70 protein-coding genes, 2 rRNA genes and 2 other annotated features (1 of these 74 running past the window's edge) are annotated in these 56,507 nt (G+C 43.6%); all 72 genes read right to left on the bottom strand.

From position 1 onward, the window contains the following. Positions 1-1,001, bottom strand: partial view of an iron-sulfur carrier protein/transcriptional regulator SalA gene (salA, locus tag BLW54_RS18740; protein ID WP_035511633.1) — the 5' portion only. Its footprint begins 52 nt before the window's first position; only the first 1,001 of its 1,053 coding nucleotides appear in the window; the start codon lies at positions 999-1,001; its stop codon lies off the left edge, out of view. Between the two features lie 79 nt (positions 1,002-1,080). Further along, positions 1,081-1,806 (bottom strand): N-acetylmuramoyl-L-alanine amidase CwlD, encoded by a 726-nt coding sequence (gene cwlD / locus BLW54_RS18735; protein WP_035511635.1) that lies wholly within the window; start codon positions 1,804-1,806, stop codon positions 1,081-1,083. A 327-nt stretch (positions 1,807-2,133) separates the two neighbouring features. Further along, entirely contained in the window at positions 2,134-2,526 is a 393-nt protein-coding gene (rpsI, locus tag BLW54_RS18730) for a 30S ribosomal protein S9 (protein WP_035511637.1), read from the bottom strand. A gap of 17 nt (positions 2,527-2,543) precedes the next feature. Then, positions 2,544-2,981 carry a 50S ribosomal protein L13 gene (rplM, locus tag BLW54_RS18725; protein WP_035511639.1) on the bottom strand — a complete coding sequence of 146 codons (438 nt, stop codon included), beginning with the start codon at positions 2,979-2,981 and terminating at the stop codon, positions 2,544-2,546. Positions 2,982-3,192: 211 nt separating this feature from the next. Beyond that, a complete protein-coding gene (gene truA / locus BLW54_RS18720; RefSeq protein ID WP_035511641.1) occupies positions 3,193-3,933 on the bottom strand; it encodes a tRNA pseudouridine(38-40) synthase TruA in 741 nt (246 codons plus the stop codon). A 16-nt stretch (positions 3,934-3,949) separates the two neighbouring features. Further along, positions 3,950-4,747 carry an energy-coupling factor transporter transmembrane component T family protein gene (locus BLW54_RS18715; RefSeq protein WP_035511642.1) on the bottom strand — a complete coding sequence of 266 codons (798 nt, stop codon included), beginning with the start codon at positions 4,745-4,747 and terminating at the stop codon, positions 3,950-3,952. Further along, entirely contained in the window at positions 4,740-5,612 is an 873-nt protein-coding gene (locus BLW54_RS18710; protein WP_035511644.1) for an energy-coupling factor ABC transporter ATP-binding protein, read from the bottom strand. Before BLW54_RS18710 ends, BLW54_RS18715 begins: the two co-directional genes overlap by 8 nt. Continuing rightward, a complete protein-coding gene (locus tag BLW54_RS18705) occupies positions 5,588-6,427 on the bottom strand; it encodes an energy-coupling factor ABC transporter ATP-binding protein (protein WP_074736223.1) in 840 nt (279 codons plus the stop codon). The genes BLW54_RS18710 and BLW54_RS18705 overlap by 25 nt, the downstream gene beginning before the upstream one ends. 293 nt (positions 6,428-6,720) lie before the next feature. Next, positions 6,721-7,080: a 50S ribosomal protein L17 gene (gene rplQ / locus BLW54_RS18700; RefSeq protein WP_035511648.1), complete on the bottom strand. Its 360-nt coding sequence runs from the start codon at positions 7,078-7,080 to the stop codon at positions 6,721-6,723. A gap of 45 nt (positions 7,081-7,125) precedes the next feature. Next, positions 7,126-8,070, bottom strand: a complete 945-nt coding sequence (locus BLW54_RS18695) for a DNA-directed RNA polymerase subunit alpha (protein WP_035511649.1) — start codon at positions 8,068-8,070, stop codon at positions 7,126-7,128. A gap of 179 nt (positions 8,071-8,249) precedes the next feature. Further along, positions 8,250-8,645, bottom strand: coding sequence for a 30S ribosomal protein S11 (gene rpsK / locus BLW54_RS18690; protein ID WP_074736221.1), 396 nt, complete (start codon positions 8,643-8,645; stop codon positions 8,250-8,252). A gap of 30 nt (positions 8,646-8,675) precedes the next feature. Further along, positions 8,676-9,041, bottom strand: coding sequence for a 30S ribosomal protein S13 (gene rpsM / locus BLW54_RS18685; RefSeq protein ID WP_035511652.1), 366 nt, complete (start codon positions 9,039-9,041; stop codon positions 8,676-8,678). A 24-nt stretch (positions 9,042-9,065) separates the two neighbouring features. After that, complete coding sequence (rpmJ, locus tag BLW54_RS18680; protein WP_002509257.1) at positions 9,066-9,179, bottom strand: 50S ribosomal protein L36; 114 nt, start codon at positions 9,177-9,179, stop codon at positions 9,066-9,068. Between the two features lie 28 nt (positions 9,180-9,207). Next, positions 9,208-9,426, bottom strand: a complete 219-nt coding sequence (gene infA, locus BLW54_RS18675; protein ID WP_008636026.1) for a translation initiation factor IF-1 — start codon at positions 9,424-9,426, stop codon at positions 9,208-9,210. Beyond that, entirely contained in the window at positions 9,404-9,739 is a 336-nt protein-coding gene (locus BLW54_RS18670) for a KOW domain-containing RNA-binding protein (protein ID WP_035511657.1), read from the bottom strand. The genes infA and BLW54_RS18670 overlap by 23 nt, the downstream gene beginning before the upstream one ends. A gap of 16 nt (positions 9,740-9,755) precedes the next feature. Beyond that, a complete protein-coding gene (map, locus tag BLW54_RS18665) occupies positions 9,756-10,502 on the bottom strand; it encodes a type I methionyl aminopeptidase (RefSeq protein WP_074736219.1) in 747 nt (248 codons plus the stop codon). Further along, positions 10,502-11,152 carry an adenylate kinase gene (locus BLW54_RS18660; protein ID WP_035511659.1) on the bottom strand — a complete coding sequence of 217 codons (651 nt, stop codon included), beginning with the start codon at positions 11,150-11,152 and terminating at the stop codon, positions 10,502-10,504. Before BLW54_RS18660 ends, map begins: the two co-directional genes overlap by 1 nt. 43 nt (positions 11,153-11,195) lie before the next feature. After that, on the bottom strand, positions 11,196-12,488 hold the full coding sequence (gene secY / locus BLW54_RS18655) for a preprotein translocase subunit SecY (RefSeq protein ID WP_035511661.1): 1,293 nt from the start codon (positions 12,486-12,488) through the stop codon (positions 11,196-11,198). After that, complete coding sequence (rplO, locus tag BLW54_RS18650; RefSeq protein WP_035511663.1) at positions 12,488-12,928, bottom strand: 50S ribosomal protein L15; 441 nt, start codon at positions 12,926-12,928, stop codon at positions 12,488-12,490. The genes secY and rplO overlap by 1 nt, the downstream gene beginning before the upstream one ends. Before the next feature lie 30 nt (positions 12,929-12,958). Continuing rightward, the gene (gene rpmD / locus BLW54_RS18645) at positions 12,959-13,141 is read right to left on the bottom strand and encodes a 50S ribosomal protein L30 (RefSeq protein WP_035511665.1); all 183 of its coding nucleotides are present in this window, start codon (positions 13,139-13,141) and stop codon (positions 12,959-12,961) included. Between the two features lie 18 nt (positions 13,142-13,159). Further along, positions 13,160-13,654, bottom strand: a complete 495-nt coding sequence (rpsE, locus tag BLW54_RS18640; RefSeq protein ID WP_331280833.1) for a 30S ribosomal protein S5 — start codon at positions 13,652-13,654, stop codon at positions 13,160-13,162. 23 nt (positions 13,655-13,677) lie between these two features. Continuing rightward, positions 13,678-14,040: a 50S ribosomal protein L18 gene (rplR, locus tag BLW54_RS18635; RefSeq protein ID WP_074736217.1), complete on the bottom strand. Its 363-nt coding sequence runs from the start codon at positions 14,038-14,040 to the stop codon at positions 13,678-13,680. Between the two features lie 35 nt (positions 14,041-14,075). After that, the gene (gene rplF / locus BLW54_RS18630; protein ID WP_035511670.1) at positions 14,076-14,612 is read right to left on the bottom strand and encodes a 50S ribosomal protein L6; all 537 of its coding nucleotides are present in this window, start codon (positions 14,610-14,612) and stop codon (positions 14,076-14,078) included. 30 nt (positions 14,613-14,642) lie between these two features. Next, positions 14,643-15,041 (bottom strand): 30S ribosomal protein S8, encoded by a 399-nt coding sequence (gene rpsH, locus BLW54_RS18625; RefSeq protein WP_035511672.1) that lies wholly within the window; start codon positions 15,039-15,041, stop codon positions 14,643-14,645. Positions 15,042-15,071: 30 nt separating this feature from the next. Then, the gene (locus BLW54_RS18620) at positions 15,072-15,257 is read right to left on the bottom strand and encodes a type Z 30S ribosomal protein S14 (RefSeq protein WP_035511674.1); all 186 of its coding nucleotides are present in this window, start codon (positions 15,255-15,257) and stop codon (positions 15,072-15,074) included. A gap of 26 nt (positions 15,258-15,283) precedes the next feature. Continuing rightward, positions 15,284-15,823, bottom strand: coding sequence for a 50S ribosomal protein L5 (gene rplE, locus BLW54_RS18615; protein ID WP_035511675.1), 540 nt, complete (start codon positions 15,821-15,823; stop codon positions 15,284-15,286). A 26-nt stretch (positions 15,824-15,849) separates the two neighbouring features. Further along, positions 15,850-16,161, bottom strand: coding sequence for a 50S ribosomal protein L24 (gene rplX / locus BLW54_RS18610; RefSeq protein WP_035511676.1), 312 nt, complete (start codon positions 16,159-16,161; stop codon positions 15,850-15,852). 40 nt (positions 16,162-16,201) lie between these two features. Continuing rightward, positions 16,202-16,570, bottom strand: coding sequence for a 50S ribosomal protein L14 (gene rplN, locus BLW54_RS18605; RefSeq protein WP_035511677.1), 369 nt, complete (start codon positions 16,568-16,570; stop codon positions 16,202-16,204). Positions 16,571-16,612: 42 nt separating this feature from the next. Continuing rightward, positions 16,613-16,876, bottom strand: coding sequence for a 30S ribosomal protein S17 (gene rpsQ / locus BLW54_RS18600; protein WP_035511679.1), 264 nt, complete (start codon positions 16,874-16,876; stop codon positions 16,613-16,615). Between the two features lie 24 nt (positions 16,877-16,900). Beyond that, complete coding sequence (rpmC, locus tag BLW54_RS18595) at positions 16,901-17,101, bottom strand: 50S ribosomal protein L29 (protein WP_008636054.1); 201 nt, start codon at positions 17,099-17,101, stop codon at positions 16,901-16,903. Beyond that, the gene (gene rplP / locus BLW54_RS18590; protein ID WP_027953416.1) at positions 17,091-17,525 is read right to left on the bottom strand and encodes a 50S ribosomal protein L16; all 435 of its coding nucleotides are present in this window, start codon (positions 17,523-17,525) and stop codon (positions 17,091-17,093) included. Before rplP ends, rpmC begins: the two co-directional genes overlap by 11 nt. Positions 17,526-17,543: 18 nt before the next feature. Next, a complete protein-coding gene (gene rpsC, locus BLW54_RS18585) occupies positions 17,544-18,185 on the bottom strand; it encodes a 30S ribosomal protein S3 (protein WP_035511682.1) in 642 nt (213 codons plus the stop codon). A gap of 3 nt (positions 18,186-18,188) precedes the next feature. After that, entirely contained in the window at positions 18,189-18,530 is a 342-nt protein-coding gene (gene rplV, locus BLW54_RS18580) for a 50S ribosomal protein L22 (RefSeq protein ID WP_035511684.1), read from the bottom strand. A 20-nt stretch (positions 18,531-18,550) separates the two neighbouring features. Then, positions 18,551-18,829 carry a 30S ribosomal protein S19 gene (gene rpsS / locus BLW54_RS18575; protein WP_035511685.1) on the bottom strand — a complete coding sequence of 93 codons (279 nt, stop codon included), beginning with the start codon at positions 18,827-18,829 and terminating at the stop codon, positions 18,551-18,553. 57 nt (positions 18,830-18,886) lie between these two features. After that, positions 18,887-19,720: a 50S ribosomal protein L2 gene (rplB, locus tag BLW54_RS18570; protein ID WP_035511688.1), complete on the bottom strand. Its 834-nt coding sequence runs from the start codon at positions 19,718-19,720 to the stop codon at positions 18,887-18,889. Positions 19,721-19,756: 36 nt separating this feature from the next. Continuing rightward, the gene (gene rplW, locus BLW54_RS18565; protein WP_035511690.1) at positions 19,757-20,044 is read right to left on the bottom strand and encodes a 50S ribosomal protein L23; all 288 of its coding nucleotides are present in this window, start codon (positions 20,042-20,044) and stop codon (positions 19,757-19,759) included. Next, the gene (gene rplD / locus BLW54_RS18560) at positions 20,044-20,667 is read right to left on the bottom strand and encodes a 50S ribosomal protein L4 (RefSeq protein ID WP_074736213.1); all 624 of its coding nucleotides are present in this window, start codon (positions 20,665-20,667) and stop codon (positions 20,044-20,046) included. The genes rplW and rplD overlap by 1 nt, the downstream gene beginning before the upstream one ends. A gap of 21 nt (positions 20,668-20,688) precedes the next feature. Beyond that, positions 20,689-21,324 carry a 50S ribosomal protein L3 gene (rplC, locus tag BLW54_RS18555; protein WP_035511693.1) on the bottom strand — a complete coding sequence of 212 codons (636 nt, stop codon included), beginning with the start codon at positions 21,322-21,324 and terminating at the stop codon, positions 20,689-20,691. A 32-nt stretch (positions 21,325-21,356) separates the two neighbouring features. Then, positions 21,357-21,665, bottom strand: a complete 309-nt coding sequence (gene rpsJ, locus BLW54_RS18550) for a 30S ribosomal protein S10 (RefSeq protein WP_035511694.1) — start codon at positions 21,663-21,665, stop codon at positions 21,357-21,359. A 574-nt stretch (positions 21,666-22,239) separates the two neighbouring features. Then, entirely contained in the window at positions 22,240-23,430 is a 1,191-nt protein-coding gene (gene tuf, locus BLW54_RS18540; RefSeq protein ID WP_035511696.1) for an elongation factor Tu, read from the bottom strand. A gap of 126 nt (positions 23,431-23,556) precedes the next feature. Then, a complete protein-coding gene (fusA, locus tag BLW54_RS18535; RefSeq protein ID WP_074736209.1) occupies positions 23,557-25,635 on the bottom strand; it encodes an elongation factor G in 2,079 nt (692 codons plus the stop codon). Between the two features lie 42 nt (positions 25,636-25,677). Beyond that, complete coding sequence (rpsG, locus tag BLW54_RS18530) at positions 25,678-26,148, bottom strand: 30S ribosomal protein S7 (protein WP_035511700.1); 471 nt, start codon at positions 26,146-26,148, stop codon at positions 25,678-25,680. Positions 26,149-26,200: 52 nt separating this feature from the next. After that, complete coding sequence (gene rpsL / locus BLW54_RS18525; protein WP_035511702.1) at positions 26,201-26,620, bottom strand: 30S ribosomal protein S12; 420 nt, start codon at positions 26,618-26,620, stop codon at positions 26,201-26,203. Positions 26,621-26,714: 94 nt separating this feature from the next. Then, entirely contained in the window at positions 26,715-26,966 is a 252-nt protein-coding gene (locus tag BLW54_RS18520) for a ribosomal L7Ae/L30e/S12e/Gadd45 family protein (protein WP_035511704.1), read from the bottom strand. Positions 26,967-27,108: 142 nt separating this feature from the next. Then, positions 27,109-30,720, bottom strand: coding sequence for a DNA-directed RNA polymerase subunit beta' (rpoC, locus tag BLW54_RS18515; RefSeq protein WP_035511706.1), 3,612 nt, complete (start codon positions 30,718-30,720; stop codon positions 27,109-27,111). 72 nt (positions 30,721-30,792) lie between these two features. Beyond that, a complete protein-coding gene (rpoB, locus tag BLW54_RS18510) occupies positions 30,793-34,320 on the bottom strand; it encodes a DNA-directed RNA polymerase subunit beta (RefSeq protein ID WP_035511708.1) in 3,528 nt (1,175 codons plus the stop codon). A 311-nt stretch (positions 34,321-34,631) separates the two neighbouring features. After that, a complete protein-coding gene (locus BLW54_RS18505; protein ID WP_074736207.1) occupies positions 34,632-35,237 on the bottom strand; it encodes a class I SAM-dependent methyltransferase in 606 nt (201 codons plus the stop codon). Positions 35,238-35,412: 175 nt separating this feature from the next. After that, positions 35,413-35,778 (bottom strand): 50S ribosomal protein L7/L12, encoded by a 366-nt coding sequence (rplL, locus tag BLW54_RS18500; protein WP_035511711.1) that lies wholly within the window; start codon positions 35,776-35,778, stop codon positions 35,413-35,415. Between the two features lie 49 nt (positions 35,779-35,827). Then, entirely contained in the window at positions 35,828-36,328 is a 501-nt protein-coding gene (rplJ, locus tag BLW54_RS18495; protein ID WP_035511713.1) for a 50S ribosomal protein L10, read from the bottom strand. A gap of 43 nt (positions 36,329-36,371) precedes the next feature. Further along, positions 36,372-36,515: a sequence feature (ribosomal protein L10 leader region), on the bottom strand. A 50-nt stretch (positions 36,516-36,565) separates the two neighbouring features. Further along, positions 36,566-37,261, bottom strand: a complete 696-nt coding sequence (gene rplA / locus BLW54_RS18490) for a 50S ribosomal protein L1 (RefSeq protein ID WP_035511715.1) — start codon at positions 37,259-37,261, stop codon at positions 36,566-36,568. A 117-nt stretch (positions 37,262-37,378) separates the two neighbouring features. Then, on the bottom strand, positions 37,379-37,804 hold the full coding sequence (rplK, locus tag BLW54_RS18485) for a 50S ribosomal protein L11 (RefSeq protein WP_035511717.1): 426 nt from the start codon (positions 37,802-37,804) through the stop codon (positions 37,379-37,381). A 149-nt stretch (positions 37,805-37,953) separates the two neighbouring features. After that, positions 37,954-38,490 carry a transcription termination/antitermination protein NusG gene (gene nusG, locus BLW54_RS18480; protein ID WP_035511718.1) on the bottom strand — a complete coding sequence of 179 codons (537 nt, stop codon included), beginning with the start codon at positions 38,488-38,490 and terminating at the stop codon, positions 37,954-37,956. A gap of 129 nt (positions 38,491-38,619) precedes the next feature. Then, the gene (secE, locus tag BLW54_RS18475) at positions 38,620-38,796 is read right to left on the bottom strand and encodes a preprotein translocase subunit SecE (protein WP_035511719.1); all 177 of its coding nucleotides are present in this window, start codon (positions 38,794-38,796) and stop codon (positions 38,620-38,622) included. A 40-nt stretch (positions 38,797-38,836) separates the two neighbouring features. After that, positions 38,837-38,986 carry a 50S ribosomal protein L33 gene (gene rpmG / locus BLW54_RS18470; RefSeq protein WP_074736204.1) on the bottom strand — a complete coding sequence of 50 codons (150 nt, stop codon included), beginning with the start codon at positions 38,984-38,986 and terminating at the stop codon, positions 38,837-38,839. 77 nt (positions 38,987-39,063) lie between these two features. Continuing rightward, positions 39,064-39,720 carry an RNA polymerase sporulation sigma factor SigH gene (gene sigH, locus BLW54_RS18465; RefSeq protein WP_074736202.1) on the bottom strand — a complete coding sequence of 219 codons (657 nt, stop codon included), beginning with the start codon at positions 39,718-39,720 and terminating at the stop codon, positions 39,064-39,066. Between the two features lie 81 nt (positions 39,721-39,801). Next, on the bottom strand, positions 39,802-40,311 hold the full coding sequence (locus BLW54_RS18460; protein WP_074736200.1) for an NYN domain-containing protein: 510 nt from the start codon (positions 40,309-40,311) through the stop codon (positions 39,802-39,804). Positions 40,312-40,314: 3 nt separating this feature from the next. Then, positions 40,315-41,058 carry a 23S rRNA (guanosine(2251)-2'-O)-methyltransferase RlmB gene (gene rlmB, locus BLW54_RS18455; RefSeq protein ID WP_074736198.1) on the bottom strand — a complete coding sequence of 248 codons (744 nt, stop codon included), beginning with the start codon at positions 41,056-41,058 and terminating at the stop codon, positions 40,315-40,317. Then, positions 41,055-41,462: a Mini-ribonuclease 3 gene (locus tag BLW54_RS18450; RefSeq protein WP_035511722.1), complete on the bottom strand. Its 408-nt coding sequence runs from the start codon at positions 41,460-41,462 to the stop codon at positions 41,055-41,057. Before BLW54_RS18450 ends, rlmB begins: the two co-directional genes overlap by 4 nt. Positions 41,463-41,466: 4 nt before the next feature. Then, positions 41,467-42,867 (bottom strand): cysteine--tRNA ligase, encoded by a 1,401-nt coding sequence (cysS, locus tag BLW54_RS18445; RefSeq protein ID WP_074736196.1) that lies wholly within the window; start codon positions 42,865-42,867, stop codon positions 41,467-41,469. Further along, positions 42,857-43,519 (bottom strand): serine O-acetyltransferase, encoded by a 663-nt coding sequence (gene cysE, locus BLW54_RS18440; protein ID WP_181949689.1) that lies wholly within the window; start codon positions 43,517-43,519, stop codon positions 42,857-42,859. Before cysE ends, cysS begins: the two co-directional genes overlap by 11 nt. A gap of 70 nt (positions 43,520-43,589) precedes the next feature. Further along, positions 43,590-43,806 (bottom strand) — a binding site (T-box leader). Between the two features lie 44 nt (positions 43,807-43,850). Beyond that, positions 43,851-45,320: a glutamate--tRNA ligase gene (gene gltX, locus BLW54_RS18435; protein WP_035511724.1), complete on the bottom strand. Its 1,470-nt coding sequence runs from the start codon at positions 45,318-45,320 to the stop codon at positions 43,851-43,853. A gap of 57 nt (positions 45,321-45,377) precedes the next feature. Further along, positions 45,378-46,568 carry a bifunctional 2-C-methyl-D-erythritol 4-phosphate cytidylyltransferase/2-C-methyl-D-erythritol 2,4-cyclodiphosphate synthase gene (locus BLW54_RS18430; RefSeq protein WP_074736194.1) on the bottom strand — a complete coding sequence of 397 codons (1,191 nt, stop codon included), beginning with the start codon at positions 46,566-46,568 and terminating at the stop codon, positions 45,378-45,380. A 104-nt stretch (positions 46,569-46,672) separates the two neighbouring features. Further along, a complete protein-coding gene (locus BLW54_RS18425) occupies positions 46,673-47,767 on the bottom strand; it encodes a PIN/TRAM domain-containing protein (protein WP_035511727.1) in 1,095 nt (364 codons plus the stop codon). 153 nt (positions 47,768-47,920) lie between these two features. Beyond that, positions 47,921-48,994 (bottom strand): DNA integrity scanning diadenylate cyclase DisA, encoded by a 1,074-nt coding sequence (gene disA, locus BLW54_RS18420; RefSeq protein WP_035511729.1) that lies wholly within the window; start codon positions 48,992-48,994, stop codon positions 47,921-47,923. Beyond that, positions 48,995-50,374, bottom strand: coding sequence for a DNA repair protein RadA (gene radA / locus BLW54_RS18415; protein WP_074736192.1), 1,380 nt, complete (start codon positions 50,372-50,374; stop codon positions 48,995-48,997). 271 nt (positions 50,375-50,645) lie between these two features. Further along, on the bottom strand, positions 50,646-53,105 hold the full coding sequence (gene clpC, locus BLW54_RS18410; protein ID WP_035511733.1) for an ATP-dependent protease ATP-binding subunit ClpC: 2,460 nt from the start codon (positions 53,103-53,105) through the stop codon (positions 50,646-50,648). Positions 53,106-53,123: 18 nt separating this feature from the next. Then, complete coding sequence (gene mcsB, locus BLW54_RS18405) at positions 53,124-54,194, bottom strand: protein-arginine kinase McsB (RefSeq protein WP_035511734.1); 1,071 nt, start codon at positions 54,192-54,194, stop codon at positions 53,124-53,126. Next, positions 54,194-54,742: a protein-arginine kinase activator protein McsA gene (gene mcsA, locus BLW54_RS18400; protein WP_074736189.1), complete on the bottom strand. Its 549-nt coding sequence runs from the start codon at positions 54,740-54,742 to the stop codon at positions 54,194-54,196. Before mcsA ends, mcsB begins: the two co-directional genes overlap by 1 nt. Before the next feature lie 20 nt (positions 54,743-54,762). Continuing rightward, positions 54,763-55,227, bottom strand: a complete 465-nt coding sequence (locus BLW54_RS18395) for a CtsR family transcriptional regulator (RefSeq protein WP_035511737.1) — start codon at positions 55,225-55,227, stop codon at positions 54,763-54,765. A 166-nt stretch (positions 55,228-55,393) separates the two neighbouring features. Continuing rightward, positions 55,394-56,086, bottom strand: coding sequence for an MgtC/SapB family protein (locus BLW54_RS18390; protein ID WP_035511744.1), 693 nt, complete (start codon positions 56,084-56,086; stop codon positions 55,394-55,396). Between the two features lie 85 nt (positions 56,087-56,171). Further along, a 5S ribosomal RNA gene (rrf, locus tag BLW54_RS18385) occupies positions 56,172-56,285 on the bottom strand. Between the two features lie 93 nt (positions 56,286-56,378). Then, positions 56,379-56,507: ribosomal RNA gene (locus BLW54_RS18380) — 23S ribosomal RNA — on the bottom strand; the annotation flags it as partial.

The following is a 56,507-nucleotide window of genomic DNA, read 5'->3' as shown; positions in this document are numbered from 1 at the left end:
GGGTGATCGGACTGATAAACTGATGGTGCAAATACATCTTCTTCTTCATAAGGCTGCTGAAGAGGGATATGACCTAATACACCTGTTTTAAGCGTATCAGCAAGCTTCACTCCGCCTCCGCGGCCAAACACAAATTCTTTGTTCCCCGTCTCTTTACTCTCGAAATAAGCCATGTTTTCGACGACACCCAGAATTTCGTGGTCCGTTTTTAGAGCCATCTGTCCTGCACGCGCGGCAACAAATGCCGCCGTCGGGTGTGGAGTTGTAACAATAATCTCTTTAGAGGATGGAAGCATGGAATGCACATCTAGAGCCACATCACCTGTTCCTGGAGGTAAATCGAGAAGAAGATAATCTAAATCTCCCCACTCTACTTCTTTAAAAAAGCTTGTTAACATCTTACCCAGCATCGGACCTCGCCAAATAATTGGAGAGTTATCTTCAACAAAGAAACCCATAGAAACCAATTTAACTCCAAATCGCTCTACGGGAATAATTTTTTCACCGCGTACAACTGGACGTTCCTCTACCCCCATCATATCAGGAACGCTGAACCCATATATATCCGCGTCAATAATTCCAACTTTCTTACCGAGACGAGTTAACGCAACAGCCAGATTGACCGTAACCGTCGATTTCCCTACGCCGCCTTTCCCACTGGCAATGGAAATAAACTTCGTACCTGTGTTACCGCCAAGAAGTGAAGCCTCCTGCTCCTGTTCCGCTGCAGGCTGCAACTTTTGGATAACCTCATCAGGCAGTTGATCAAAGCGCAGCCCTACCGTTGCTGCCCCGCCACTTTTCAGCTCATTTACAATTTTCTGCTGCAATTCCATCTGTTCAGCTGTATTCGTTTTTCCAATCAAAATTTTTACACTGACATGATTTTTTTCTTCCTTGATCTTAATCTCTTCGACTCCACCGGTCTCTTCCAACGTTTTATGTAAAAACGGATCCTCGATTGAATGAAGGATATCTAGTACTTTTGCTTCTGTTAACAAGCCGGTCACCATCCTTAGAAAATGTTTCTGTAATGCCAGTATAACATATATGAAACGCTTTCTAAGTGATTTGCTTTAATCAGTCTTCGGAAGACATTTCTCTTTCCGTGACATAACGAAGTATACCCTGGTATATAGAGGCTGACATTTTCCTTTGATAATCATCATTCTTTAGTAATTCACGTTCCTGAGGATTAGATAAAAATCCTGCTTCTACTAAAACACCGGGAGCTTTTGCATGCTTTAGTATAAATATATTCGATAAGCCGAAGGCGCCACGGTCTGTATTCCCTACATTCTCCCTAATTTCAGATTGGACAAATTTCGCTAGGTTTTTACTCTCTGAATTCTTAGGGTAATAAAAGGTCTGCGCTCCGCTCCACTTTTCAGAAGGAATGGCGTTCAAATGCAAACTGATGTATAAGTCCGCTTCTTTTTCTTCGATATATTGAACTCTATTCCTAACATCTTCTGCTTGTCTACGTCTTGCCCTTTCTGCTTCATCTGACGCAAGGTCATTGTCATCATCACGAGTTAAGTATACAAGCGCCCCCGCTTGCTGCAAATAATCACGAAGGTATTCAGCCATTTGTAATGTAATCACTTTCTCTTCAGTCCCGTCTTTGCCGGAAGCGCCAGCGTCAGGTCCTCCATGACCAGGATCTAATACAATGACCTTACCAGATAAAGGGGATGACCAAACGGTCCACGCATCTTTCGCTTCTTGAATCGGATAGGAAACAGCACAGACTAGAACAATGATCCCAACGAGCCACAAAAATGTCTTTACTCTTCGTTTTGGCATGCCTCACACTCCCTTATACTCCTCCCTTTCTGAATATATGGGACAAGACGGGCAAATATGTGAGGCTTAAACCAGATCTTTCATTGAAAGAAGTTAAACCAGCAACCAGGTATGATTTAGAGATGGAACCATTATAAAAAAGACCTACCTTCCTCTCTTCTTCTTAACCCAATTGTTTTATTCTTTTTAAATCGTCAGGCCTGGGATCGATGCTAGAACATGAAGGACATCCTCTTAATAAATGAACTCTACATTTTTCATATTTCCCAGCCCACAAAAAAAGACTCCCAACCTTCTTGGTTGAGAGTCCTCTTGTAAGTGCAAAGATTAACGCTTGGAGAATTGTGGCGCGCGACGGGCACCTTTAAGACCGTATTTCTTACGCTCTTTCATACGTGCGTCACGAGTCAATAGACCTGCGCGTTTCAATGGCGTACGGTATTCAGGATCCGCTTGTAACAATGCACGAGCGATTCCGTGACGGATTGCGCCAGCTTGTCCTGTGAATCCACCACCATCTACATTTACATATACATCATAATTACCTTCTGTTTCTGTCACAGCTAGAGGCTGCTTAAGAATTACACGAAGGGTTTCATATGGGAAAAAGTCTTCAGCATCACGTTTGTTTACTACTACACGACCAGTTCCTGGAACAAGACGTACACGAGCTGTTGAGCTCTTACGACGACCAGTACCGGAGTATTGTACTTGTGCCACTTGATTACCTCCTTTAATTATCCGCGAAGTTCATAAACTTCTGGTTTTTGTGCTTCATGTTTGTGTTCAGATCCAGCGTAAACATGAAGTTTCTTGCCCATTTTACGTCCAAGACTTCCTTTTGGAAGCATACCTTTTACAGCAAGCTCTAGCATTTGCTCAGGGTATTTCGTACGCATTTCGTTAGCTGTACGGGATTTCAAACCACCTACATGGTTAGAGTGACGATAATAGATCTTATCGTTGATTTTGTTACCTGTTAGTTCGATCTCACCAGCGTTGATGATGATAACATGATCACCAGTGTCAACATGTGGTGTGTATGTTGGTTTATTTTTACCGCGAAGGATCGCAGCAACTTCGCTCGCTAAACGGCCAAGTGTTTGCCCTGCAGCATCCACAACATACCATTTACGTTCAACGTTGTTTTCATTTGCCATGAAAGTTGTGCGCATGTCGGTTTCCCTCCTGAATTGTTTGATTTCACATAGACTTCGTTGCTTCTTTATCATTTATCTCAAATACGATTAGTTTTCCGGGGCTAATCGTGGTACAGAAATAAAATGCCATAGAATATAATATAACACCCCACAACTAAATGTCAAGGGAATGCACACCTGGATTCGTTGTTTTTTTAAGGTTTTGGACATTCCCTTGAAAAAAACTCTAATAAAACACTTTCCACAAGAACAGGCCTTGCGGTGGAGCTGTCTTACCAGCTGCAATCCTGTCTTTGGCTGCAATGATTCTCTGTATGTCCTCAGGTCTCCGTTCTTTCCGCCCGACTTCTAATAAAGTGCCAACAAGAATCCGCACCATGTTATAGAGAAACCCCGAACCTCGGAAGATGAAGATCACTTCATCTCCCCGCTTGCTAACATCGGCCTGATAAATGGTTCGCACTTTACTTCCCTTTATATCGGTTTTCGGGGAACAGAACGAGGTGAAATCATGCTCCCCTTCAAGGTAACGGCACGCTGCCTTTATAGCATCTATGTCTATGGCTGCTTTTACGTGGTAGGTATAATTTCTCCTGAAGGGATCCGGCTCCTGATGATTCCGGACATAATAACGGTACTCTTTTCCACTCGTATCATACCTTGCATGAAAATCATCCGCTGCTTGGTCGACAGAGGAGACTTGAATATCCTCAGGCAAAAGGGAGTTCAACGCTCGCTTCCAGTTGCCTATGGGAATCTGAAGCGGAGTATCAAAATGGATCACCTGACCAATCGCATGAACACGCGCATCCGTCCGCCCAGAGGCTGTGACTTTAATTAACTGTCCTTTATGCATCTTCCTAAGTGCCTTTTCAAGTTCGGCCTGAATGGTATTTCCATTAGGCTGGACCTGGTAGCCGGAATAATTTGTTCCATCATAACGAATGACCATACGGATCCTTTTCATCACTCTATCCTCCATGTTAGTTCCGAGTCATAAATAAGGCCATAACTAATAAAACGAAAACTATATACAAATACACATCAATTTTGGTGATTTGTAATTCCCTCAGTTTCGTCCTGCCTTCCCCACCCTGATAACCACGCGCCTCCATCGCCATAGCGAGCTCCTCAGCACGTTTAAAAGCGCTGACGAATAATGGCACTAAAAGCGGAACAACAGCCTTCACACGGTCCTTAAATGCTCCTGTGCGGAAGTCTACTCCTCGGGAGGCTTGAGCTTTTGATATTTTTTCTGTCTCCTGCATCAATGTTGGAATAAACCGAAGAGAAATAGACATCATTAATGCCAGTTCGTGGACCGGGAATTTCACTTTCTTTAAAGGTCCCAACAACTCCTCGATAGCATCCGTGATCTCAATAGGGGTTGTGGTTAACGTGAGAAGGGACGTTACCAGAATAAGCAGGAAAAACCTCAAAGAAATAGCCCCCCCTTGGACAAGGCCTTCCTTGTAGACATCCCAGCCAAAAATGGAAAAAGCCACATCCCCTTCACGGGTTACAAACAAATGAAGAAGAAATGTAAATAGGATCAAAAACCATACCGGCTTTAACCCTTTTAGAATATATCGGAAAGGGACTTGTGATAGAAAAGCACTGCCGACAGCAAACAGGGCAAGTACTCCGTAACTCATAGCAGAGTTAGCAAAAAATACGATCACTACATAAAAGAAAATGATAGCAATTTTGGAGCGAGGGTCCAGGCGGTGGATCACGGAATCAGCCGGGATATACTGCCCTATAATCATTGAACTACTCATGATCGCTGCCCCCTCTCAGTTGATGGGCTAATTCTTTTGCTAACTCAGCTAAAGACTGCCCTTTGTATTCAAGATTAATGCCGTATTCTTTCTTGGCTTTTGTTAAAAAGGCAATAACTTCGGGAACGTCAAGCTGGACAGCTTCCAGAACGTCCTCTTGTTGGAAAAGTTCTAAAGGCGTGCCTTCTCTATATAACTTCCCATGATTCATAATAAGAATATAATCTGCGTACGACAGGGCATCTTCCATGCTGTGGGTAACCAAAACCGTTGTCAGCTCTTTTTCCTTATGGAGATCATAAAACATATCCATGATTTGTTTTTGACCACTTGGGTCGAGACCTGCTGTCGGTTCGTCCAAAACCAGAACTTTCGGCTCCATAGCAAGAACACCAGAAATCGCTACCCTGCGCATTTGGCCACCACTTAGATCAAAAGGAGAACGATCCAGGAGTGCTTCAGGAAGTTTTGTAGCTTTGACGGCCTCATTAATACGGCGATCGATTTCCTTTTGGTCCACCCCAAAGTTTTGAGGACCAAAAGCGATGTCCTTCGCGACTGTCTCCTCAAATAACTGATGCTCTGGATATTGAAAAACTACGCCTACCTTTTCTCTTAGTTCGCGTAAATGCTTATTTTTTTCACCTGCTTTGAGAGTATAGTCGCCGATATGAATAACACCTTCTGTAGGCTGTAACAACCCGTTCAAATGTTGAATAAGCGTCGACTTCCCTGAACCGGTATGGCCAATGACAGCAACAAACGAGCCTGATTCAATGGAAAAGGTCAGGTCCTCAAGAGCCCTATGCTCAAACGGACTGTTTGGTTGATAGATATAACTTACATGGTCGAACGAGATATGCATAAATCCTCCAACAACTCCTGGTGATTGAGTGGCTCACGAGAAAGCCTCACACCTTCTTTTTTCAGGTGATCAGCCATTTTACTGACAAATGGAGTGTCCAAGCCAATTTCGGTCAAATGATCTTTTTTTGAGAATACATCACGCGGGCTACCTTCCATCCATATTTCTCCCCCGTTCATAACAATGACTCTAGAAGCCATCGTTACCTCTTGAAGATCATGGGTAATGGTGATCAGGGAAAGGTCTCTCTCCTGCTGTACATCGCTAACAGTCTGCATAATCTCTTTTCTGCCCTTAGGGTCTAGCATCGCTGTAGCTTCATCAAGAATGATAAACTCTGGAGATACAGCCAACACACCTGCTATTGCGATACGCTGCTTTTGTCCTCCTGAAAGCCTGTGAGGTTCATGACGTTCAAATTTCTCCATACGGACAGCTTTAAGGCTTTGCTGAATACGGTTAACCATTAGATCACGAGGCATTCCATGATTCTCCATCCCAAATGCTACATCATCCCTTACCGTAGTTCCGACGAACTGATTGTCAGGGTTTTGAAAAACCATTCCTACCTGTTTTCTGACATCCCAAACCGTATCAGCATTCACTTTCGTCCCGCCAACATATACTTCCCCTTCTTGTGGAAATAAAAGCCCGTTCATTAACTTTGCGATTGTCGATTTACCAGAACCATTATGACCGATAATCGCTACCCATTCATCCGGACCTATAGTGAAGTTTACATTTTTCAAGACCCACGGCATATCTTCTTGGTAACGAAAAGATACATTGCGAAACTCAACTTGTCTCTCTTCCATCTGTGTTCCTCCTCTGCTCAACTGACTATTTCCCAGGAAATACGACACTATTTCCTATTGAACCATTCCTATGATCGATTCGATACGCAAAGCTTTTCGCATCAGGAGGTGAATCAATAGTACAAGGTACCTGACTCCCCTCGTAGGGCTCCTACTGTATGTCATCATTGTTCAATAAAGAAGTTATCTGAAATCATTCCATGAAGTACTTTTAATTCCTAGACAATAAAAAAAGGGCTGGATGCAACCTCGCGATGAGATTCAGTCCTGCCCTTTTACCCTGATGGTATTCATTAAACTAGTTCAATGATCGCCATTTTAGCTCCATCACCTTTACGCTCGCCGAGCTTAAGTACGCGAGTATAACCACCTTGACGGTCCTCATAGCGTGGGCCGATGTCAGAGAATAGCTTTTGCAAAGCAGTCTTCTCGCCTTCTTCATCAGCTTGCGCACTGTAAAGGAATGATTCAGCTTGGCGACGGGCATGTAGATCGCCGCGTTTCCCTAGTGTAATCATTTTTTCTACAACAGAACGTAGCTCTTTCGCTTTAGCTTCTGTTGTTTCCAAACGTTCGTGAATGATCAAGTCTGTCGCTAAGTTACGAAGTAGCGCCATACGCTGATCTGTTGTACGTCCTAGTTTTCTAGCCATTGATAATCCCTCCCTTATCTGAATCTCTTAGATGCGTTCTATCAATTAATCGTCTTTTCTTAGACCTAAGCCCAAATCGTCCAACTTGTGCTTCACTTCTTCAAGTGACTTGCGACCAAGGTTACGCACCTTCATCATGTCTTCTTCAGACTTATTCGCAAGCTCCTGCACTGTGTTGATACCAGCGCGTTTCAAGCAGTTGTAAGAACGGACAGAAAGGTCAAGTTCTTCGATCGTCATTTCTAGAACTTTTTCTTTTTGGTCCTCTTCTTTTTCAACCATGATTTCAGCTTTTTGAGCTTCATCTGTCAAGCCTACAAAGATATTGAGGTGTTCCATATAGATTTTAGCCCCAAGAGAGATCGCTTCTTCCGGACGAATGCTGCCATCCGTCCATACATCCAACGTCAACTTATCAAAGTTAGATGTTTGACCGATTCTAGTGTTCTCTACTTGATACGTCACACGGGATACAGGCGTAAAAATAGAGTCAACTGGAATTACGCCGATTGGTTGATCCTCATGGTTATTTCCTTCAGCCGGACGATATCCTCGGCCGCGTTCTGCTGTAATACGAGCACGGAAGCTGGAATTACTATCCAGTGTCGCGATGTGAAGGCCTGGATTCAGAACTTCTACATCACTGTCGTGCGTAATGTCAGCCGCTGTAACTTTTCCTTCACCCTGTACATCAATCTCCAAAGTCTTCTCTTCTTCAGAATAAACCTTCAAAGCTAGTTTCTTTAGATTTAGAATGACAGTTGTTACGTCCTCGACGACACCTTCGATTGTTGAAAACTCATGAAGTACACCATCAATTTGAACTGATGTGACAGCAGAGCCGGGAAGTGAGGATAATAGGATACGACGCAAGGAGTTCCCTAGAGTTGTACCATACCCACGCTCAAGCGGTTCTACGACGAACTTACCAAAAGTAGACTCATCGCTGATCTCGACCGTTTCAATCTTTGGCTTTTCAATTTCGATCATTTACACTAAACCCTCCTTCAAAACGTCGAAACCCCGGTTAGACAATAGGTCTAACCGAAATTCCTCAGGTAGGCAGTCCCGATAAAAAGACAACTGCATATTTTTTCTGTCTACGGCGTTGCTGATTAAAAGCTATCATAACCCATTATAGACAGGGTGACAAATTCTATTCAGAACTATTATACGCGACGACGTTTTGGTGGGCGGCAACCATTGTGTGGTACTGGCGTTACGTCACGGATTGCCGTAATTTCAAGACCTGCTGCCTGCAGAGAACGGATCGCTGCTTCACGACCAGCACCAGGGCCTTTTACTGTTACTTCTAAAGTTTTCATACCGTTGTCCATAGCGTCTTTTGCTGCAGCTTCAGAAGCCATTTGAGCAGCAAATGGAGTAGACTTACGGGAACCTTTGAAACCAAGGGATCCAGCACTGCTCCATGCGATTACGTTACCTTGAACATCGGTGACCGTTACGATTGTGTTGTTGAAAGTAGAACGGATGTGTGCCACACCGGACTCTATATTCTTTTTCACGCGACGCTTACGACTACGAGTGTTTCCTTTACGTGCCATATAGTTAGCTTACCTCCTTTGTGTTACTTATTATTTACGTTTGTTAGCCACGGTACGACGTGGGCCTTTACGTGTACGAGAGTTGTTTTTCGTCTTTTGACCGCGAAGTGGAAGTCCACGACGGTGACGGATACCGCGATAAGAACCAATCTCAATCAAACGCTTGATATTAAGAGAGTTCTCACGGCGAAGATCACCTTCCGTGTTATGTTGTTCCACTGCTTGACGAATTTTAGCTAGTTCGTCTTCTGTAAGGTCGCGAACGCGAGTATCTTCAGAAACACCAGCTTCAGCTAGTACGTCTTTGGCAAGGGATTTACCGATACCGTAAACGTAAGTTAGGGATACGACTACTCGCTTATCACGAGGAATATCTACACCTGCAATACGTGCCATAAGTTACGTGCACCTCCTTCAGTTTTAACCTTGTTTTTGTTTATGCTTAGGGTTTTCACAGATAACCATGACTTTACCTTTACGTTTGATGACTTTGCATTTTTCGCAAATTGGTTTTACAGAAGGCCTTACCTTCATCATCCATACCTCCTTTAAGATCGGAGTTTTATTTATAACGGTACGTAATACGTCCTTTAGTTAAGTCATAAGGGGAAAGTTCTACCGTTACCTTGTCTCCAGGCAAGATTCGAATGAAGTGCATACGAATTTTACCAGAAACGTGAGCTAAAACGGAGTGACCGTTCTCGAGTTCAACCTTGAACTGTGCATTCGGTAAGGTTTCAACGACGGTCCCTTCTACTTCAATTACATCGTCTTTCGCCATCGAGTTGATCTCCCTTCTTCAAATCAGTCACTGCTTCATTGACATATTTTGATACGGCAAATCGAAGCTTGCCATTTGTGACACGACCAGTTTCCAGAAGGCTGTCCTGGACTTCCGGAGAGATGAAATCCATAAGCTCAACATGTTGCAAATTCTTTTTCTTTGGTCGATCATACTTACGTTTCTCTCCGTCGGCAAGCAGCACAAAGCGGCCATCCAGCACATCGATCACTACCGCGTACTGTCCTGCCTCTCGCCCCTGCACAATACGAACAATTTGACCTATTCGCGGACTCGACTCAGATTCGTTCAAAAACGATCACCTTCATTTAGGATTTTGTAAGGATTTCATATCCTTCCTCCGTAATTGCAATGGTGTGCTCAAAATGCGCACACGCTTTACCATCTTGAGTGACTACCGTCCATTGATCGTCAAGCGTCTTCACATAACGAGTGCCTGCGTTCACCATCGGCTCTACAGCCAACACCATCCCAGGTTTAAGACGTGGACCTTTGTTTGGCGGGCCATAATGAGGAATTTGGGGATCCTCATGAAGCTCCTGCCCTACTCCGTGCCCGACGTACTCCCTTACAATCGAAAAGCCCTCAGGCTCGACGTAACTTTGAATGGCATGGGATATATTTGAAAGGCGTACACCTGGTTTTGCTTCATCAAGTCCTTTAAACAGTGATTGTTCAGTAACTCTCAGCAACTCCATCGTTTTGTAATCTACGGCGCCGACTGGATAAGTCCAAGCTGAGTCACCATGATAACCTTTATATTTGGCACCAATATCGATGCTGATAATATCACCTTCGTTCAGGACCCTGTCTCCAGGAATTCCATGAACAAGTTCTTCGTTGACAGATGCACAGATACTTCCACGGAATCCATTATAACCTTTAAAAGATGGGATTGCATCCATACTGCGTATGAATTTATCAGCAATCTTATCCAATTCTCCAGTTGTTATACCCGGTTGAATATTTTCTTCCATCTTTTGGTGCGCCAAGGCAACGATTCGCCCTGCTTCACGCATAATATCTAATTCCCGCGGAGTCTTACAAATAATCATTAAGCTAGCTCTCCCAGCTTGTGATCGATGTCTTGGAATACTTCGTTGATATCTTTATCACCTTCGAATGATACCAAGTACCCTTTCTCTTGGTAGAAATCAAGAAGAGGTTGTGATTGCTCTACATTGACCTCCAGGCGTTTTCTTACGGTTTCCGGTTGATCGTCTTCACGTTGAATCAACTCAGAGCCATCATGATCACATTTGCCATCTTCCTTTGGTGGGTTAAAGACAACGTGATACGTAGCACCGCATGTCGGACAGATGCGTCGTCCAGTGAGACGCTCGATGAGCTGCTCCTTAGGAACATCGATATGGAGAACATAATCCAATGAATCTTCCATATCAGTCAAGAGATTCTCAAGGGCTTCTGCTTGAGCGATCGTTCTTGGAAACCCATCTAATAGGAATCCTTTTTGACAATCGGGTTTGCTTAGACGCTCGCGAACGATTCCGATTGTTACTTTATCAGGAACCAATTCACCTTTATCCATATAGGATTTAGCTTCTTTGCCCAGTGCTGTTCCTTCTTTGATAGCTAAACGGAACATATCTCCTGTTGAGATATGAGGGATGTCATATTTTTCGACTATCTTCTCAGCCTGAGTACCTTTTCCGGCACCAGGGAGACCCATCAGAATTAAATTCAACGTCTTCCCCTCGCTCTCATTTATTCATTAGCTTTAACACTAATTATTTAATGAATCCTTGATAGTGGCGTTTCACCAGCTGACTTTCAAGCTGTTTCATCATTTGAAGGGCGACCCCTACGACGATGAGCAAGCCGGTTCCTCCGATTTGTATGCTTGGCGGCAACTGCGCAGCAGAACCCAAGACTATCGGAAGAATGGACACAGCTGCTAGGAAGATGGATCCTACGAACGTCAAACGATACATGACACGCGTCAAGTACGTTTCAGTATTTGCACCAGGACGAATCCCCGGGATATATCCACCTTGTTTCTTCAAGTTTTCAGCCATTTGCTCGGGGTTCACCTGAACAAATGTATAGAAGTAAGTGAAGGCGATAATCAACGCAACATAGATAACCATTCCAGGCCAGTTCTGATAATCAAATATATATTGAATGACAGAAGCAACTTCGCTGTCTTCAAATAATCCAGCGACGGTCCGCGGTGCGATTAGGAATGATATCGCAAAGATGACCGGGATTACCCCTGCAGCATTCACTTTAAGTGGTAAGTGAGTAGAATGCCCACCTACAGGTGAACGGTTAACCAACCGTTTTGCATATTGAATAGGAATCTTTCGAAGGGCTTGTTGGATGAAAATAACACCGACAACGACCGCAACGATGACAAGTACAATCAGAGCAATGATCACGAGGTTGATGAACAATTCATCCCCAGCACCGGAGATATATTGATCATACAACTGGTTCACACCTGTCGGGATTGCAGCGACGATTCCAGCAAAAATCAGGATGGAAATACCATTTCCAACCCCGTGTGCAGTGATTTGCTCACCAAGCCACATGAGAAACGCTGTTCCGCCTGTCAAAACAAGGGCAATGATTAAAAATTTCGTTACACCAGGATCTGCGATCAATTGACCTCCTGCTAACGCATTAAAACCAATAGACATGCCGATTGCTTGGATAAAAGCGAGAACGATCGTTCCATAGCGGGTAAACTGAGCTAATTTTCGACGGCCGACTTCACCTTGTTTCTTCCACTCCGCAAACTTAGGAACAACGTCCATCTGCAACAACTGCATGATGATAGAGGCTGTGATGTAGGGCATGATCCCCATGGCAAAGATGGAGAAATTCTGTAATGCCCCGCCCCCAAATGTGTTTAGAAATCCAAACGCATTTTGTTCATCCATGAAATTGATGGCTTCTCTATTTGTAAAAGGAACCGGGATGAATGTCCCCAGGCGAAAAACAATGAGCATCAACAAAGTGAAAATAATCTTCCGCCGAATATCACCCACGCGCATAAAATTGGAGATTGTCCGGAACATTAAATCACCTCAGTTTGACCGCCCGCTGCTTCAATTGCTTCTTTTGCGGAAGCAGAGAACTTGTGAGCTTTCACTGTAAGTTTCTTCTCGATTGAACCTTTTGCTAGTACTTTGATTCCGGCTTTTTGATTGCTTACCACACCAGACTCTAGCAATAGCTCAGGAGTAACCTCTGTGCCTTCTTCGAAACGATTCAGTGCATCAAGGTTAATAATCGCAAATTCCTTACGGTGAACGTTAGTGAAACCACGCTTTGGAAGGCGTTGGAAAAGTGGCATTTGACCACCCTCGAAACCTGGGCGAGTTTTACTACCTGAACGCTGTCCTTGACCTTTATGACCACGCCCGGAAGTTTTACCATTACCAGATGACATACCACGACCTACGCGGTTACGTTCTTTACGAGTACCTTTAGCAGGTTTTAGTTCATGAAGTTTCATGCGTTGCACCTCCTTATAACTTTTGTAGAATTATACTTCTTTAACCGAAACTAGGTGAGACACCTTATCAGCCATACCTCGGATCGCTGGGTTATCTTCAAGTACGACAGTTTGACGGATCTTGTTCAGACCTAGCGCCTTGACAGTAGAGCGCTGATCTTGCGGTCTACCAATAACACTGCGCGTGAGGGTAATTTCTAACTTTTTAGCCATTTTATTTCCCTCCTTATCCTACAGTTCTTCTACTGACTTACCACGAAGTCTAGCGACGTCTTCTGCACGCTTAAGCTCACTAAGTCCAGTGATTGTAGCACGCACCATGTTAATTGGTGTGTTAGAACCAAGTGACTTAGAAAGGATGTCTTGAACACCTGCAAGCTCAAGGACCGCACGGACAGGTCCACCAGCGATAACTCCAGTACCTTCTGCTGCTGGCTTCATAAGAATGTTACCTGCACCAAAACGTCCGTTGATTTCGTGTGGAATAGTCGTGTTCTTCACTGGTACTGTGATTAGATTTTTCTTAGCATCATCAATGGCTTTCTTGATCGCTTCCGGTACCTCTTGGGCTTTCCCTGTACCGAAACCTACGTGACCATTTTTATCTCCTACTACAACCAATGCAGCAAAACGGAAACGACGTCCACCTTTAACTACTTTAGCTACACGGTTGATGGTAACTACGCGTTCTTCAAGATCAAGTTTGTTAGGGTCGATGTTTGTAATCATTTATGTCCCTCCTTTATCTATTAAAATTCTAGGCCGGCTTCGCGAGCGGCTTCAGCTAGTGCTTTCACACGTCCATGATATAAGTAACCTCCACGGTCGAATACAACAACTTTATATCCGTTGTCAATCGCACGCTTTGCTACCAATTCACCAACTTTTTGAGCTGCCTCTACATTGCCTGTAGCATCAAGGTTGAAGTCATTGTCTACAGTAGATGCACTGGCTACTGTTACTTGGCTTTCATCGTTGATTAGCTGAGCATAAATGTGTTTGTTAGAGCGATATACGTTCAAACGCGGGCGTTCAGCTGTTCCGAAAACATTCTTACGAACGCGGGCATGACGCTTTTTACGTACGACATTTTTATCTGCCTTCGTGATCATCAGGGTCACTCCTTTCTATACATTAGCTATGAACCTTACTTAGCTGTTTTACCTTCTTTTCTGCGTACATATTCGCCTTCGTAGCGAATTCCTTTACCTTTATAAGGCTCTGGAGGACGGATAGCACGAATCTTCGCAGCAACAGCACCAACTAGTTCTTTATCGATACCTTTAACGGTAACTTTTGTGTTAGCAGGTACTTCAATTTCGATACCTTCATGGTTTTCGATCTCAACAGGGTGAGAGTAACCAGCGTTGATTACTACTGTTTGGCCCTGTTTTTGAGCACGGTAACCAACACCGATGATTTCAAGGCTTTTCTCGAAGCCTTTAGAAACACCTTCAACCATGTTACCGATCAGGCTGCGTGTAGTTCCGTGAAGAGCACGGTGATCTTTGTGATCACTTGGACGCTCTACAGTAAGAATGTTGTCCTCAACTTTAACTGTGATGTCCTTGTGGAATGTACGAGTTAATTCTCCTTTTGGACCTTTAACCGTAATCGTGTTGTCATCCTGAATGATTTCTACACCCTCAGGGATTTCAAGTGATTTTAAACCTACGCGAGACATATTTTTGCACCTCCTGTCTGATCTGTTTTTTTACCAGATGTAAGCTAGAACTTCGCCACCGATGGCTTGTTCACGAGCTTCTTTATCTGTCAATACACCTTTTGAAGTAGATACGACGGCTACGCCTAGACCGTTAAGAACTTTCGGAAGTTCTTCAGCGTTAGCGTAAACACGTAGACCTGGTTTACTGATACGCTTCACACCGGAAATTACACGTTCATTGTTTTGACCGTACTTAAGGAAAATGCGAAGGACACCTTGTTTGTTGTCTTCAACAAATTCATAATCACGCACAAAACCTTCACGCTTAAGGATATCAGCGATTTCTTTTTTAACGTTGGAAGCTGGTAGTTCAAGCTTCTCGTGACGCACCATGTTAGCGTTACGAATACGTGTCAGCATATCTGCAATTGGATCTGTCATTGTCATAACTCATTAACCTCCTTCCCTGTTTCGGGTTTACCAGCTGGCTTTTTTGACACCAGGGATTTGACCTTTATATGCAAGTTCACGGAAACAAATACGGCAAAGCTTAAACTTACGAAGTACGGAGTGCGGACGTCCGCAGCGTTCACAACGAGTGTATTCGCGTACTTGGTACTTCTGTTTACGCTGTTGCTTCGCGACCATTGATTTTTTAGCCACTATTTTCCCTCCTTATAGTTAGCTCATTATTTTTGGAACGGCATACCGAACTGAGCTAATAGTTCACGTGCTTCTTCGTCAGAGTCAGCAGTTGTGACAATAACGATATCCATACCACGCACTTTGTTAACCTTATCGTAATCGATCTCTGGGAAAATCAATTGCTCTTTAATACCAAGCGTGTAGTTTCCACGACCGTCAAAAGCTTTCTTGGAAATACCACGGAAGTCACGCACACGTGGTAGAGATACTGCAATCAGCTTTTGGAGGAATTCGTACATACGCTCTCCACGAAGTGTAACTTTCGCACCGATTGGCATACCTTCACGTAGGCGGAATCCTGCAATTGATTTCTTCGCTTTAGTGATAACTGGCTTCTGACCAGTAATCAATGTTAGTTCTTCAACTGCTGTGTCAAGTGCTTTCGCGTTTTGAACAGCGTCACCCACACCCATGTTGACAACAATTTTCTCAACTTTTGGTGTCTGCATAATAGAATCATATTCAAATTTGTTCATCAAAGATGGAACAACTTCTTCTTGATATTGTTTCTTTAGTTCGTTCATCGTGTGGCCCTCCTTTCCTGTATGGCTTATTTATCTAGCGCTTCACCAGATTTTTTCGCGATACGAACTTTCTTGCCGTCCTCGACTTTGTAACCAACACGTGTCGGCTCACCAGTCTTAGGGTCGATTGGCATTACGTTGGATACGTGGATCGCTGCTTCTTGTGTCAAGATACCACCCTGCGGGTTTTCTTGAGAAGGTTTAGCGTGTTTTTTCACTTCGTTCACACCCTCAACAAGGACACGATCTTTTTTCGGATAAGCTTCAAGGATAGTTCCTTGCTTGCCTTTATCCTTACCAGTAATAACCATTACTTTGTCACCTTTTTTTACGTGCATTCTTCGCGCACCTCCTTAACAAGGCATTTCATTCAGGCTTTTATAATACTTCTGGAGCAAGAGATACAATCTTCATGAATTTAGCATCACGAAGTTCACGAGCTACCGGTCCAAAGATACGAGTACCGCGTGGTCCTTTGTCATCACGCACGATTACTGCTGCGTTTTCATCAAAACGGATGTAAGAACCATCTTTACGGCGTACCCCACTCTTAGAACGTACGATAACAGCTTTTACTACTTCACCTTTTTTAACAACGCCTCCTGGTGTTGCCTGTTTCACAGTAGCCGTGATGATATCACCAATGTTTGCTGTTTTACGGCCGGATCCACCCAATACTTTAATCGTTTGGATTTCACGAGCACCAGAGTTATCTGCAACTTTCAGACGAGACTCCTGTTGAATCATACCATGTAACCTCCCTTCGGATTAACTCCGAGCGAACTTTATTTAGATAATGACAGACTCTTCAACAACTTCTAGCAAACGGAAACGCTTGGAAGCAGATAATGGACGAGTTTCCATGATGCTTACGATATCACCGTTTTTAGCTTGGTTGTTTTCGTCATGTGCTTTGAACTTTTTGGAATACTTTACGCGCTTGCCGTAAAGCTTGTGGAACTTATAAGTTTCTACTAGTACAGTGATGGTTTTATCCATTTTGTCAGAAACGACACGGCCAGTATAAACTTTACGATTATTACGTTCAGTCATGTGAGGGTGACCTCCTCTCATCTATTAGTTATTTACGCCTAGCTCACGTTCACGTGCAACAGTCTTCATGCGAGCGATTGATTTGCGAACTTCACGGATACGTGCAGTGTTCTCGAGTTGACCTGTTGCCAATTGGAAGCGTAGGTTGAAAAGTTCTTCTTTAAGAGACTTAACTTTTTGTTCAATTTCGGCAGTGGTTAATTCACGGATCTCATTAGCCTTCATTGATTTCACCACCAATTTCTTCACGTTTTACGAATTTCGTACGAATCGGCAGTTTGTGTGAAGCAAGACGCAACGCTTCGCGTGCAACCTCTTCAGATACACCTGCGATTTCGAACATGATTTTCCCTGGCTTCACTACAGCTACGAAGCCTTCTGGAGCACCTTTACCGGAACCCATACGTACTTCTAGGGGTTTAGCAGTATAAGGCTTATCAGGGAAGATTTTAATCCAAACTTTACCGCCACGTTTCATGTAACGAGTCATCGCGATACGCGCGGCCTCGATTTGACGGGCTGTGATCCATGCAGGATCGATTGCTTGCAAACCATACTCACCGAATGCTACTTCAGTACCGCCTTTAGCGCGGCCTTTTAAGCTTGTGCGGTGTTGACGACGATATTTAACACGTTTAGGCATTAACATAATGCTTTTCCCCCTTCCTTACTTGTCTGTTTTAGTTGGAAGGACTTCTCCACGATAAATCCACACTTTAACACCAAGCTTACCGTAAGTAGTGTCAGCTTCTGCAGTTCCGTAGTCGATATCTGCACGAAGTGTGTGTAGTGGTACTGTTCCTTCACTGTAATATTCAGCACGAGCGATATCCGCGCCACCTAGACGACCAGATACTTGAGTACGAATACCTTTAGCTCCTGCACGCATAGCGCGTTGGATCGTTTGTTTTTGAGCACGACGGAAAGATACGCGGTTTTCCAATTGACGTGCAATGTTATCAGCTACAAGAGTAGCATCTAGGTCTGGCTTCTTCACTTCAACGATGTTGATGTGAACGCGTTTACCAGTTAGTTGGTTTAAAGCTTTACGAAGTGCTTCTACTTCAGAACCGCCTTTACCGATAACCATTCCTGGCTTAGCTGTGTGCACAGTAATGTTTACACGGTTTGCTGCACGTTCAATTTCTACAGTAGAAAGCGCAGCATCTTTAAGACGATTTTCAACATATTCACGAATCTTAATGTCTTCATGTAACAAGTCTGCATAGTCTTTGCCAGCGTACCACTTGGATTCCCAATCGCGGATGACGCCGATTCGAAGACCTACCGGATTAATTTTTTGACCCACTGATTATCCCTCCTTTTTTTCTGATACGACCACTGTAATGTGGCTGGTGCGTTTGTTGATTTGGCTTGCACGGCCCATTGCGCGAGGGCGGAATCGTTTAAGAGTTACGCCTTCATTTACAAACGCTTCGGAAACGTATAAGTTTTCCGGGTCCATTTCATAATTGTGTTCTGCGTTAGCGATCGCAGAGTTAAGAAGTTTCTCAACTACTGGAGATGCACCACGCTGTGTTAGACGAAGTGTCGCTAGTGCTTCGCCTACATTTTTTCCTCGAATTAAATCAATTACCAAACGAGCTTTACGAGGAGCGATACGTACGGTTTTAGCAACTGCTTTAGCTTGCATTAGAGTGCCTCCTCTCTATATTAACGTTTTGTTTTCTTATCGTCGCCAGAGTGTCCCTTGAACGTACGGGATGGCGCGAATTCACCTAGTTTGTGACCAACCATGTCTTCAGTCACATAAACTGGTACGTGCTTACGACCGTCATAAACGGCAATCGTGTGTCCGACGAAGTTAGGGAAGATAGTAGAACGGCGAGACCAAGTCTTCACGACCTGCTGTTTATTATCTTCGTTCAACTTTTCGACTTTTTTCATTAAATGATCATCTACAAAAGGTCCTTTTTTCAGGCTGCGGCCCATGAATAAACCTCCCTTCGTGATTGAGAGACGGGTTCTATTGCCCGCCCGACAATCCCGTTATTTTTTACCGCGTCTGCGTACGATATATTTATCAGACGGTTTGTTGCGTTTTCTCGTCTTGTATCCAAGAGTTGGTTTACCCCATGGAGATACAGGAGATGGCATACCGATTGGTGCGCGTCCTTCACCACCACCGTGCGGGTGATCACTAGGGTTCATAACAGAACCACGTACTGTAGGGCGCTTACCTTTCCAACGAGAACGTCCAGCTTTACCTACACTGATCAGTTCGTGCTCCAAGTTACCTACTTGACCGATTGTTGCGCGGCAAGAGCTTAGCACTAGACGAACTTCACCAGAAGTAAGGCGTACGAGCGTATATTTTTCTTCACGACCAAGAATTTGTGCAGAAGCACCTGCAGAACGGACGAGTTGTCCTCCGCGTCCTGGTTTCAATTCTACGTTGTGTACAATTGTACCAACTGGAATATCTTTAAGTTGAAGGGCGTTACCTGGTTTAATATCTGCACCTTCACCAGAAAGAATTTCCGTTCCTACCTTAACACCTTTAGGAGCTAGGATGTAACGTTTTTCACCATCAACATAGTTGATTAGTGCAATATTAGCGGAGCGGTTCGGATCGTATTCGATTGTAGCAACGCGTCCAGGTATTCCATCTTTGTCACGCTTAAAGTCAATAATACGATACTGACGCTTATGACCTCCGCCCTGATGACGAACTGTCAGCTTACCTTGGTTGTTACGTCCACCTTTTTTGTGAAGTGGAGTGACCAGGGAGCGTTCAGGTTTGTCAGTAGTGATTTCAGCGAAATCAGAAACTGACATGTGTCGACGACCGTTAGTAATTGGTCTGAACTTTTTAATCGCCATCTTTATTTCCCTCCTTCATTTATCATTTAGTATATTTTAAACTTCGAAGAATTCTAGTTCTTCACTGTCCTGAGTCAAAGTGATAACTGCTTTCTTACGATCGGAGCGGTAGCCGCCGTAACGACCCATACGTTTGAATTTACCTTTAAGGTTCATAGTGTTGACAGAAGCAACATTTACACCAAAGATTTCTTCAACTGCTTTTTTAATCTCAGTTTTGTTAGCTTTCGGGCTAACTTCGAACGTATATTTCTTTTCTCCCATAAGATCAGCAGAATGTTCAGTAATGACAGGGCGCTTGATGATATCGCGTGGTTCTTTCATTATGAGAGCACCTCCCCTGCTTTTTCAGCTGCTTCCTTAGTAAGGATCAGCTTGTCATGCGTTAGCAAGTCTAACACACTTACTTGTTCTACAGGAATACTTTTCACTGTAGGGATGTTATTAGAAGAAAGAGTTACATTTTCGTCTTCCTCAGCAGTGACGATCAATGCTTTCTCGTTAACATCTAGTGCCTTAAGAATGTTCACCACTTCTTTTGTTTTTGGAGCATCTAGAGATAGGCTTTCAAGAACAATGATGTTTTCTTCTTTCACTTTAGAAGAGAAAGCAGATTGAAGTGCCAAACGACGTACTTTTTTAGGAATTGTGTAGCTGTAGCTGCGTGGTGTTGGACCGAATACAGTTCCGCCACCTACCCATTGTGGAGCACGGATGGATCCTTGACGCGCGCGTCCTGTACCTTTTTGGCGCCATGGTTTACGTCCACCGCCGCTAACTTCCGAACGTCCTTTAACTTTGTGTGTGCCTTGGCGAAGATTCGCGCGTTGCATCAACACAGTTTCGTGTAATACGTGAGTATTAGGTTCAATCCCAAAAACGGACTCGTTTAGTTCGATTTCACCAACGTTTGAACCGCCTTGGTTTAATAGTGCTACTTTAGGCATGACATATCCTCCCTTCGTTTATTATTTGCTAGCCTTAATTGCACTTGTAATCTTAACGTAAGATTTTTTCGCGCCTGGAACATTTCCTTTGATAAGTAGTAGATTACGCTCAGCGTCAACTTTAACTACTTCAAGGTTTTGTAGAGTGACTGTCTCTCCACCCATTTGCCCTGCAAGACCTTTGCCTTTGAAGACTTTAGATGGGTCAGCACCTTGCCCCATAGAACCAGAACGACGGTGGAAACGAGAACCGTGTGTTTTAGGTCCAGTGGATTGGTTGTGGCGCTTAATCGCACCCTGGAAACCTTTACCTTTAGAAGTTCCTGTAACGTCGATGGCGTCACCAGCTTCAAAAATATCAACTTTAACCTCTTGACCAAGTTCATAGTCATCAAGGTTTGTATTACGGAATTCACGAATGTAGCGCTTAGGTGTTGTGTTTGCTTTTTCAGAATGGCCTTGTGCGGCTTTCTTCAAACGATTTGACTTTTCATCAGCAAAACCAAGTTGAATCGCTTCATAACCGTCGTTTTCAGCTGTTTTCTTTTGAAGAACAACGTTTGGCTCAGCTTGAACGACTGTTACTGGGATCAACTCGCCATTTTCGGAGAAAATTTGAGTCATGCCGACTTTACGTCCTAAGATTCCTTTCGTCATCCGTTACACCTCCTATTATCTTAACGATTTATTTATAGTTTAATTTCGATATCCACACCAGATGGTAGATCCAAACGCATGAGTGAATCAACAGTCTGTGGTGTTGGATTAACAATGTCGATTAGACGTTTGTGCGTACGCATTTCAAATTGCTCACGAGCATCTTTATACTTGTGAGTCGCACGAAGTACAGTATAAACAGAACGCTCAGTTGGAAGCGGGATCGGACCAGATACATTAGCTCCGGAACGCTTCGCTGTGTCTACAATCTTCTCTGCGGACTGATCAAGTACTCTGTGATCATACGCCTTTAAACGAATACGAATTTTCTCTTTTGCCATTATTTTCCCTCCTTCTTCGCCCATTTTTAAAATAGACATTCTCCGCGAAAAAAACTTGACCACCAGCCATGGCAAAGGGGCCGGGTGTGTCAACAACCTTTCGCTTCATCGCCTTTTATGACCAACATTACTTATTATATAGAAGAAACCCGGTCATTGCAAGGATAAATCCATAATTCTTTTCATTACGGACACTTAAAATATTATACTAACGTCCAACACATTTTTCAAGGGCTAGACTAGTATTCCTTGAAAATGAATGAAACGCGTTCTCAAAATCCATGGTCTATTAAAACAAATGGAATCATGAATATCAACCTTTGTTTTGATAAGTATGGCTGATCTAAAAATCATTGTAGTATTACATTCATATTTATATATCTTACATACTTTATCACTGAGCCTTCCATTGACGATAAGCAGGCTAGAAAACAACCCAATTTAATGGTGTAGAGCCAAACCTTTGGTGTACATCTTACAAAAATACTACCGCCCATCTTATAGATCGATTTTTCCATAGAAAAAAAGAACAACAGCTAATAGCTGTTGTTCTTTGTAATGGGTAATGCTGAAATTATTTAGTGATTTCAGAAACTACGCCAGAACCTACTGTACGTCCACCTTCACGAATAGAGAAACGTGTACCGTCTTCGATCGCGATTGGGGAGATAAGTTCTACAGTCATTTCAACGTTATCCCCAGGCATAACCATTTCTACACCTTCAGGAAGTTGAATAACGCCAGTTACATCCGTAGTACGGAAGTAGAACTGTGGGCGGTAGTTAGAGAAGAATGGAGTGTGACGTCCACCTTCGTCTTTTGCTAGCACATAAACTTCAGCTTTGAAGTTTGTGTGTGGTGTAATAGAACCAGGCTTAGCTAGTACTTGACCACGGTTGATGTCATCGCGGTTAACACCACGAAGAAGTGCACCAATGTTATCGCCAGCTTCTGCATAGTCAAGAAGCTTACGGAACATTTCAACACCAGTTACTGTTGTCTTGCTGGACTCTTCAGCCATACCGATGATTTCAACTTCGTCACCGACTTTAACTTGTCCACGCTCCACACGTCCAGTAGCAACTGTACCACGACCAGTGATTGAGAATACGTCCTCAACTGGCATCATGAATGGCTTGTCCGTGTCACGGTCTGGAGTTGGAACATGCTCATCAACTGCATCCATTAGATCGAAGATTGCTTGCTCATACTTCTCTTCACCTTCAAGAGCTTTAAGAGCAGAACCGCTGATTACTGGTACGTCATCACCATCGAAGTCGTACTCAGAAAGAAGGTCACGAACTTCCATTTCTACTAGTTCAAGAAGCTCTTCGTCGTCTACCATGTCAACTTTGTTCAAGAATACAACGATTGCTGGTACACCTACGTTTTTAGAAAGTAGGATGTGCTCACGAGTTTGTGGCATTGGGCCGTCAGCTGCGGATACAACTAGGATCGCACCGTCCATTTGAGCAGCACCAGTGATCATGTTCTTAACGTAGTCAGCGTGACCTGGGCAGTCAACGTGGGCATAGTGACGAGTTTCTGTTTCGTACTCAACGTGTGCAGTGGAGATTGTGATTCCACGCTCACGCTCTTCTGGAGCACCGTCGATCATGTCATATGCCATAGCTTCACCAGAACCAGATTTCTTGTGAAGAACTGTAGTAATCGCTGCTGTTAGAGTAGTTTTACCGTGGTCAACGTGTCCAATAGTACCAATGTTAACGTGGGACTTGGACCGGTCGAATTTTTCTTTACCCATTGTATATTTCCTCCTTTAGATAAGTAACAATTTTAGTTTGTTGATTTATTATGCAACTTAGGAGTAAGCAATAGTTACTCCTAAGCTTACAATACAAGTTATACTTTAACTCGTCTAAAAAATCAATTATTCACCAGCATTTTTCTTGATGATTTCCTCAGAGATGCTCTTAGGAACTTCTTCATAGTGATCGAAGTGCATCGTATACGTACCACGACCCTGAGTGTTGGAACGCAATGCTGTTGCGTAACCGAACATTTCGGAAAGTGGAACAAATGCTTTAACCACTTGCGCAGTACCACGAGTTTCCATACCTTCCACACGTCCACGACGGGAAGTTACATCACCCATGATGTCGCCCATGTATTCCTCTGGAATAACTACTTCTACTTTCATCATTGGTTCAAGTAGAACAGGCTTACACTTGTTTTTCGCTTCTTTAAGTGCCATGGATGCGGCGACTTTAAAGGCCATTTCGTTAGAGTCAACGTCGTGATAAGAACCATCGTAAAGAGTTGCTTTGATGTCGACCATAGGGTAACCAGCCAATACACCGTTCTCCATAGATTCTTTAATTCCTTGCTCTACAGATGGGATATATTCACGTGGTACGACACCTCCGACAATCTTGTTGACGAATTCGAATCCAGCGCCTTCTTCGTTTGGTTCGAATTCAACCCATACGTGACCGAATTGTCCACGACCACCGGATTGACGTACGAACTTACCTTCCACTTGTGCACTTCCGCGGAATGTTTCACGATAGGCAACTTGTGGAGCACCAATGTTCGCTTCAACTTTAAACTCACGCTTCAGGCGGTCAACGATGATGTCTAGGTGAAGCTCACCCATTCCAGCAATGATCGTTTGTCCTGTTTCAACATTTGTTTCAGTTTGGAACGTTGGATCTTCTTCAGCCAATTTACCAAGAGCAACAGACATCTTGTCTTGGTCAGCTTTAGATTTAGGTTCAATAGCTACAGAGATTACCGGTTCTGGGAATTCCATAGACTCAAGAATTACAAGATTCTTTTCATCACATAGAGTATCACCAGTACCAGTGTCCTTAAGACCTACTGCACCAGCGATATCCCCTGCATATACAGTGGAAATCTCTTCACGAGAGTTGGCGTGCATTTGCAGGATACGACCTACACGCTCACGCTTATCCTTCGTAGAGTTTTTCACGTAAGAACCAGCATTCAATGTACCAGAATAAACACGGAAGAATGTCAATTTACCTACATAAGGGTCTGTGGCAACTTTAAAGGCCAATGCAGAGAAAGGCTCGTTGTCATCAGACTTACGTACAACGTGCTCTTCCGTTTGTGGAACGTGACCTTCAATTGGAGGCACATCCAATGGAGATGGAAGGTAATCAATTACCCCATCAATTAGCAATTGGACACCTTTGTTCTTGAAAGCTGATCCACAGAATACCGGGTAGAATTCAACACTTAGGGTAGCTGTACGAATAGCATTCGTAAGCTGTTCATTTGTGATTTCTTCACCCTCAAGGTATTGCATCATCAAGTCTTCGTCAAGTTCCGCAACTGCTTCAACAAGCTTACCGCGGTACTCTTCCGCTTGATCTTTGTACTCGTCAGGAATTTCACGTGCTTCTGCACGAGTTCCCAAGTCGTCCATGTAATAGTAAGCTTCCATCGTTACTAGGTCAATGATTCCTTCGAATTCATCTTCCGCACCAATAGGAAGCTGGACAGCTGCTGCATTCGCTCCAAGGCGATCTTGCAAGGTACCTAGGGAGTAGATGAAGTCTGCACCAATTTTGTCCATTTTGTTAATGAATACGATACGTGGAACACCGTATGTTGTAGCTTGGCGCCAAACTGTTTCTGTTTGAGGCTCAACACCGGACTGTGCGTCAAGTACAGCCACGGAACCATCAAGTACACGCAAGGAACGTTCAACTTCCACTGTGAAGTCTACGTGTCCAGGAGTATCGATGATGTTAATACGGTGACCTTTCCACTGAGCAGTTGTAGCGGCGGAAGTGATTGTGATTCCGCGCTCTTGTTCCTGCTCCATCCAGTCCATTTGGGAAGCTCCTTCGTGAGTTTCACCAATTTTGTGGATACGTCCTGTGTAGAAAAGAATACGCTCTGTCGCTGTTGTTTTACCAGCGTCAATGTGAGCCATGATCCCGATATTACGAGTCTTTTCCAAGGAGAACTCTCTAGCCATGCATCTTTCTCCTTCCTGTTTGAACATTTATTTTTGTGGTGATTACCAGCGATAGTGAGCGAATGCTTTGTTAGCTTCCGCCATCTTGTGCATTTCTTCACGACGTTTCACTGATGCACCTGTGTTGTTAGCTGCATCTAGAATTTCGTTAGCCAAGCGCTCTTCCATCGTTTTTTCTCCGCGAAGACGCGCATAGTTTACGATGAAACGCAAGCCTAGAGCCTGACGACGTTCTGGGCGAACCTCAACAGGTACCTGGTAGTTGGAACCACCTACACGACGAGCGCGTACTTCCAATACAGGCATTACATTCTTCATGGCTTGGTCAAAAGCTTCCATAGCTTCATTTCCGCTACGCTCCTGAACAAGTTCAAAAGCTTTATAAAGAATCTTTTGAGCTTTACCGCGCTGACCGTTAACCATAATTTGGTTAATCAAACGAGTAACAAGCTTAGAGTTGTACATTGGATCTGGTAACACATCACGTTTAGCTACTGGACCTTTACGTGGCATATGTTCCCCTCCCTTCTTGGTTGTTATGATTTAATCGATATCGGAATATCGTTTATTTTTTAGCCTTAGGTTTTTTCGTACCGTATTTAGAACGGCCTTGCATACGACCATCAACACTTGCTGTGTCAAGGGCACCACGTACGACATGGTAACGCACACCTGGCAAGTCTTTAACTTTACCGCCACGGATAAGAACAACACTGTGCTCCTGTAGGTTGTGGCCGATACCAGGGATGTACGCGTTAACCTCTAGCTGGTTAGTAAGACGAACACGTGCATACTTACGTAGGGCAGAGTTCGGTTTCTTAGGTGTCATAGTACCAACACGTGTGCAAACCCCACGCTTTTGTGGAGAAGAAAGGTCTGTCATACGCTTTTTATAGCTGTTGTAACCTTTATTCAAAGCTGGAGAGTTAGACTGTTTTGTTTTGCTCACGCGTCCTTTACGTACCAATTGGTTAATTGTTGGCATGTTTGTATCCTCCCTTCGTTCTCTTTTAATACCACACATCCAGGTGGTTCATAAAAAGGCAAAAAACAAAGCTTTCGCGCAATACGCCAAAACTTTATTGCTTTATCGCAACTGTAGCCGCACCAACATCAATGCCACATGCATTTCCGAGCTCTTCCATTGAAGGAACTCGTGTATGAGGAATGTTCAGTTGTCGGGCCAGATCAGCTACTTTAACTGTCATTGACTGTTCAGCATCGTCAGCCGTTATGACTTCATCCACTTCACCATTTTTCATGGCTTTCAGTGTTTGTTTGGTTCCAATGATTATATCGGATTTAGCCTGTGCTACTTTTTCATAAGACATCTTCATATCCTCCAAAGTAACAAGGATAAATGGAAGCACCTTGATTATATTATCACTCACCCAAATGCATGTCAACTGCATTCGGGTGAGTTTTTTGGTGCTCCCGTCAATTTTACACCTTGTTAACATCTAATTCTTTATTTTAAGAGTGTGTGACCTCTTCTGTTACTTCCGGAACCTCTTCTTGCTGCTCTTCAGACTGCGCCTGGATCTTGCGGTATCGGGTCATACCTGTTCCAGCCGGAACAAGTTTACCGATAATAACGTTCTCCTTAAGTCCCAGCAACTCATCACGCTTACCTTTAATAGCTGCATCGGTCAGGACACGTGTTGTTTCCTGGAAGGATGCGGCTGATAGGAAGCTGTCTGTCTCAAGAGACGCTTTCGTGATTCCAAGGATGACAGGTCGGCCAACGGCCGGCTGTCCGCCTTCCATAAGTGCTTTTTGGTTAGCTTCTTTAAATTGGTGGATTTCAAGAAGTGACCCTGGAAGAACATCCGTATCACCAGCATCAAGCACACGTACTTTACGAAGCATTTGGCGGACCATAACTTCCACGTGCTTGTCAGAGATTTCAACCCCTTGCATTCGGTATACTTTTTGGACTTCTTTAAGAAGGTACTCTTGAACGCCATCCAATCCTTGTACTGTCAGCAATTCTTTCGGATCAATGGAACCTTCTGTTAAAGGATTTCCTGCTTTGACCTCATCACCAACAGTAACCTTCATGCGGGCGCCGTATGGAGCTGTATAAGAACGTGATTCTACAGCACCTTGGACAACAATCTCCTGCTTCTCTTTCACTTCGTTGATTTCATGAACCGTTCCGTCAATTTCGGTAATAACCGCTTGACCTTTAGGGTTACGTGCTTCAACGATTTCCTGAATACGTGGAAGACCTTGTGTAATATCGTCTCCGGCTACCCCACCTGTGTGGAAGGTACGCATTGTAAGCTGTGTACCAGGTTCACCGATAGACTGAGCAGCGATGATTCCGACCGCTTCACCCACTTCGACTTCATCACCAGTCGCAAGGTTGCGACCATAACACTTCTTACAAACCCCGTGTTTCGTATTACATGTGAATGCCGTACGAATTACGATTTCCTCAATGCCAGCCTCCACAATTTGTCTTGCTCTATCTTCAGAAATGACTTCATTTCGTTCAGCCAAGACTACATTTGTTTCAGGATGCTTCACTCTCTGGAATGCTGTACGTCCGATTAAACGGTCGATCAACGGTTCCACTACCTCTGACCCTTCCTTTAGAGCAGATACAGGCAGGCCACGGTCTGTTCCGCAATCATCTTCACGTACAATAACATCTTGCGCAACGTCTACAAGTCGACGCGTCAAGTAACCTGAGTCGGCTGTCTTCAGTGCGGTATCGGCAAGACCTTTACGCGCACCGTGAGTAGAGATGAAATACTCAAGTACCGTCAGACCTTCACGGAAACTTGACTTGATCGGCAATTCAATGATTCGTCCAGCTGGGTTGGCCATCAGTCCACGCATACCCGCAAGCTGCGTAAAGTTAGATGCGTTACCACGGGCACCGGAGTCACTCATCATGAAGATTGGGTTACGCGGGTTCAAGGATTTCATCAGACGGTTCTGGATGTCATCTTTAGCAGCAGACCAAACATCGATAACACGATCATAACGCTCTTCTTCTGTGATTAGACCTCGACGGAATTGTTTCAGGACTTTATCTACTTTTTTCTGAGATTCATCAAGAATTTCCTGCTTCTCAGGAAGTACCACGACGTCAGATACACCGACTGTAATTCCGGCCTTCGTAGAGTAAGCAAACCCGAGGTCTTTCATGCGGTCAAGCATTTTAGACGTTTCACTAATGGAGAAACGTTTAAATATTTCCGCGATGATATCACCAAGAATCCCTTTCTTGAACGGCAAAACTTCTTCACGACTAGAAAGTTCTTCACGGATATCTGTCCCTTTTTCTATGAAGTAATGATCTGGAGTCTTGATTTCCAAGTTCTCCTTCGTTGGTTCATTGATATAAGGGAATGAATTTGGCAGCATCTCGTTGAAAATCAACTTACCGACTGTTGTCAGTAGAAGCTGCTGATTTTGTTTTTCTGTGAAAGTTTCGTTATTCAACGAGCTAGCCTGAACAGCCACACGTGTGTGCAGGTGGGCATAACCGTTCTGATATGCCATCAAAGCTTCATTCAAGTCTTTGAAGAACATTCCTTCACCAATCGCACCTTTTCGCTCAAGTGTTAAGTAGTAATTCCCTAACACCATATCCTGTGAAGGCGTAACGACCGGTTTTCCATCCTTAGGGTTAAGGATGTTTTGAGCCGCCAGCATCAATATGCGCGCTTCAGCTTGAGCTTCTGAAGAAAGTGGCACGTGTACAGCCATTTGGTCTCCGTCAAAGTCTGCGTTATAAGCCGTACACACAAGCGGGTGGAGGCGAATAGCGCGCCCTTCCACAAGTGTCGGTTCAAACGCCTGGATACCTAAACGGTGCAACGTTGGAGCACGGTTAAGAAGAACCGGATGCTCTTTAATGACATCTTCTAGAACGTCCCACACTTCATGGTGTACACGTTCAATCTTACGCTTAGCTGATTTAATATTGTGAGCAAGACCTCTTGATACGAGCTCTTTCATTACGAATGGCTTGAATAATTCAAGCGCCATTTCCTTCGGAAGTCCACATTGGTACATCTTCAAGGATGGACCTACAACGATAACGGAACGTCCAGAATAATCGACACGTTTACCTAGTAAGTTTTGACGGAAACGTCCCTGCTTACCTTTCAACATATGAGAAAGGGATTTAAGCGGACGGTTACCCGGCCCAGTTACTGGACGGCCGCGACGGCCGTTATCAATTAATGCGTCGACAGCTTCCTGAAGCATACGCTTCTCATTTTGAACGATGATTGTCGGTGCTCCAAGGTCTAACAAACGCTTCAAGCGATTGTTACGATTGATCACACGACGATATAAGTCGTTCAAGTCAGATGTTGCAAAACGTCCTCCATCCAATTGAACCATCGGACGAAGTTCCGGTGGAATAACCGGAAGAACGTCAAGGATCATCCATGAAGGGTCATTACCGGAATTACGGAAGGACTCTAATACTTCAAGTCGCTTAATCGCACGTGTACGACGCTGACCTTGAGCTGTCTTCAACTCTTCCTTCAACGTGTCCACTTCTCCATCAAGGTCGATATCGAATAGAAGCTTACGAATCGCTTCTGCACCCATTGCCGCTTGGAATCCTTGGCCGAATTTTTCACGGTAGGAGCGGTATTCTTTCTCAGAAAGCAGCTGTTTTTTCTCAAGAGCTGTTTCACCAGGGTCTGTAACAATATAGGCCGCAAAGTAAATGACTTCCTCCAACGCTCTTGGGGACATGTCTAATACAAGACCCATACGGCTAGGAATACCCTTGAAGTACCAAATGTGAGAGACAGGGGCAGCTAGTTCAAGGTGCCCCATACGCTCACGACGTACTTTCGCTTTTGTTACTTCTACACCACAGCGGTCACAAACAACGCCTTTATAGCGAACACGCTTGTATTTACCACAATGACATTCCCAGTCTTTCTGCGGGCCGAAAATACGCTCGCAGAAAAGACCGTCTTTTTCTGGTTTCAACGTACGATAGTTGATGGTTTCTGGCTTCTTAACCTCACCGTATGACCAAGAACGAATCTTATCCGGTGAAGCGAGGCCTATTTTCATATACTCAAAGTTATTTACATCTAGCAAGGGGCCTACCTCCCTTTTAGTATCCAGGTTTTACCCTAAGCTTAGAACACGAGCTACAGCAGTGTTTCTATCTTAATCGTCTAAGTTCAAATTCTCGGATTCTTTGGTTTGCTCTTCTTCGATGTCACGCATTTCGATCTCTTGCTCGTCACCAGATAGAATCTTAACATCCATTCCAAGACTCTGTAATTCTTTAATCAGAACCTTGAAGGATTCAGGGACGCCAGGTTCAGGGACGTTATCACCTTTAACGATGGCCTCATACGTTTTCACACGACCGACAACATCATCAGATTTAACAGTTAAGATTTCTTGTAGAGTATAGGCGGCACCATATGCCTCAAGCGCCCATACCTCCATCTCACCAAAACGCTGTCCACCAAACTGAGCTTTACCACCCAACGGCTGCTGCGTAACAAGTGAATATGGTCCAGTAGAACGGGCGTGAAGTTTATCGTCAACCATGTGGGCTAGTTTAATCATATACATAACCCCTACAGAAACACGATTATCGAATGGCTCACCCGTACGTCCATCATAAAGGATCGTTTTAGCGTCACGTGACATACCAGCTTCTTGTAATGTTTCCCAAACGTCTTCCTCACGCGCTCCGTCAAATACTGGGGTAGCAATTCTCTCACCCATCAAGCGAGCTGCCATACCCATGTGTAATTCTAGCACCTGACCAATGTTCATACGTGACGGAACACCAAGAGGGTTCAACATAATATCTACCGGCGTACCATCTGGTAGGAAAGGCATATCTTCTTCTGGAAGAATCTTAGAAATTACACCTTTGTTACCGTGACGTCCGGCCATTTTATCCCCTTCGGAAATCTTACGCTTCTGCACGATATAAACACGAATCAACTGGTTAACTCCCGGCGGAAGTTCATCACCGTCTTCCCGATTGAAAATCTTCACATCGAGGACAATTCCACCCGCACCGTGTGGTACACGCAAGGAAGTGTCACGGACTTCTCGGGCTTTTTCACCAAAGATCGCGTGCAATAAGCGTTCTTCTGCGGAAAGCTCTGTCACACCTTTTGGCGTCACTTTACCGACAAGCAAATCTCCATCGCTGACTTCAGCACCAACACGGATAATTCCACGGTCATCCAAGTCGCGAAGCGCATCTTCACCTACGTTAGGAATATCGCGGGTAATTTCTTCTGGCCCCAACTTCGTATCACGAGCTTCTGATTCATACTCTTCAATATGAATAGATGTGTAAACATCATCTTTCACAAGACGTTCGCTCATGATGATGGCATCCTCGTAGTTGTAACCATCCCATGTCATGAAAGCAACAAGCGGGTTTTGACCAAGAGCTAGCTCACCCATGTCCATGGAAGGTCCGTCCGCAAGAATCTCTCCTGTTTTCACACGATCCCCCTTAGAGACGATTGGACGCTGATTGTAGCAGCTTCCCTGATTGGATCGAATGAATTTTTGGAGACGATAACGATCAAGATCGCCTTCGACTTCTTTGCCATCCACTTCAGAAATACGGCGCACACGGACTTCTTTCGCCTCCACACGCTCTACAATTCCCTCATGTTTGCAAATGACAGCAGCCCCGGAGTCTTTACCAGATACATATTCCATACCTGTACCTACAAGAGGAGCATCCGGTTTAAGCAAAGGTACGGCTTGACGTTGCATGTTCGCACCCATCAAGGAACGGTTGGAGTCATCATTCTCTAAGAAAGGAATACAAGCGGTCGCAGCAGATACGACCTGCTTCGGTGATACGTCCATGTAGTCGATACGATCACGGCTCACCACTGTGTTTTCCCCGCGGAAACGTGCGATAACCTCTTCATCCATAAATGCTCCGTCGTCATCTAGCTTCGCATTCGCCTGTGCTACAACATAATTGTCTTCTTCATCAGCCGTCAGGTAATCGATCTGGGCTGTTACTTTATTCGTATCCGGATCGACACGACGATATGGTGTCTCAATAAAACCAAATTCGTTCACCTTCGCGTAAGAAGAAAGAGAGTTAATCAAACCGATGTTTGGTCCCTCAGGTGTTTCGATCGGACACATACGCCCATAGTGGGAATAGTGTACGTCACGCACTTCAAACCCTGCCCGTTCACGTGTTAGACCACCAGGTCCTAATGCAGATAGACGACGTTTGTGTGTCAATTCCGCCAGTGGATTGGTTTGGTCCATAAACTGTGACAATTGCGAGCTGCCAAAGAACTCTTTGATCGACGCAATAACTGGTCGGATATTAATTAATTGCTGCGGTGTGATAGAAGATGTATCTTGAATCGACATCCGTTCACGAACGACACGCTCCATACGAGACAGACCAATTCGGAATTGGTTCTGAAGTAGTTCTCCTACAGAACGCAATCGGCGATTTCCTAGGTGGTCGATATCATCTGTTCCCCCAACATCGTGCAACAAGTTAAAGAAATAACTAATAGAAGAAAGAATATCCGCTGGTGTAATGTTCTTCACATCACGATCAATGTTGGCATTGCCAATGACATTGATGGAACGTTCCCCTTCCGGATCTGTTGGGTCGACGATTTTAACAGACTGAACTTGAATAGGATCTTCAAGTACGCCGTCAACCGGTTCCAATGTCTCTTCACTCAATGTACCTTCTTCGTCATCAAAATGAGGGATCAGCTTATTCAATAGACGGCGATCAATTTTGTCACCTTTTTCAGCGATCACTTCGCCTGTTTCTTCATCCACTAGTGTTTCAGCCAGTGTCTGATTAAACAAACGATCTTTGATGTGAAGTTTCTTGTTCATTTTATAACGACCGACACGCGCAAGATCATAGCGTTTCGGGTCGAAGAATCGGGAAACAAGTAAGCTCTTTGCATTTTCTACTGTCGGCGGCTCACCCGGGCGTAGTCGCTCATAGATTTCCAGTAGGGCTTTCTCTGTATTCTCCGTATTATCTTTTTCTAACGTATTCTTCAAGTATTCATTGTCACCAATAAGATCGATAATCTCTTGATCAGTACCAAAACCTAAGGCACGTAAAAGAACGGTAATAGGCAACTTACGAGTTCGATCAATCCGGACATGTACAACGTCTTTGGCATCTGTTTCAAACTCTAGCCACGCTCCACGGTTCGGGATAACGGTAGCTGTGTAACCTCTCTTACCATTCTTATCAATCTTCTTGTTGAAGTACACACTAGGTGAACGAACAAGCTGAGAAACGATAACACGTTCAGCACCATTGATTACAAAGGTACCTGTGTCTGTCATCAATGGGAAATCCCCCATAAATACTTCTTGTTCTTTCACTTCTCCTGTTTCATTATTCAAGAGACGCACTTTCACACGAAGCGGTGCGTTATATGTTACATCGCGATCCTTTGACTCATCGACTGGATACTTTGGTTCGCCAAGGCTGTAGTCCACAAACTCCAATGACAAATTACCTGTGAAATCTTCAATTGGAGAAATGTCCTGGAACATTTCCTTCAACCCTTCTTCTAGAAACCAATCATAAGAAGCGGTTTGAATCTCAATCAAATTAGGTAACTCCAATACTTCACTGATGCGTGCATAACTTCTGCGCTGGCGGTGTCGTCCATACTGAACTAGTTGACCTGTCAACTGATTCACCCCTCAAATCAAGCATTTTAATAACGAAAAAAGGGTCCGGCAAGACATGCCGAACAGGCTTGCGGTTGATCTTGCCACAAGCACTATTTGAACATCCGTCTTACAACGAATGGTGATTCTTCATTTCTCTCTAACGTTAGACAAAAAAGAAAAAGGCTTTTCATACATAAAAACCTCATTTACTTTCAGTGTTCGATTTTACCATTCTGACCATCTATCAAATTTTTATACATAATTCTTAAAAAAGACTTGACAGACACCAGAAATATTGGCATTTTTCAATACTAGCACACGTGGTATGGCTAGTCAAACTTTTTTGCTTTTAAGATATAGTAGCCTTTTTGCTTATCCACCACATCTGCATGACCGAACAATTCTTCTAACTTCTTCTTAGCAGATGGCGCCCCTTGCTTCTTTTGAATAACAACCCACAACTCTCCTTTATCAAGTAGAGCATCTTTGGCTTCTTCAAACATAGAATGGACGACTTGTTTACCCGCACGGATCGGAGGGTTTGTGAGAATGGAGGCAAATTTATGCCCGGCGACCCCACGTAAACGATCACTTTCTTTAATGGTGATGTTTGTTACATGATTATCAGCTGCATTTTTTTCGGCCAAACCTAAAGCACGTTCATTAACATCGACCATGAACACGTGGCGATCCTCAAAGTTTTTCGCCAATGACAAACCAATCGGTCCATATCCACAACCGATATCAAGGAAGTCCCCGTCAATTGCTGGTTCATCAAAAGATTCGATTATCAAACGCGAACCGAAGTCTACTTCACGCTTTGAAAATACTGCATTATCTGTAGTAAACGTAAAATTATGACCCAGTAATTCGAAGTTCCAAGTCCTTTCTTCACTGCTTGCCTTCGTTTGCTTTGAATAATAATGCTCTGACATAATCCCACCCCCTTCTTTCTCATCTACTGAAATGAATTGGCTGACCAGCCCTCAAGAATTTCGAAGAACAACCGGAATACATCTTCATCTATCGAAATAAAGGACCAGTTTAACCATGCCATGAAGAAAAAGAAAGCCCGCCGATAAATCAGCGAGCTTTACTTTAAACATTCTCTTACTTAAGTTCGACAGTCGCGCCTGCTTCTTCAAGCTGAGACTTAATTTCTTCAGCTTCTTCTTTAGAAACGCCTTCTTTGATTGGTGCAGGAGCTCCATCAACCATTTCCTTAGCGTCTTTAAGACCAGCGCCAGTGATTTCACGTACTGCTTTAACTACTTTGATCTTAGAAGATCCAGCAGATTCTAGTACTACATCAAATTCAGTTTGCTCTTCAGCAGCTTCGCCACCTGCAGCAGGTGCGCCAGCAGCAACTGGAGCTGCAGCAGATACACCAAATTCTTCTTCAATTGCTTTAACTAGATCGTTAAGCTCAAGAACAGACATTTCTTTAATCGCTTCGATAATTTGTTCGTTAGACATGAGAAATTTCCTCCTTAGGTTTTGTTTTATAATTTAAACGAACGCTAACTTACGCGCTTTCTTCTTCTTTTTGGTCCGCGATCGCTTTTGTAGCATATGCGAAGTTGCGGACAGGTGCTTGTAGTACGCTTAGGAACATAGATACAAGACCTTCGTAGTTTGGAAGGTTTGCAAGTTCTTTGATTTGCTCAAGAGTTGCAACTTGCCCTTCAACTACTCCACCTTTGATTTCAAGGTTTTCGTGATCTTTAGCGAAGTTGTTCAATACTTTAGCCGGAGCTACAGCATCGTCCTCATGGAAAGCCAACGCTGTTGGTCCTTGAAGTACTTCGTTCAGATCAGATAGTTCTACTTCGTTTGCAGCACGACGTACCATCGTGTTTTTGTACACTTTGAAATCAACGCCTGCTTCACGAAGCTGGGAGCGAAGTTCGGTAACTTCCGCTACGTCAAGTCCGCGATAGTCTACAACAACTGCAGATTTACTGCCACGGAACTTGTCAGCTAAGTCAGACACAACCTGTTTCTTCTGTTCGATAACACTGCTCATTGTTCCACCTCCTATTGACTTTTCATCATACCGTTCGAAGGTTTTACTCATAAAAAAACACCCCCACAAAGACATGGAGGTGTTTATAGAGCAGGGCAGATGGCGCTGCTCTATTTATATCACACACCTCGGCAGGAAATTAAGCGGAAACCGCACCTGCTGTCTACGGTATAACGTATTCATTTATACAACGTCACCTAGTATATATCACCGGTAACGGAAAGTCAACACTTTTTATTACTTCGTGTAACTAGAAACGTCTACTTTGACACCAGGGCCCATTGTAGATGAAACAGCTGCATTACGCATGTAAGTTCCTTTAGCTGCCTGTGGCTTCGCTTTAACAAGCGTTTCAGTGATTGCTGCGAAGTTTTCAGCCAACTTGTCCTCATCGAAAGAAGCCTTTCCAATTGGAACATGGATGTTCGCTGCTTTATCAACGCGGTATTCAACTTTACCGGCTTTGATTTCGTTAACAGCTTTTTCAACTTCAAATGTCACTGTACCTGTTTTAGGGTTTGGCATAAGACCTTTTGGTCCTAGCACTCGACCAAGCTTACCTACTTCAGCCATCATATCAGGAGTTGCTACTACGACATCAAATTCAAACCAACCTTGGTTGATTTTGTTGATTAAATCTTGCTCGCCTACGTAGTCAGCACCTGCTGCTTCTGCTTCTTTCGCTTTATCACCTTTAGCGAAAACAAGGACACGCTGAGATTTACCTGTACCATGTGGAAGCACCATTGCGCCACGGATTTGCTGGTCCGCTTTCTTAGGATCTACACCCAGACGGAATGCCGCTTCAACAGTTTCGTCAAAGTTTGCTTTTGCAGTTTCTTTTACAAGCTTGATTGCTTCTTGCACATCATAAGCTTTTGTACGGTCAACAAGTTTTTCTAGTTCTTGTTGCTTTTTCGTTTTCTTAGCCATTATTAATTTCCTCCTCGTTGTGGTTTTAACGGATTTTCCTCCCACGAATAAAGGTTGCGAAAGAGTCACAAGCTCCATTTCCGCAACCTTTTCCTATCTCCATGTGACGCTGTGGGATTAATCTTCGATTGTGATTCCCATGCTGCGCGCGGTACCTTCAACCATACGCATTGCAGCTTCAACGTCAGCAGCGTTCAAATCAGGCATTTTCGTTTCTGCGATTTCGCGTACTTGGTCGCGTTTAACAGAAGCTACTTTGTTTCGGTTCGGCTCACCGGAACCTGATTCAACTCCCGCCGCTTTCTTAAGAAGAACAGCAGCTGGTGGAGTTTTCGTAACGAATGTAAAGGAACGGTCCTCATAAACCGTAATTTCTACTGGAATGATCGTACCTGCTTGTTCCTGTGTACGAGCGTTAAATTCCTTACAGAATCCCATGATGTTAATACCTGCTTGACCTAGTGCCGGCCCTACTGGTGGCGCTGGGTTAGCTTTACCTGCAGGAATCTGAAGCTTTACAACATTAATAACTTTTTTAGCCACGAGACACACCTCCTTAAAGTCCGTGATGTGGTAATAGGGTTCAACCCCTCCCACTCATTGCGATCTACGCAATCACCCTCATTGGGGCGCATATAGAACATAAAAATTCTAGCATCTTTATATCTAATATGCAAGGGGAGAGATGAATTTTATAATTTTTCGATTTGGGTGAAGTCCAACTCCACCGGTGTTTCACGACCAAACATATTCACATGAACTTTAACTTTTTGTTTATCCGTATCAATATATTCGATCGACCCTGTGAAGTTTGCAAAAGGTCCATCAGTAACTTTAACACTTTCCTTCACTTCAAAGTCAATCTCTGCTTTTGGTTCTTCATTCATGCCCATGCGTTTAAGGACAGTTTCTACTTCTTCAGGCAGGAGAGGAATTGGCTTGGATCCAGAACCAGTAGATCCTACAAAACCAGTCACACCCGGCGTGTTCCGTACTACATACCAAGAGTCGTCCGTCATGACCATTTCTGCCAGGACATACCCGGGGAATACTTTCTTCTTTGCAATTTTTCTCTTGCCATTTTTAATTTCTGCTTCTTCGTCCTCAGGGACAAGGACACGGAAGATTTTATCTTCCATTCCCATAGATTCGACACGCTTCTCTAGGTTCGTCTTCACTTTGTTTTCATAACCTGAATAGGTGTGCACAACATACCATCTTTTTTCCATAATCACAGGACAAGGTGCTTGCCCTTCCCTCCCTTATACTAGAGTTGATGAATATTACTCCAACATGAAAAAACCCGCAGAACGGGTTTTTGTAAGTCTATCTCCTATTATAGCATAAAATCCACTCTACTATTCTTGAGCAATGAGTTCAAGCACTTGGGAAATCCCAAGATCTACAATAGCGAAGAATACAGCTACGAATGCCACCGTTAAAAGGACAGTGATTGTGTACCGTGTCAGTTCCTGACCTTTAGGCCAGCTAACCTTCTTCATCTCTCGTGCTACATTCTTGAAGAACTTAAACATGCTGTAATACCCCCAAACTTGCGCCAACTGGCTTCCTTCTCTATTTCGTCTCGCGATGTAAAGTATGCGTCCCGCACTTTTTGCAGAACTTGCGGACTTCCAGACGTTCGGATTGGTTGGATCGATTTATATATGAACTATAATTACGACTTAAACATTCAGTACAGGCTAATATTACTTTTTTCCTCATTTCCGTCACCTCAATCTTCGAGGTTTACACATACTCACTAAATGTAGCACTCTTACCGATCACTGTCAATGTAGCTTTCACAGGGTGATTTCACTGATTTCCAGGTACTTTTCGAGCTTCCTTTTCACACGTTGTAAAGCGTTATCAATTGATTTCACGTGTCGACTAAGCTCGACCGAAATTTCCTGATAGGAACGTCCATCCAAGTAGAGGGCCAGCACTTTTTTCTCCAAATCACTTAACAGTTCAGACATTTTCTCCTCCATGTCTGAAAACTTCTCTTTATTAACAATTAACTCTTGCGGATCAATAGCTTTGGAACCAGCAATGACATCGAGCAATGTCCGGTCTGATTCCTCATCATAGATAGGCTTGTCCAAAGATACGTAGGAATTCAATGGGATATGTTTCTGTCTGGTGGCGGTTTTAATCGCGGTGATAATTTGACGGGTGACACATAATTCTGCAAAGGCCTTGAAGGACGACAATTTTCCCTCTCTGTAATCGCGGATGGCTTTGTATAGACCGATCATCCCTTCTTGGACGATGTCTTCCCGGTCTGCGCCAATAAGAAAGTAGGTCCGAGCTTTCGCGCGAACAAAATTCTTGTACTTATTGATCAAGTAATCAAGCGCCTGGACTTGTCCTTGATTAATCCGTTCAACTATTTCTTCGTCTTCCAACTTCTTAAGATCCGACTCATTGGTGCTTTTCTCCGTTTGTAAGATGCTCACACAGGATCCCTCCGACCGTGCTACCTCAATATAGCAATATTATACAGTACATTTCTGAAAAGCGTCAACAAGTTGTCAGAATTATTTATCTCCTCGCCGCCATTTTTCAAACAGCTCCCTTACCTCTTTGTTAATCGGGATTTTAGATTGATATGGATATTGGTTCTGACTTTCTACGTCTTTTTCTATTTGATTTTCGATGTTTTTCACTTCAATATATAGTTCCCTGGCCGATTTCCGAAAAGCTCCTTGGCCAAAAATAGTGCGTTGTTCTGCATAGTCTGATGTCGCTACATAGACTTGTGTGCGGACATCATTCAATTCTCCTGCCAGCTTTTCAATACGTTCATCGGCTGTTTCGTTTTCTTTGGTGAATAGGACTTCGACTTTGTAATTGTTCTGTTTCTTTTCCAGTCCCCGGACATGATAGGCGTCAAAAACAATCATAATCCTGTCCCCTGTATACGATTGGTACTCGGCCATCTTTTCTATAAGTAAATCCCGCGCCTGGCCGAGATCTTTCTCTTTTAAACTTTTCAACTCTGGCCAAGCGCCGATCATATTATAGCCATCGACAATTAAAACGTTCATGTTTTAATCCCCTAGCGGATGGCGTTTCCTGAAGACTTCGTACATTAATAAAGAAGCTGCTACGGAAGCATTCAAAGAAGTCACTTTACCTGCCATAGGCAGACTGACCGTCCAATCGCATTTTTCCTTTGTCAGACGGCTCATGCCTCGTCCTTCACTGCCGATTACCAGGGCAATCGGCATCTTTCCGTCCAGCTGGCGGTAATCCTCTGTCCCTTCAGCATCTGTACCTACTACCCAGACAAACCTTCCTTTCAGTTCATCAATCGTTCGAGCAAGGTTGGTGACACGCGCCACCGGAATATATTCGATAGCACCAGTAGACGTTTTGGCTACGGTAGCCGTCAAAGCAACCGAGCGCCTCTTTGGTATGATAACCCCATGGGCCCCTGCTGCATCCGCCGTCCTTAAAATCGAACCCAGGTTATGGGGGTCTTCAATTTCATCACAAATGATGAAAAAAGGGGCCTCACCTTTCTCTTCCGCTTTTGCAAACAAATCCTCAATGTCACTGTATTCGTACGCAGCCACAGAGGCTACGACACCTTGGTGATTGCCATCAACCAGCTGATCTATTTTCTTTTTCGGTACTTTTTGTACGAGTAATCCTTGCTCTTTGGCTAACTGCTCAAGCTTTTTATAAGCTTGGTGTTGAAGTTGGTCTGATACCATTACTTTATTTATCGAACGACCGGACCGAATGGCTTCCTGTACGGGATTTTTACCAATAATCCATTCTCCCTTCATCTTTCATCACTCCTTTCTTCCACTGTTTTAATTGCATGATTGATTAATGTATCCAGACGCTCTTTCTGTCCTGATAAATACAAGAAACCCAACACCGCTTCAAATGCAGTAGAATAACGGTATGTTTGTACGTTTGTATTTTTAGGGACAGAGCCAGATTTAGCATTTCGCCCTCTCCTTAAAACGCCTTCTTCTTCCTCTGTCAATATTTCTTCCTCCTGCCACACCTTTACAACCCCTGCCTGGGAGACGGCGGATACAAATTGAATTGCCTTCTGGTGAAGATGCTGAGGGAGGATATCCCCTTTTTCAAGCAGATGATGCCTGACATATAGTTCGTAAACAGAATCCCCCATATAAGCGAGGGCCAGACTTTTCATTTGTTTGGCATTTGCCATTGTCATGCTGTTACCCCCGCTTCCAACGTGTCCCTTGAGACGTATCCTCAAGAATAATGTTCCGCTCTTTTAATTCATCACGGATTTGGTCAGCCCTTTCGAAATCGCGGTTCTTTCTTGCTTGTTTACGCTCTTCAATCAGCGCATCAACTTCTTCATCCAGCAATTCTTCTTGCACATTCAATTGAACTCCAAGTACACCTGTCAACTCTTCAAATAATTCCTCAAAAGCTGTTAACACTTTTTCGTGAGTTTGGTTCTCTTGCAAGTAAAGATTGGCCGCCTTCGTCAAATCAAATATTACAGAAATAGCATTGGCAGTATTAAAGTCATCATCCATTTCCTTAATGAATTGTTCTTTAAATCCAGCTACTTTATCCAGCCATTCCCCTTGGTCTTCCTGCAGGTTTATCGCAGACTTTTTACGGTGCTGTATGTTCTCATACGCATTCTTTATCCGGTCAAAACTACTTTTCGCACCTTTTAGCAACTCATCACTGAAATTAATCGGATGGCGGTACTGCACACTCAACATAAAGAAGCGGATGACTTGAGGGTCATGTTTCTTTACAAGGTCATGAGCCAGAATGAAGTTCCCGAGGGATTTAGACATTTTTTCATTGTCAATATTAATATACCCATTATGCATCCAATAACGGGCAAAGGATTCCCCATTATGTGCTTCTGACTGTGCGATCTCATTTTCATGGTGCGGGAAAGTTAAGTCCTGGCCTCCGGCGTGTATATCAATGGTATCCCCGAGGTATTTTTTAGCCATGGCCGAGCATTCAATATGCCAGCCAGGACGGCCTCTCCCCCAAGGGCTATCCCAGGTGATTTCACCTTCTTTAGCATTCTTCCAAAGCGTGAAATCAAGCGGGTCCTCTTTCTTATCCCCCACCTCAATACGGGCACCAGACCTTAAATCATCAATAGATTGATGAGAAAGCTTCCCATACTCATTAAAGGATCTCGTGCGGAAGTAAACATCTCCTCCCGCTTCATATGCGTGTCCCTTATCAATCAATCCCTGGATGAAGTCAATAATTTCACCCATATTCTCCGTAACACGTGGATGGTCTACCGCCTCTTTCACACCCAAAGCCCCAACATCTTCTTTATAAGCCTCAATAAAACGGTTCGCAATCTCCGGTACGTCTTCGCCCATTTCATTGGCAGCTTTAATTAATTTGTCATCAACATCTGTGAAATTGAGGACATAGTGGACTTCATAACCACGATATTCGAAATATTTTCGAACTGTATCAAAAACAATGGCCGGGCGTGCATTCCCGATGTGAATATAGTTATAAACCGTAGGGCCGCAGACGTACATCTTTACTTTTCCTTCTTCCAGCGGCTGAAATGGTTCTTTTTTTCTTGTCAGTGTGTTGTATATTTTAATTGCCATGTTGTTTCACTCCTTTTGCGTCAATCAGCTGCTTACGCAGGTCCTCAATCTCCTTTTCCATATCGTTCAAACGGTCATAAACAGGGTCGGGAAGTTTGTGGTGATCCAAATTCTTCTTCTGCACCTTCTTGCCATCCTGTATAACGACATGACCCGGGATTCCGACTACAGTCGAATTGTTTGGTACATCATGAAGGACGACTGAACCTGCTCCTACTTTAGAGTTTTCCCCAATTGTAATCGAGCCAAGCACTTTGGCCCCTGTAGCCACTAATGAATTATCAAGTAAAGTGGGGTGCCTTTTCCCTTTTTCCTTCCCTGTTCCACCAAGTGTTACTCCTTGAAATATAGTGACATTGTCTCCAATTTCACAGGTTTCACCAATAACGACTCCCATGCCATGGTCGATGAAAAAACGTCGCCCTATTTTTGCACCAGGGTGGATTTCGATACCAGTCAAGAAACGGCTCCATTGAGAAATGAGTCGAGCCAGGAAGAAAAACTTCCGTTTGTGACAAGCATGGGCCACCCTGTGTGCCCATATCGCATGCAACCCTGAATACGTCAGAATCACTTCAATATAAGAACGAGCCGCAGGATCTTGATCAAACACCACATCAACATCTTCTTTAAACATTTTAAACAACCCCATACTTGCTCCCCTCCTTGTACTGAAACAGAAGCTCCCCAAAAACAAAAAAACGCGCCTTTGTGCCCTTTGGCACAGAGACGCGTCGAACGTGGTTCCACTCTGTTTGGGAAAGACTAATCCTCTCCCCGCTTCATCCTCGATAACGGAAGGTACCCGCTTCAGCATACTCCATTCAGCCAAAGACTCCGAGGTGCATTTCAAAGGTTTCTCTTCGAATCACTCCCAGCCAAGGTGATTCTCTCTGTAGAAGAAAGGGGCCTTTTACTTCTCCTCATCAACGTTTCGTATAGGTATCTCTACTATATGATATTATCTTCCACATGTGAACGGATTAGGCTTGCAATTTTCTCAATACATCTTCCAAACGTACCACGACAGTCTCAACTCCTAGTAGATGAATCGCATTCGGAAGTTCAGGACCGTGTGTTTGACCAGTCGTTGCTACACGTACTGGCATGAATAACTTCTTCCCTTTATGACCGGTTTCTTTTTGGACCGCCTTAATCTGCTTCTTAATATTCTCAGGTGTGAACTCATTAAGATCCTGGAGATTTTTCTTGAACGTTTCTAGAACCTCAGGCACTTGCTCCCCTTCAAGAACCTCCATGGCAGCATCATCATATTGAATTTCCTGCTTAAAGAATAACTCTGTCAGTTCAACGATTTCTGCTCCGTAGCTCAACTGTTCCTGGTAGAGGCTAATAAGCTCACGGGCTCCTTGGCGCTCCTCCTCATTCATCTCTTCTGAGAAACGTCCCGCTTCGATAAGATGAGGGAGTGCAAGATCAACAACAGTATCCAAGTCTGATGCTTTAATGTACTGGTTGTTCATCCACTTTAACTTAGCCGGGTCAAACACAGCCGGGGAAGTAGATAATCGATCAGCATCAAAGATTTCAACAAGTTTTTCTTGTGTGAAAATCTCTTCTTCTCCCACTGGGGACCAGCCAAGAAGGGTAATAAAGTTAAACAATGCTTCCGGCAAGTAACCAAGGTTTTTGTACTGCTCGATAAACTGCAGGATATGTTCATCACGCTTACTCAACTTCTTGCGTTCTTCATTTAGAATCAACGTCATGTGACCAAATTTAGGGGGTTCCCACCCAAACGCTTCATACACCATCATTTGCTTCGGCGTATTGGAAATATGCTCTTCTCCACGGAGGACGTGAGTGATCTTCATCATATAGTCATCAACCGCAACGGCAAAATTGTAGGTCGGCGTCCCGTTTTGTTTAACAATGACCCAGTCGCCAAAATCACTAGATTCAAATGTGATATCCCCACGGACAATATCGTTGAAGGTATACGTATGGTTTTCAGGTACTCGGATACGGATACTTGGCTGGCGGCCTTCCGCTTCAAATTCAGCGATTTGTTCATCTGTCAGATCGCGGTGGGCTCCAGAATACTTGGGCGCTTCTCCTCGAGCCATCTGTGCTTCACGCTCTGCTTCCAATTCTTCTGCAGTCATGTAGCACTTATAGGCAAGTCCACGCTCTAATAAATCATCTACATACTTTTTGTAAATATCCAGGCGCTCCATTTGTCGGTAAGGTCCGTATTCGCCGCCTTTTTCCGGACTCTCGTCCCAGTCAATTCCCAACCACTTTAAATAGTTGAGCTGGCTTTGTTCCCCACCTTCTACATTCCGCTTCTCATCAGTATCCTCTATCCGAATGACTACTTTTCCACCTGCGTTTCTCGCATAAAGGTAATTAAACAGGGCTGTCCTCGCATTACCAATATGGAGGTGACCTGTTGGACTCGGTGCATAACGCACCCGTACTTCGTTAGACATATTTGTTCTCCTTTCCTATTCCGGTCTTTATCCTTGAATCATTTTATCATTTTTTGTTCAGGAATGCTGATTATTTTGCAATAGGACAACCGCTTGGGCAGCGATACCTTCTTTTCGACCTGTAAATCCAAGCTTTTCTGTTGTTGTTGCTTTTATGTTGATTTGTCCAGGCTCCACTTTCAAGAGGGATGCAATATGGTTACGGATTTGCTCGATGTAAGGGGCCATTTTCGGTGCTTGGGCAATTACCGTACAATCCATATTCCCAAGTTCATAGCCACGCTCTGTGACAATGTCCCATACATGCTGAAGCAGCTTGCCTGAATCTGCATCCTTAAAAGCAGGGTCCGTATCAGGAAAATGTTTGCCGATATCCCCTTCCCCAATCGCCCCAAGACAAGCATCGGCAATAGTATGGAGTAATACATCGGCATCAGAATGACCGAGCAGTCCTTTTTCATAGGGGATTTCAATCCCTCCGATTATACATGGACGTCCTTCCGTCAACTGATGAACATCAAACCCCTGACCGACACGAAACATAGGTCCATCCTCCACCTTTCCTTCTCTTCGATTGCTTATATATGATTTGGCTTTATGTAAGTCTTCTGGCGTCGTCAGTTTGATATTGTCATAGCTCCCCTTAACGATGGCAACTTCCTTATCCAGACGCTCGACAAGGGAAGCATCATCTGTGCCGTAGTATCCGCATTTTCTTGCGGATTCATGCGCTTCATAGATTAAATCATAAGAGAAGGATTGAGGGGTTTGAGCTGCCCACAATGTACTCCTATCCAGTGTATCTAGACGACTGCCAACCTTCTGTTTGACTGTATCCGTTACAGGAACGGCAAGTAAAGCCGATTCTTTCTCATAGGTTGTCACAGACAACTCATGCAGAAGTTCTTTCGATATAAAAGGGCGTGCCCCATCATGAATAAACACGGGAATCTCCTTATTTTCTACAGCTGATAGTCCTGCGAAAACGCTATCCTGCCGTTCGGCTCCCCCATCAACAAACTTCACTTGTTTCGTGACCGGATACGCTTTCAGCAGTTCTTCCATCTGAGACCGCTCCCGCTCATTAATAACAAGAATCAGTTCTTCACACCATTCATCCTGATCAAAAACAGATAAGGTATGACGGACTAATGGTTGATCTTCAATCATCAAAAACTGTTTATTACGACCGGCAAGCATCCGTTTCCCCTGACCTGCCGCAAGTATAATGGCTGTGTATTTTTTCATAGTATCCATCCTACATTCTTTAGGCTTTTGCATCCTCATAAAATAACAAAAGCGATAACATGCATGTTATCACTTTTGTCATTCTCTATTTGTTTATACCGTTTTTACAAGGCTTTTTCAAGTGATTTTGGCTTTGCAAAAATCATGCGCCCTGCAGATGTCTGCAATACACTAGTCACGACCACTTCAATCGTCTTTCCGATATAATCTTTACCTTCTTCTACGACGATCATCGTGCCATCATCCAAGTATGCAACACCTTGGTTCTGCTCTTTCCCATCTTTAATAACTTGAATCGTCATCTCTTCCCCTGGAAGAACGACAGGCTTCACAGCATTTGCCAGATCATTAATGTTCAATACTTGTACATTTTGAAACTCACATACTTTGTTTAAGTTAAAGTCATTCGTAACCACAATGCCGTCCATAACTTTTGCCAATTTAACCAGCTTGCTGTCCACTTCCTGAATGTCTTCAAAATCACCTTCATAGATTTCCACATTCACAGGGAGATCCTTTTGCAGACGGTTTAAAACATCCAATCCACGACGTCCGCGGTTCCTTTTTAATCCATCTGAAGAATCCGCAATATGCTGCAGCTCTTCCAACACGAACTGGGGAATCACAATCGTCCCTTCAAGGAAATGTGTATCGCAAATATCCGCGATGCGGCCATCTATAATGACACTTGTATCTAATATCTTCCGCTTAGGGATCAACGCAGGATCGGCTGTAGAATTCTCCAGCGCACTTCCATCCAGTTTCTTCTCTTTTCTTGAAAGAAGATTCAAGAACTCATCCTTACGCTTAAAACCAACCTGAAAACCGAAGTAACCTAGTAAAAATGTCAAAAAGATCGGTACGACCTGGTTAACCACTTGAATCTGGATATCTTGCACTGGGATATTGATCAAATAAGCGATAATCAGCCCGCCGATCAACCCGAGACTACCAAACAGCAAATCTGCTACAGGCGCCCGGACGAGAGTATCCTCGACCCATCTTAAAAAATCGACAATATAATCCACGATCCAAAAAGTTAATAAAAATAAAATAAGTGCTCCTAGTACGGCTCCTAAAACAGATTGGATCCAATTCTGCCAAGTAAGCCCCATGGTTGTAAACAGCTCTGGAAAATAGAGGTAACCGATTGTGCCACCGGTTATGACAATAAACAACTGTACAATACGTCTAAGCACTTGTATTCACCTCCTCAAACACAGTATGACCAAACTTTACAACCATTAACCATATAAAAAAGGAATGATGTTTTCTAACTTAGCATAATTTCCAAATTCAGTCAATGGACAAACGAATAATGATATCATTTGTTCACAAATAAGTCAATATTCTCATATATGTCGATCTACGAACAACTGTTCCTGTATGCGGTCCAATCCATCTCGGATCTTCATCGCGCGTACTTCACCCACACCATCTACTTTAACAAGGTCCTTAGGTGAGGCTTGAATAAGCTCATCCAAAGTCCCAAATCTTTCGACCAAATGTTCAATAATTAGAACAGGAAGACGAGGGATACGACTTAAAATCCTATAACCTCTCGGAACAATGGGATCCGATAATTTCGTGTTGGAGGAATAGCCGAGCAGCTTGAGCACTTGCTCATCGGATAACAATTCTGGATTCGTAATTTCCTGCATCTTTCTTAAAATATAGTAAGGTTCATAATCTGGACGCTTGCTATAATCTTTTAATAAAAGAGTGGCTTCATCCTCAATATTTGAGACAAGCTCTGTCAGCTGAAGCTGGATCAGCCTTCCTTCTGTACCCAGCTCATTCACATAATTCAGTATCTCTGTTTTTGTCCGAAGAACCATTTCGACTCTATGCACAACCTGCACAACTTCAGAGAAAGAAACCATGTTTTCAAACTCCATGGCTCCTAGGTTGGTGACACTTTGGTCGAGAACATTTTTATATTTTTCCAACGTCTGAATCGCTTGATTTGCTTTTGTTAAAATAACCCCAATATCCTTTAACGAGTAGCGTAACGACCCTTTATATAAAGTAATCACATTGCGACGCTGGGAAATGGCGATGACAAGGGCACCTGTTTGTTTAGCCACACGTTCTGCCGTTCGGTGCCGCATCCCCGTCTCCGTTGATATAATATCCGGGTCAGGCATCAATTGAGCATTAGCAAATAGGATGCGCGTTCCCTCGTTATTCAGAATTAAAGCCCCGTCCATTTTAGCAAGCTCATAAAGATGGGCAGGGGTGAAATCAGATTGGATATGGAAACCACCATCCACAAGATCACGCATGTGGTCACCGTATCCAAGCACAATCAATCCCCCTGTTTTCGCTCGCAGCACATTATCAATCCCGTCTCTCAATGGGGTGCCTGGGGCTACGAGCCTAAGGATATCTCCAATTCCATTTTCCTTGATTTCATGCCATTCCATTTACGACTCCCCCAATGTGACCTTCATTGCCTCCTGAACGGTACTGACACCAATTACCTTGATTTGAGAAGGTGGTGTCCAGCCATCCATATTCTTCTTAGGTATAATCACTCGTTTAAATCCTAACTTAGCGGCTTCTTGCACTCGTTGTTCAATCCTTGCTACCCTACGAATCTCTCCAGTCAAACCAACTTCACCTACAACAACGTCATCCCCGTTCGACGAATGATCCCGGAAACTAGAAGCAATACTGATAGCAACAGCTAAATCTATCGCTGGCTCATCAAGCTTCACTCCACCAGCAACCTTCACATAAGCATCCTGATTTTGCAAAAGAAGCCCGGCCCTTTTCTCAAGAACTGCCATCAAAAGCGGCACACGACTGTTATCAAGGCCTGTGGCCATACGCCTCGGGTTTCCGTATGCGGTGGGAGAGATCAAGGCCTGAATCTCTACAAGGACCGGTCTCGTCCCTTCCATAGAAGCTACAACGATTGACCCTGCTGCTCCTTGTGATCGTTCTTCAAGGAAAATCTCCGAAGGGTTCAGAACTTCGACCAGTCCTTTTTCCTTCATTTCGAAAATCCCCATTTCATGAGTACTTCCGAACCGGTTTTTTACACTTCTAAGGATTCTGAAGGTATGGTGCCGTTCCCCTTCAAAATAAAGGACGGCATCCACCATATGTTCAAGCAACCGAGGGCCAGCTATCGACCCTTCTTTCGTAACATGCCCTACTATAAAAATAGGGATACCTTTACTTTTCGCAATTCTCATCAAATGACTCGTACACTCTCTAACTTGAGACACACTACCTGGCGCTGAGGTGACATCCTCTTTAAAAATTGTCTGAATCGAGTCAATAACAACGAACTTCGGCTCTATATTCTCGATTTGATTGATGACATCTTGTAAATTGGTTTCAGACAAAACATAAAGTTCATCTGATGTAATGTCCAGCCTCTCTGCACGCAGTTTTGTTTGTCTTGAGGATTCCTCTCCAGATATATAAAGGACAGGTAAATCTTTATTGGCAATCTGTGCAGACACCTGAAGAAGTAGGGTGGATTTACCGATTCCCGGATCACCGCCAATCAAAACCAGAGATCCTGCCACAATTCCCCCACCTAAAACACGGTTGAATTCAGGCATTTCCGTTGGCATTCTCGGTTCTTTCTGTGATTTAATTTTGTTTATTTTTTCAGGCTTAGTGGTCGCGGAATTGGAACTAGTCTGGAAAACATGCCGCGAATTCGCTGGGGCAGCTGTCATTTCTTCAACTAATGTATTCCATTGGTTACACCCAGGACATTTCCCCATCCATTTGGGTGTTTCATACCCACATTCCTGGCAGACAAATTTTGTTTTCCTTTTTGCCAAGATCATCTCTCTCCATTCTCATCATTTTATACGAAAAAGATTGTGAATAAGTTTCACAATCTTATCAATTGGATTAAATCAATTCTACTCAAAATCATATCGGAAGATGAAAAAAATCGGAAGGCAAATCCCTTCCGATTTTTAAAGCAGTTCTGGTCACTTTATGATTCATTTCTATAAAATAGAAGGGAAATCTCCTCCCCCAGGAAGAAAGGGGAAGAAATCACTATACCCTTCGATCACGCAAAGCCTTAAAGGCTTCTATAACTAATCAGGTTTTAGATTCCTGCTGGGTATGAACAACGAAGTTCTTGTCATCATCCAGAGAGATTTTCACTTTTTGCCCTTTAGCAATGTTCTCTTTCAGTAACTCTTCTGAAAGCAGATCCTCCACATTTTTCTGAATGGAGCGGCGCAGCGGACGTGCTCCATACTCTGGATCAAATCCTGACTCTGCAATATGTTGAATCGCCTCATCAGACAGAGTAAAGTCAATTTCTTGCTCCTGCAGACGTTTGCGAAGCTCTTCAACCATTAATGTCACAATATCTTTCATGTGTTTTTTCTCTAAGGAATGGAACACAATTGTTTCATCGATACGGTTCAAGAATTCTGGACGGAACGCTTTCTTCAGGGCATCTGTTACTTTAGACTTCATATCTTTGTAATCTTGATCGGCATCTCCCATAGAGAATCCTACATATTTGTTTTGTTTCAACTCCTGTGCACCCACATTGGATGTCATGATTAACACCGTGTTTCGGAAATCTACGACCCTGCCTTTCGAATCGGTTAAACGGCCATCTTCTAACACTTGCAACAAGATGTTAAAGACTTCCGGGTGAGCTTTTTCAATTTCATCTAAAAGCACAACAGAATAAGGTTTGTTACGGACTTTTTCTGTCAGCTGTCCTCCCTCATCGTAGCCTACATAACCTGGAGGGGAACCTACGAGGCGTGATGTGCTGTGTTTTTCCATATATTCGGACATATCGATCCGTATCATGGCATCCTCTTCACCAAACATGCTTTCAGCTAAGGCACGGGCAAGTTCCGTTTTCCCAACACCCGTAGGACCAAGGAAGATGAAGGAACCAATTGGTCGCTTCGGATCTTTAAGACCGGCACGAGCTCTGCGGATAGCTTTAGAAATAGCCTTGACCGCTTCTTCTTGACCAATCACACGGTTGTGAAGAGTGTCTTCAAGGTGAAGAAGTCGTTCACTTTCGTCCTTAGTCATCTTAGAGACAGGTACTCCCGTCCATGTAGATACAACAGAAGCGATATCCTCCACAGTTACCTCTGAATCTTCCTGACCTTGTTTCTCTTTCCACTCATCTTTTGTTTGCTCAAGTTCATCTCTCAGACGTTGTTCGCTGTCTCTAAGGGAAGCGGCTTTCTCGAATTCCTGACTCTGGACAGCGGCATCTTTTTCTTTACGTACCTCTTCAAGCTTTTGTTCAAGCTCTTTCAAGTTCGGCGGTGCCGTATATGAACGAAGACGGACTTTAGATGCGGCTTCATCAATCAAGTCAATCGCTTTATCCGGCAGGAAGCGGTCCGTGATATAGCGATCAGAAAATTTCACGGCAGAATCAATAGAATCATCTGTAATAGTCACACGGTGGTGTGCTTCATAGCGGTCACGAAGACCCTGTAAAATTTGGATAGACTCATCAAGTGTAGGTTCATCCACTTGAATCGGCTGGAATCTGCGCTCAAGAGCCGCATCCTTCTCAATATATTTACGGTACTCATCCAGGGTTGTGGCTCCGATGCATTGTAATTCACCGCGTGCCAAGGATGGTTTCAGAATGTTAGAAGCATCAATCGCTCCTTCAGCTCCACCGGCACCAATCAACGTGTGCAGTTCGTCAATAAATAGAATGATATTACCAGCCTGACGGATCTCTTCCATCACTTTCTTCAAACGATCTTCAAATTCCCCACGATATTTCGTTCCAGCGACTACTGTGCCCATATCCAGGGTCATTACTCGTTTGTCGCGAAGGATTTCAGGTATCTCATTATTCATAATCTGCTGAGCTAAACCTTCAGCTATAGCTGTTTTACCAACCCCTGGCTCACCGACGAGAACAGGATTATTTTTTGTACGGCGGCTCAATACTTGGATAACACGTTCAATTTCCTTGCTTCTCCCGATTACGGGATCAATATTGCCTTCTTTTGCTATAGCAGTTAAGTCACGTGCAAGGGAGTCTAGTGTTGGGGTATTTGCATTCGCTGCTTGGGCCCCTGCACCACCTCCACGGCGATTTTGACCACCTGTGGATTCATTGTTCCCGAGCAACTGTAAAACCTGCTGACGTGCTTTATTCAAGCTGACACCGAGGTTATTCAAGACGCGTGCTGCTACTCCTTCGCCTTCCCGGATCAACCCTAGAAGAATGTGTTCTGTTCCTACGTAAGAGTGTCCGAGTTTACGAGCTTCGTCCATTGAAAGTTCAATCACTTTCTTCGCACGCGGTGTATAATGAATCGTCTGGGAAACTTTTTCCCCTTTGCCGATTAATTTTTCTACTTCCTGCTGAATTTTTGAAGATTCAAGACCGAGGGCTGTTAAGGCTTTGGCTGCAATACCTTCACCTTCACTGACCAATCCAAGCAGGATGTGCTCTGTACCAATATTGTTGTGTCCCAATCGTACAGCTTCTTCTTGTGCAAGTGCCAATACTTTTTGTGCTCTTTCTGTAAATCGCCCAAACATCATGGACATTCCCTCCTAACATTATTCTTCATTTTCTAATTGAAGTCGTTCTCTAATTAATGAGGCTCTTCTTATATCCCTTTCATCAGGAGATAAGGTATCTTTGGCGTATTGTTGTAAGAAACCGGGCTGAGTAAGGACCATCAATTCGTTTAAAATTGTGCGCGGTATATGATCGATGAACCCTAGATCAATGCCCAATCGTAAATCAGAGAGACATTGTGCTGCCTCTTTGGATTCGATGATGCGGCTATTAGTCAGAACACCAAAGGAGCGGAAGATCCGATCTTCTAACTGAATACTGGAGCGGCTCATTAAAGCTTCTCTAGCTTTGCGCTCCTGATCAATCAACTGTTTGACGACACTGTGGAGATCTTCGACGATGTCTTCTTCGGATTTCCCTAGTGTGATTTGGTTCGATATTTGAAAAATGTTCCCTAACGCTTCACTGCCCTCGCCGTATATTCCTCTTACAACTAAACCAAGCTGGTTAATTGCCGGAGTCATTCGATTAATTTGGTTTGTCAGGGATAACGCTGGCAGGTGCATCATTACAGAAGCTCTCATACCAGTACCTACATTTGTGGGACAGGCAGTCAAATATCCGCGCTTCTCATCAAAAGCATAATCGATTTTCTCCTCAAGCCAATCATCCAACTGAGACGCTTGTTCTAATGCTTGATCCAGCTGAAAACCCGGGAAATATAACTGTATGCGGATATGATCCTCTTCATTAATCATTATCGAAACTTGCTCATTTTGTGAGATGAGTGAAGCCGATTTTTCTGCCTTCTCCGCTAAATGAGGGCTGATTAAATGCTTCTCAACCAGCACTCTCTTTTCAATAGGTTGCAAATCTTTCATCTGAACGAGTTCAAAATCTTTATAATCCCGAAAGGACTGTTTCTGAAATTCTTCCTTAAAGAATGTCAGTACATGGCCTAATGTTTCCTCGGAAGCAATAATCGGAAAAGGATGCTGAGAAAAGTTACGAGCAAGTCGTATACGGCTGCTGAGTACAATATCGCTATCCGGGCCTTCTTGCTTCATCCATGGACTGATTGCTTCATTCATGAAGTGCTGTAAAGACATTACCCATCACCATCCTCCCCTTTACTCAATTGATCTTCTAAAGATCTGATCTTATCTCTAACTTTCGCCGCCTCTTCGAATTCTTCCTGCTCAATTAATTGTCGAAGATTAGTTTTATGCTCCTCAATTTCCCTTTTGAGGTGCAAGTTCCCGCCTTCACGCTTTGGAAGCTTCCCATCATGGCGTGTATTTCCACTATGCACACGCCTTAATATAGGGTCCAGGCGATCATCGAATGTTTTATAACACTCCGCACACCCAAACTTCCCAACTCTTGCAAACTCTTCGTAAGTGAGGTTGCAATTCTCGCATTTTAACTTTGGTTTCTGAGCATATGAGTGTGGAGTATTTCCTTTTAATGGAGAAGGGCCTTCGGAATGGAAAAGACCTGAAAGAAGATCGTTCAAGGTGAAATTCTCTTCTCCATAATTCATGTACCCATTCTCTTTCGCACATTTTTCACATACATGGATTTCTGACTTCTGGCCGTTTACAACCTGCGTTAAATGTACGGTAGCAGGTCGTTGGTGACATTCCTGACACTCCATCTGAATCTCTCCCTTCCCACTCAGCATTTATATTTAAGGGTGAATAACATCGCTGTCATCATACGCGCACGTATTTCATCACGCAACGGCAAGGAAAATGCCAGCACGTCACGATCAATTACGCTTGCCATCAGCTTGCTCTCCCGATCGGTAATAATTTCATAATCGACCAGACGTTCAAGGACATCTACAGCTTTTGATTGGGAAACATGGGAATGAATCAGTCCCATAACCTCTTCAATCATCTCTGACTCTTTCCGATGTTTGATTCGACGGATGCGGATATAACCACCGCCGCCACGTTTACTTTCAACTATATATCCTTTTTCCACAGTAAAACGGGTCTTAATCACATAATTAATCTGAGAAGGTACACAATCAAACTTCTCTGCAAGTTCACTACGTTTGATTTCAATCGCCTGATGGCGATTTTCATCTAAAATCCCCTTTAAATATTCTTCAATAACATCAGAGATATTCCGCATGCTCCCTCCCCCTCTTTTGACTTTGACTATCTTTGACTTTAATTTTATTATACTCATTTTTTTTTGTCACGCAACTAGTATGTTTATAAGAATTACATCTTCTATGTTTCCCCGTTTCACTATGAAATAAAACAAAAAAGCCATGCATATTAAGATGCATGGCAAGTTAAGACTGATGTCCACATTCTTCAACACCATCCAACACCGATAGTTCATGAATAAGGAGGGACCGATCAAAGTCTTGTTTTTTATTTAGTTCGACCACAACCCTTTTCTGCTCATCATCTAAAGCCACAATGTCCAATTTGCGCACTTTTAAATCCATCTGTTCAAAAACGTACAGGACTCGGTTGAGTTGTAAATCTTTTCGAATAGTTATATGAAATATATTTTTTCGATTCCCATTAAATTTTTCTTTTTCCACTTTATTTAAGAACACAAGACTCATGAGAACAAATATGGTGGTGACTGTCGCTACATCGTACATTCCTGCTCCAACAACAAGGCCTATCCCTGCTACCGTCCATATCGAAGCAGCTGTAGTTAATCCCCGAATGGTCATCCCATTCACAATGATCGTTCCTGCTCCAAGGAACCCAATCCCACTTATGACATAAGAAGGAATACGAGCAGGATCAAAACGAACCTCTTCATATTGCCCGAGGAATGATTCAAAACCATAAAGAGAAAGAAGCATCATCATACAAGCCCCGACCCCTACTAAAATATGAGTTCGGAAGCCTGCGGAATGGTTTTTCACTTCTCTTTCAAAACCTATTAATCCAGAAAGAACTAACGCAAAAAAGAGTCTAAATATAAATAATAGAATGTCGTCATGAAAGAAATACGACCAGTTCACACCAACCCCCCCTTTCTTCATATATATGTTCATCAATGTAAATATAGAAAAAACCAGAAGTATGAACTCCTGGTTTTCAATCATGATGTGGCGGTGTCCTACTCTCACGGGGGTAAACCCGACTACCATCGGCGCTGAAGAGCTTAACTGCTGTGTTCGGCATGGGAACAGGTGTGACCTCTTCGCCTTCACTACCACATCAATATAAAGTTTGAGGTGAACCCTCAAAACTGGATAAGGAAACATTCAAGAATGAAAAAGGAAGAGTCTTTTCACGAACGATATTGATCAGATAGATAAGTCATCGATCCATTAGTATCCGTCAGCTCCACGTGTCACCACGCTTCCACCTCGGACCTATCAACCTCATCGTCTCTGAGGGATCTTATTTGCTTAAAGCAAAGGGAAATCTCATCTCAAG

The organism is Halobacillus karajensis, assembly GCF_900108515.1.
Taxonomy (GTDB): Bacteria; Bacillota; Bacilli; order Bacillales; family Halobacillaceae; genus Halobacillus; species Halobacillus karajensis.
Note: the sequence above shows the minus strand (reverse complement) of the source record. Positions and strands in the feature narration are given on the sequence as shown.

Excerpts from the sequence above, each read along its gene's own strand:
- cwlD (WP_035511635.1), bottom strand. The coding sequence starts at position 1,806 with ATGCCAAAACGAAGAGTAAAGACATTTTTGTGGCTCGTTGGGATCATT.
- rplM (WP_035511639.1), bottom strand. The coding sequence starts at position 2,981 with ATGCGCACAACTTTCATGGCAAATGAAAACAACGTTGAACGTAAATGG.
- truA (WP_035511641.1), bottom strand. The coding sequence starts at position 3,933 with ATGAAAAGGATCCGTATGGTCATTCGTTATGATGGAACAAATTATTCC.
- BLW54_RS18715 (WP_035511642.1), bottom strand. The coding sequence starts at position 4,747 with ATGAGTAGTTCAATGATTATAGGGCAGTATATCCCGGCTGATTCCGTG.
- BLW54_RS18710 (WP_035511644.1), bottom strand. The coding sequence starts at position 5,612 with ATGCATATCTCGTTCGACCATGTAAGTTATATCTATCAACCAAACAGT.
- BLW54_RS18705 (WP_074736223.1), bottom strand. The coding sequence starts at position 6,427 with ATGGAAGAGAGACAAGTTGAGTTTCGCAATGTATCTTTTCGTTACCAA.
- rplQ (WP_035511648.1), bottom strand. The coding sequence starts at position 7,080 with ATGGCTAGAAAACTAGGACGTACAACAGATCAGCGTATGGCGCTACTT.
- BLW54_RS18695 (WP_035511649.1), bottom strand. The coding sequence starts at position 8,070 with ATGATCGAAATTGAAAAGCCAAAGATTGAAACGGTCGAGATCAGCGAT.
- rpsK (WP_074736221.1), bottom strand. The coding sequence starts at position 8,645 with ATGGCACGTAAAGGAAACACTCGTAGTCGTAAGCGTCGCGTGAAAAAG.
- rpsM (WP_035511652.1), bottom strand. The coding sequence starts at position 9,041 with ATGGCACGTATTGCAGGTGTAGATATTCCTCGTGATAAGCGAGTAGTC.
- rpmJ (WP_002509257.1), bottom strand. The coding sequence starts at position 9,179 with ATGAAGGTAAGGCCTTCTGTAAAACCAATTTGCGAAAAATGCAAAGTC.
- infA (WP_008636026.1), bottom strand. The coding sequence starts at position 9,426 with ATGGCGAAAGACGATGTAATTGAAGTAGAAGGGACCGTCGTTGAAACC.
- map (WP_074736219.1), bottom strand. The coding sequence starts at position 10,502 with ATGATTATTTGTAAGACTCCGCGGGAATTAGATATTATGCGTGAAGCA.
- secY (WP_035511661.1), bottom strand. The coding sequence starts at position 12,488 with ATGTTCCGGACAATCTCCAATTTTATGCGCGTGGGTGATATTCGGCGG.
- rplO (WP_035511663.1), bottom strand. The coding sequence starts at position 12,928 with ATGAAACTTCATGAACTAAAACCTGCTAAAGGTACTCGTAAAGAACGT.
- rpmD (WP_035511665.1), bottom strand. The coding sequence starts at position 13,141 with ATGGCTAAAAAGTTAGAAATTACCCTCACGCGCAGTGTTATTGGTAGA.
- rplR (WP_074736217.1), bottom strand. The coding sequence starts at position 14,040 with ATGATCACGAAGGCAGATAAAAATGTCGTACGTAAAAAGCGTCATGCC.
- rplF (WP_035511670.1), bottom strand. The coding sequence starts at position 14,612 with ATGTCTCGCGTAGGTTTAAAATCACTTGAAATCCCTGAGGGTGTAGAA.
- rpsH (WP_035511672.1), bottom strand. The coding sequence starts at position 15,041 with ATGACAATGACAGATCCAATTGCAGATATGCTGACACGTATTCGTAAC.
- rplE (WP_035511675.1), bottom strand. The coding sequence starts at position 15,823 with ATGAACGAACTAAAGAAACAATATCAAGAAGAAGTTGTTCCATCTTTG.
- rplX (WP_035511676.1), bottom strand. The coding sequence starts at position 16,161 with ATGCACGTAAAAAAAGGTGACAAAGTAATGGTTATTACTGGTAAGGAT.
- rplN (WP_035511677.1), bottom strand. The coding sequence starts at position 16,570 with ATGATTCAACAGGAGTCTCGTCTGAAAGTTGCAGATAACTCTGGTGCT.
- rpsQ (WP_035511679.1), bottom strand. The coding sequence starts at position 16,876 with ATGACTGAACGTAATAATCGTAAAGTTTATACTGGCCGTGTCGTTTCT.
- rpmC (WP_008636054.1), bottom strand. The coding sequence starts at position 17,101 with ATGAAGGCTAATGAGATCCGTGAATTAACCACTGCCGAAATTGAACAA.
- rplP (WP_027953416.1), bottom strand. The coding sequence starts at position 17,525 with ATGTTAATGCCTAAACGTGTTAAATATCGTCGTCAACACCGCACAAGC.
- rplV (WP_035511684.1), bottom strand. The coding sequence starts at position 18,530 with ATGCAAGCTAAAGCAGTTGCTAAAACCGTACGTATCGCTCCTCGTAAA.
- rpsS (WP_035511685.1), bottom strand. The coding sequence starts at position 18,829 with ATGGGCCGCAGCCTGAAAAAAGGACCTTTTGTAGATGATCATTTAATG.
- rplB (WP_035511688.1), bottom strand. The coding sequence starts at position 19,720 with ATGGCGATTAAAAAGTTCAGACCAATTACTAACGGTCGTCGACACATG.
- rplW (WP_035511690.1), bottom strand. The coding sequence starts at position 20,044 with ATGAAAGAACCACGCGATATCATCAAGCGCCCTGTCATTACTGAACAT.
- rplD (WP_074736213.1), bottom strand. The coding sequence starts at position 20,667 with ATGCCTAAAGTAGCACTATTAAACCAAGGCGGTTCAAACGTTGGTGAA.
- rplC (WP_035511693.1), bottom strand. The coding sequence starts at position 21,324 with ATGACGAAAGGAATCTTAGGACGTAAAGTCGGCATGACTCAAATTTTC.
- rpsJ (WP_035511694.1), bottom strand. The coding sequence starts at position 21,665 with ATGGCAAAAGAGAAAATTCGTATTCGTTTAAAGGCGTATGATCACAGA.
- tuf (WP_035511696.1), bottom strand. The coding sequence starts at position 23,430 with ATGGGTAAAGAAAAATTCGACCGGTCCAAGTCCCACGTTAACATTGGT.
- fusA (WP_074736209.1), bottom strand. The coding sequence starts at position 25,635 with ATGGCTAGAGAGTTCTCCTTGGAAAAGACTCGTAATATCGGGATCATG.
- rpsG (WP_035511700.1), bottom strand. The coding sequence starts at position 26,148 with ATGCCACGTAAAGGTCCAGTAGCTAAACGTGATGTGTTACCAGATCCA.
- rpsL (WP_035511702.1), bottom strand. The coding sequence starts at position 26,620 with ATGCCAACAATTAACCAATTGGTACGTAAAGGACGCGTGAGCAAAACA.
- BLW54_RS18520 (WP_035511704.1), bottom strand. The coding sequence starts at position 26,966 with ATGTCTTATGAAAAAGTAGCACAGGCTAAATCCGATATAATCATTGGA.
- BLW54_RS18505 (WP_074736207.1), bottom strand. The coding sequence starts at position 35,237 with ATGTCAGAGCATTATTATTCAAAGCAAACGAAGGCAAGCAGTGAAGAA.
- rplL (WP_035511711.1), bottom strand. The coding sequence starts at position 35,778 with ATGTCTAACGAACAAATTATCGAAGCGATTAAAGAAATGTCTGTTCTT.
- rplJ (WP_035511713.1), bottom strand. The coding sequence starts at position 36,328 with ATGAGCAGTGTTATCGAACAGAAGAAACAGGTTGTGTCTGACTTAGCT.
- rplA (WP_035511715.1), bottom strand. The coding sequence starts at position 37,261 with ATGGCTAAGAAAACGAAAAAGCAACAAGAACTAGAAAAACTTGTTGAC.
- nusG (WP_035511718.1), bottom strand. The coding sequence starts at position 38,490 with ATGGAAAAAAGATGGTATGTTGTGCACACCTATTCAGGTTATGAAAAC.
- secE (WP_035511719.1), bottom strand. The coding sequence starts at position 38,796 with ATGTTTAAGTTCTTCAAGAATGTAGCACGAGAGATGAAGAAGGTTAGC.
- rpmG (WP_074736204.1), bottom strand. The coding sequence starts at position 38,986 with ATGAGGAAAAAAGTAATATTAGCCTGTACTGAATGTTTAAGTCGTAAT.
- BLW54_RS18460 (WP_074736200.1), bottom strand. The coding sequence starts at position 40,311 with ATGAACGTTTTAATTGTCGATGGCTATAATATGATCGGCGCTTGGCCA.
- rlmB (WP_074736198.1), bottom strand. The coding sequence starts at position 41,058 with ATGAAGGGAGAATGGATTATTGGTAAAAATCCCGTACAGGAAGCCATT.
- BLW54_RS18450 (WP_035511722.1), bottom strand. The coding sequence starts at position 41,462 with ATGACAATGGCAAATGCCAAACAAATGAAAAGTCTGGCCCTCGCTTAT.
- cysS (WP_074736196.1), bottom strand. The coding sequence starts at position 42,867 with ATGGCAATTAAAATATACAACACACTGACAAGAAAAAAAGAACCATTT.
- cysE (WP_181949689.1), bottom strand. The coding sequence starts at position 43,519 with ATGGGGTTGTTTAAAATGTTTAAAGAAGATGTTGATGTGGTGTTTGAT.
- gltX (WP_035511724.1), bottom strand. The coding sequence starts at position 45,320 with ATGTCTAACGAAGTACGGGTGCGTTATGCACCGAGTCCAACAGGTCAC.
- BLW54_RS18430 (WP_074736194.1), bottom strand. The coding sequence starts at position 46,568 with ATGAAAAAATACACAGCCATTATACTTGCGGCAGGTCAGGGGAAACGG.
- disA (WP_035511729.1), bottom strand. The coding sequence starts at position 48,994 with ATGGAATGGCATGAAATCAAGGAAAATGGAATTGGAGATATCCTTAGG.
- clpC (WP_035511733.1), bottom strand. The coding sequence starts at position 53,105 with ATGATGTTTGGGCGATTTACAGAAAGAGCACAAAAAGTATTGGCACTT.
- mcsB (WP_035511734.1), bottom strand. The coding sequence starts at position 54,194 with ATGTCTTTACAGCACTTCATGAATGAAGCAATCAGTCCATGGATGAAG.
- mcsA (WP_074736189.1), bottom strand. The coding sequence starts at position 54,742 with ATGGAGTGTCAGGAATGTCACCAACGACCTGCTACCGTACATTTAACG.
- BLW54_RS18395 (WP_035511737.1), bottom strand. The coding sequence starts at position 55,227 with ATGCGGAATATCTCTGATGTTATTGAAGAATATTTAAAGGGGATTTTA.